Here is a 57,671-nt window from a genome sequence, read left to right on the forward strand (position 1 = left end):
GGTTGGTGATGGTGTCGCGGTTGGTGATGGTGTCGCGGTTGGTGATGGTGTCGGGGTTGGTGATGGTGTCGCGGTTGGTGATGGTGATGGCTTCGTACTGGGTTGATTAATAATGTTCTTCGCTGCTTGATCTAGCTTTTGGCGGAGTGCCAAATTAGCTATACCCGTTTCTTGTAGTTGATTTTTTTTCTGATACTCTTTGACTAACTCTTCTGTGCGATCGCTGTAAAATTGGTCACGAGCCAAAGGAGATTTAGGCTTAAGGACAGCATTTAAATTGCCTTGAAGAATTTGCACGATAGTAGCAGCAAAATCTTGGGTTTTTGGCCCGGCTATGCCATCGACAGAGAGCTTATAACCTCTTTGAAATTCACTAATTGCTTTTTTTGTTTCCTCATCAGTGAGGGGAGCATTTGTAACTTTAACGTTATAGCCTAAACCCCGCAATACCGAACGGAACTCTTGCGGTGTATAGTTACGTTGACGCGCTGCGAAGGTTGTATTTGAAATTACTACACTAGCAGTAACCAAACAAGCAGCACCGATAATCATGCTTGATTTTCCGAAACCACACCACATAATTTCACACTCCATTGAATTAAGTCAGCATTATAAACGCTAACAGAAAAATCTTATATTTTCTTATAATTTTTTCTTAATAATTTATGATTTCTGATTATTAAAAGTCACATTGACAAAATTTAACACTTATATCAAAAATAAGTTTTTTCATCTATCTTAGGGGGTAAGTTAGCTGATATATGATCCTACTGTGTAATTCACTGAATGTAGTTAAGTTAAAATATCGTATTAAAAACTGTATAATTTGCAACGAAAAATGGCGAATCAGAAAAAATCAAAGAAACCGAACTTATATTTTGAAAGATTGATGGCAATAGTTGCCATGCTCAACCTCTGCTTAGTGCTGTTTGATTTAAGTTATGTACCCTGGCGGAATTTCTATTTAGGTAAATTTCCCCAAATTACTCAGATATATGATCCCATTAAAGGTATTGAACCTCATAGAGAAACAAAAAATTATCTAGAAGCAGTAAACGCCCTAGAAGCGCAAGTCAGCCAGACAGGCTTAACATCACCAGAGGCCAAAACTAAATTAGAGGAACTTAGCCGATTAAGCAGTGAGATGATTGAGACTAATCCATTTGCAAGTGCTAACAAAAGTGGAACTTTAGAAAAAATTAAAAACCGAATGCGCGATCGCATCACCAAAGGGTCAGCAAAACAGTCCTTTGCCACCTTTTGGAGTCAACCATACTTATCCCAAAATGGTTGGCAAAAAGAGATGATTTTTTTTAATCAAAAAATTCGACCTTTAATTGCTACTAACTATTATCGCCAAGTTGATGAAAGTGGTGATTTTGTTGATATATTTTGGTGGATTGATTTACCCTTTGTCTTGTTATTTAGCCTAGAGTTTTTGACACGTATATTCTATATCAAACGTCGCCATCCTAGCTTTAGTTGGTTCAATGCTATTTTGTGGCGATGGTATGATCTCTTTCTGCTTATTCCCTTCTGGCGTTGGTTGCGAATTATCCCTGTAACTATGCGTTTAGATCAAGCAAAATTAGTCAATCTTCAACCATTCAATAGACAATTACACCAAACAGTAGTCGCAAATTTTGCCGAAGACATCACAGAAGTTGTAGTTATTCGAGTCATCAACCAGATGCAGATTTCTATTCAAGAGGGTGAAATTATCCGTTGGCTATTACAGAAAGATAATTTGCGCCCCTATATAGATATAAATGATGTAAATGAAATCGAAGCGATCGCTGGTCTTCTGGTACAAACAATTGTCTATCAGGTATTGCCAAAAATTCAACCCGAAATAACTGCGATTTTACACCACAACATCGAAACTGTACTCCATCAAGTCCCTCTGTCTCGTAATCTGCAAATCCTACCTGGAGTCACAAAGATACAAACTCAACTCAGCGAACAACTAGCAACTCAACTCACCACTAATCTCTACAAAGCACTAGTCGGTGCAGTCGAAGATCCTGTAGCCAAAAAACTCACTAATCAACTTGTAGAACGTTTCAGTCAAGCCCTAGGTACTGAAATACAGAAACAGCAAGTCATTTCTCAAATTCAGAGCTTACTTGTTGACTTTCTAGAAGAAGTCAAACTTAACTATGTGCAGCGTTTATCTCAAGAAGATATCGACCAAATCTTAGAACAAACCAGACAACTCAAAACCCAACCACCCATCCAACCAGTAGCAAAACAAGCTACTCTCCGGGAGATTAGGTATTAGGGACTGGGACTAGGAATTTTAGATTTTGCGGAAAGTTCCTACGGCGGGTTTCCCGCCGTAGGAACTTTTCAAGACGGATTTTGGATTTTGGATTGAATAATCTAAAATCCACTCATTGCAAATCCACTCATTGAAAAGCTGGGGACTGGGAAAAAGCAGTGGAGCAGGGGAGAGTAACTAATGTCAATGCCCAATGCTCAATGCTCAATGACTATTGACTATCAAAGAAATGCGCTACACTCAGATGAGAGGCGAACCAACTATGGTTCGTCACAAGACTTCTTGGAAGATATTTCTATCGCAGGAAGTGGGTTAATGCCCACTTTTTTTATTGGTTTCGGACATGGCTCATCCTCTAGTTCCACAAATTACAGATTTGGCAGTACCAGTAGCAGAGCAACTGGGATTGGAAGTCGTTGGCATAGTTTTTCATACTAACCAACGTCCACCAGTCTTACGGATAGACATCCGCAATCCCCTACAAGATACTGGCTTGGATGATTGTGAGAGAATGAGCCGTGCGCTAGAAGCCGCCTTTGATGCAACAGAGATTATTCCAGATGCCTATGTTTTGGAAGTTTCTAGTCCTGGTATTTCACGGCAGTTAGTAACAGATAGGGAATTTATTTCCTTCAAAGGATTTCCTGTCATTGTCTCCACTTCTCCATCCTACGAAGGACAACAAGAATGGAATGGTCAACTGATTCGCCGCGATGAGACAAAAATTTACTTAAATCAAAAAGGTCGTGTCATTGAAATTCCTCGCTCCCTCATTACTAGGGTGCAGTTAGATGAGCCACGATAACTGAGTAGTGAGGGACTAGGGACTAGGGACTAGTACCGCAAGGTGGAAATCAAAGGTCAAAAGGTTTGTATATCAAGGCTTTTGCTTGTTTGAAATGTCGCTTTATTTAAACCACGCTGTACTAGGGACTAGGGATTAGAAGTTAAAGGCTTAAAGCTAGGGCTAGAGTGGAACTTTGCTCTAATCCCAGTCACTTACTTAATGCGTAATTTTTATTCTTCCCGAATTCCCAATTCCTAATCCCTACTCTCCAGTCCCCAATTTTTAAAGGAGATTGCTTATGTCAATGGTTACTTTACCAGGATTAAAAGATTTAATAGAAAGTATTAGTCGTGAGCGTAATTTGCCTCGCCTGGCAGTGCAATCAGCGATTAGAGAGGCATTACTTAAAGGTTACGAACGTTACCGCCGCGCTCAAAATTTAGAACGCAAACAGTTTGATGAAGATTACTTTGATAATTTTGAAGTTGAATTAGATATTGATGGAGAAGGGTTTCGCGTACTTTCCACAAAAACTATTGTAGAAGCAGTTAATAATTCCGATCATCAGATATCCTTAGACGAAGTGCAGCAAGTAGCACCTGAAGCCCAGTTAGGGGATTCTGTAGTGTTGGATGTCACCCCCGATCAGGGAGAATTTGGGCGGATGGCAGCAATGCAAACGAAGCAAGTGCTAGCGCAAAAACTCCGGGATCAACAGCGTCAAATGGTGCAAGAAGAATTCCAAGACTTGGAAAGCACTGTACTGCAAGCCAGAGTTTTAAGGTTTGAACGGCAATCCGTAATTTTAGCAGTCAGCAGTACCTTTGGGCAACCAGAGGTAGAAGCCGAACTACCCAAGCGGGAGCAATTACCCAACGATAACTATCGTGCTAATGCTACATTTAAGGTGTATCTCAAAAAAGTTTCACAAGGTCAGCAACGTGGGCCACAACTGCTTGTATCTCGTGCCGATGCTGGGTTGGTAGTTTATTTATTTGCCAACGAAGTACCAGAAATTGAAGATGAAGTAGTGCGGATTGTGGCTGTAGCCAGAGAGGCTAATCCTCCCTCACGATATGTAGGGCCAAGGACTAAAATAGCCGTAGACACACTTGATCGCGATGTAGACCCAGTAGGTGCGTGTATTGGTGCTAGGGGATCACGCATTCAAGTAGTAGTTAATGAATTACGCGGTGAAAAAATAGATGTAATTCGTTGGTCTCCAGACCCAGCCACATACATCGCCAACGCTCTCAGTCCAGCGCGGGTAGACGAAGTGCGTCTTATGGACACGGAGAGTCGGCAAACTCACGTATTAGTAGCCGAAGATCAACTTAGTTTAGCCATTGGCAAAGAAGGACAGAATGTACGTTTAGCTGCTCGGTTGACTGGCTGGAAAATCGATATCAAAGACAAAGCCAAGTACGACCACGCAGGAGAAGATGCAAAATTTGCTGCTGTTCGCGCCCAGTATACACCAGAGGAAGATGACATGGAATTTGAGGAGCTAGAGGATGAAGAAAATCAAATAGACGAAATGGAAGATTTTGAGAATGAACCGTTTGACACCAATGACGAAGAGTAACTTATCAGCTTAAATAAAGTTCTGGTAGGATTAATTTCAGTACCAATCTTCATGATTACTTAACTTTAATTATTACCGACCACAATCCTGTTAAATGCTCAGAATCCCGATGAAACCCAATTATCGGCGTTGTGTCAGTTGCCGCAAAGTAGGTTTAAAAGAAGAGTTTTGGAGGATTGTCCGTGTCTTTCCTTCCGGGAAGGTACAATTAAATGAGGGCATGGGGCGTTCAGCTTATATTTGCCTGCAACAGAGCTGTTTGCAAACGGCTCAGAAAAAAAATAAACTAGGGCGATCGCTACGTGCATCAGTACCAGAAACACTGTACCAAACATTGTGGCAACATCTACCCCCAAACAATCCCCAAAAGCCAATTTAGGTCTAAACTAGTTTCTTGACCTCAATTCCTAGGGAAATTTTGCTAAAAGCCCAAATATTTCGAGGGATGACACACCCTCTACAATTGTCGGGCTTAGTGCCAAAATAGTAAATGGGTGTAGTTAGCAAACTGCTCTCCCAAAACAAAGAAGAGCAAAGCAGTACTCCCAACAAATTTCATTCAATTGTGTTGTGGAAGACTCAGAATCAACAAAACAAAAAACCACCGAATGGCAACCTGGTAGCGTTCAGGCGCAGTTCGGCATCACCAGCAATCATAAACACCTTTTCTCTAGAAAAAATTTATGGTTGTCCGTTAACAACCGTTTACGGTGGAGATGCCAATATTAAACCGACACATCTCTCTTTCCTGATTGGAGGCACCGGCAAACACACCAAGGGCAACCTAAAAACAGTAATCGAAGGATGGAGATGTCGCACTCCCAGGCAACCATCCGCAAAAAAACTGTAAATTAAAGGGGAAGAGTGGATGAACAACGGCAAAGTTAGAATCTACGAATTATCAAAGGAATTGAATTTGGATAACAAAGAGCTATTAGCAATTTGCGACCAGCTCAACATCGCGGTCAAAAGTCATAGCAGTACAATCTCAGAAACAGAGGCAGAAAATATTAGGGCGGCCGCTGAAAAACTAGCAGCTACAAATGGAACGCCCAAAAAAGAATTCAATACATCTAGTCATAAACCCAATTCATCACCCACCGGCTCGCGCAACCGCCCAGCCCAACCTCACAAACAACAAATTTTGGAAATTCGCAAACCCAAAATATTGAAAAATCCTACTTCTAATGCCCCCGAAGCTTCAGTAGCTAGCAATCATCAAATTGCTTCATCTGACGTTAATTCTCCTGCACCACCAAAGCCCTTCGCTACACAAGTCTCACCCATGAAGCCGACGGCTCCCACTCGACCTGTTCCCCGGAATCAATCTGAAACTTCTCAAGTACAAGCTGCCCCAGAAACAGAGCCAACGCCAAAAACAGAGGCATCTGAAAAAATCGCAGATGAGAAACCAGAAAAAGTAGTTTCATCCAGACCAAGACCAGAGAAACCTCAAAAACCACAACTGGTAGCTCCACCTGCTAGACCTCTAGCAGAACAGTTAGACTTAGCAGAACAGGTAAGTACTTCAGAAAAACCGATCCTCAAACGTGAACGCCCACAGCGTGCAGATGAAGATCGCGATCAACCTAGGCCGAAAGTCTCTAAACCTACACAAACAGAGACCTCCCAAGCTCCAGTACAAAAACAGCTACGCACCACTCCATCCCCAGCCAAACCCGAACATCGAGCTAATCGACCAGGTGGGTCAGCAGGAGAAGGGCAACGTCCTAGTAGACCAGCACGTCCATCCGAAGCTGTAGCAGCAATGCCAGTAGCAACTCCGCCAAAACCGATGGCAGGAGGAGTATCGAACAGAGCAGAAGCTCCTAATGATCGAGCTACACCTGATCTCCTTGATTTAAAACGCCCGACACCGCCCCGTCTAGCTAAGGGTGGGAAAAAGTGGCAAGAAGAAGAGATCATTGACGAAATTAAAGAAAAAGCCGGTAAGGTAGGGGTCAAAGGTAAGCGAGTCAAGCCCATCCTCGAGGATGATTTTGAAGAAGATGATTTACTCGATGAAGACGGACTAGAAATACCAGCCGCCGTTCAAGTGAGCCTTTCTATTGCTCGTCCTCCCAAACCTAAAGCAGCCCGACCGGCACAGCCTTCTAGCGTTGCTGTGGTTAGTTCCCCAACTACCAGAAGTAAAAAGTTCGGTTCTCGTGACCATAATCGCCGCCAACAAGAAGTTGAGGTCAAACGCGATCGTCCAAGCACATTGGTAGTTACAGGCCCCATGACGGTGCAGGAACTAGCTGACGGTTTAATAGTAGCCGACACAGAGATTGTTAAAATCCTGTTTATGAAAGGCATGGCGGTGAGTATCACCCAAAATCTGGATATCCCGACAATTACTTTAGTTGGAAAAGAACTAGAAGTAGAAATCGAAACAGCCGAACCAGAAGCTGAAGCCCGCAAAGTCACAAACATGATTGATGTTGGCGACCAGGAATACCTCATCCGTCGTCCACCAGTAGTGACAATTATGGGTCACGTAGACCACGGTAAAACTACCTTACTCGACTCGATCCGGAAAACGAAGGTAGCCTCTGGTGAAGCTGGTGGGATTACCCAGCATATTGGTGCATACCACGTAGACATTGAACATGAAGGTCAGCCACATCAGATAGTATTCCTGGACACACCCGGTCACGAAGCCTTTACTGCAATGCGGGCAAGGGGAGCAAGGGTGACAGATATAGCAATTTTAGTAGTGGCTGCGGATGACGGCGTGCGTCCCCAAACAGTGGAAGCGATTAGCCATGCTCAAGCCGCAGGCGTACCGATTGTTGTTGCCATCAACAAAATTGACAAAGAAGGGGCGCAGCCCGATCGCGTCAAGCAAGAACTCACCCAGTATGGTCTAACACCAGAAGAATGGGGCGGTGAGACAATTATGGTTCCCGTGAGTGCCATCAGGGGAGAAAACCTCGATACGCTCCTAGAAATGATTCTCTTGGTCGCAGAAGTTGGAGAACTATCTGCCAACCCAGATCGTTCAGCCAGAGGAACTGTAATTGAAGCGCATTTAGATAAAGCTAAAGGCGCAGTAGCTACCCTACTGATTCAAAACGGTACTCTCCGTGTGGGAGATATGCTCGTCGCTGGTTCAGCCTTCGGTAAAGTCCGGGCAATGGTTAACGATCGCAGCAAACGGGTAGATATTGCTTCTCCTTCCTTCGCTGTTGAGGTACTGGGTTTAAGTGACGTACCCGCCGCAGGTGACGAATTCGAGGTCTTCCATAACGAAAAAGAAGCCAGATCGATCGCCTCAGACCGTGCCGACAAACAACGCCTATCGCGTCTGTTACAGGGACGTGTCACCCTCACTACCCTATCGGCTCAAGCTCAAGAAGGCGAGTTGAAAGAACTCAACTTAATCTTGAAAGCCGACGTACAGGGTTCTGTGGAAGCAATTGTAGGCGCACTCAAACAAATTCCCCAAAACGAAGTTCAAATTCGGATGCTGTTGTCTACAGCAGGGGAAATCACTCAAACAGATATTGACTTGGCCGCAGCCAGTGGCGCAGTCATTATTGGCTTTAACACCACCTATGCTAGTGGTGCAAGACAAGCCGCCGACGAAGCCGGTGTAGATGTGCGGGAATACAATATCATCTACAAACTCTTGGAAGATATCCAAGGTGCTTTAGAAGGTCTGTTAGAACCAGAGTTGGTCGAAGAACCCCTCGGTCAAACCGAAGTCCGGGCTGTCTTCCCAGTCGGTCGCGGTGCTGTCGCTGGTTGCTATGTTCAATCTGGCAAACTCGTCCGTAACTGCAAAGTACGGATACGTCGCGGCAGTAAAGTCGTCTATGAAGGCGTACTCGATTCCCTGAAGCGGATGAAAGAAGATACGCGAGAAGTCAACGCTGGCTATGAATGCGGCGTGGGCATGGATAAGTTCCATGACTGGGCTGAAGGTGACATCATTGATGCGTACCAGATGGTAACTAAACGTCGTACCTTGGCGTTAACAAGATAGTGCTGAGTAAAAAGTTCTGAGTGCTGAGTAAAAGTGATGAGTAGAGAGTTGCAGAAATTTTCTCAACTCACAACTCACAACTTGAAAATCAACACCCAGAACTCGAAACTCAAGAATCAGGACTTTAACTATGCGCTCATTTCGTTCTGAACCTATTTTGTGGATTCATGTCGCTGGCTTGGCGACACTACCTGTGTTTTTGCTGCTGTGCTTATTGTTTTTGTCAGTAGGTCAGCCGCTATTACCAGTGTGGGTGGAGCTTTTGTTAGTAGCAGGAATTGGTGTGATTCCTCTTTTGTGGATGCAGTTACGCCGTCCTTTTTACATATATGCCATTTTGGGAGTTGCTCTCAAACCAGAAAATCTGACTGAGCAGCAAAGAAAAATTCTCTGTTTAATTAATACAAAGTTAAATCGGGTGCTGGCACTGCTGGCAGCAATAATATCAATTTTGATGCTATGGCAACTCTACCAAGTAACTCCCCTAGTGGTGAGTGTAGCCAGTTTTTTACCACAATGGCGGAGTCTGGCATTATTAATGGCTGGCTTAACCTTTTTGGCAAGTAATTTATTTCTTCAAATTCCACTGAGTGTAGCACGAGTTTTAGTGACAAATGACACAGAATTTGCTGCTCTAGAACCGTTACCTTTAGAGAAGATTAACCAGGATTTCACGATTTTAGGGGTGCGGGTTAATAAAATCTTGCCCCAGTTGACTGTTAAAGTTGAAACTGAGGAATAAGGGCATATGGCTAAACTTCAATTTTCTCGTGATTCAGAAATTTGGCAAAATCTCCAATACGCGATCGCAGCTAGTTCTGGTTTCCAACGCTGGCAAGTAGAAAGCTACACTCAATTACAAGAACTGCGCCTAGAACAGCAGGTGCAGCGATATTTAAGGGAAACTTTAGAAACATTAGCTTATTAACAACAAAATTCCAAGTAGTTTAAAAAACAATGCCAGCTTTATAGAAAGGGGATCTATTTATTGAGATCCCCTTTCTGTTGTTTCGGGGCTAAATTCCTGAAGCATCTAAATTTTTGTGAATTAACAACATAGATTGTAACCAGCAATTTGTTCACTAATATACCAACACTAGGTGCGATCGCGAAAGGCGCGGCATATCCCCCTGATGACCCTCAAAGTCAGATTTTGCCCCTCAATCTAGATAATTTATGTATTTTCTTGCGAAACTTAGGTGCTGATTCGCTAGTCATCCGCTATAGTTTTGCATAAGTTTTGTAGCTAGATATCCGCTACATGACACCTATTCAACTAACCCATATTCAGCATTTCACAGACGTAACAATGAAACATCAGGGCTTAAATACGTATTCAGCGAAACCCCTATCCATAGGAATCATCGCTTTGTTCTTGGCTACCACTGGAATAACGCTAATTTCCAGCGAAGTAAGTGCCAATCCACAAGTAATCAATCCAAACATCACAGCGCAAGTTCCCACAACTGCACCAGTGATTTATGTCAACCCCGCCACTGGTACAGATACAGCCGGTGCTGGTAATACCACCACCCCTTACAAAACAATTACCTACGCTCTCAATCAGGCTCAAACAGGTACTACTATTCAAATTGCGCCTGGAAACTATAACAGTGAAACTGGAGAACAATTTCCACTCGTAGTCAAACCAGGGGTGACACTGCGAGGTGATGAATCTAGCCGAGGACAAGGAATATTAATTACGGGTGGTGGTTTTTATACCAGTCGCACCTTTGCCAGACAAGACGTAACGATTTTAGCTAATGAAAATACGACAATTGCGGGTTTAACAGTCACCAACCCCAATCAACGTGGTACTGGTGTCTGGGTAGAATCCACTAATCCCACCATCAAAAACAACACTTTTACCAAAAGTGCTAGGGATGGCGTTTTTGTGACCGGTACAGGAAACCCCAAAATTGAAAGTAATATCTTTGTTCAAAACACAGGTAATGGACTTTCTATTGCTAAATCGGCTCAAGGTGAAATTCGCAATAACTTATTTCAGGACACAGGTTTTGGCATAGCTATTGGGGGTGATTCTACACCTTTGGTAGTAGAAAACCAAATTGTACAGAACCAAGACGGTCTGTTTATCTCAGAGTCAGCCAAGCCCATCCTGCGTAAAAATGTCATTCAAAACAATAAGCGAGATGGTGTTGTAGTCACTGTTAATGCTCAACCAGATTTAGGTACTAACGAAAATCCTGGTGGTAATTTGATTCGCAGTAACACTCGTTATGATTTGAATAACGCCACCAGAACAAATCGCATTCTGGCTGTGGGTAATGATATCGACCAGAAAAAAATTCTTGGTCAGGTAGATTTTGTTGCCGCCAGCGTTGATCAACCCGGTTCAGGAACAGGATTTAGAGATGTAGCTGCAAATTATTGGGCTAAAGGCTATATAGAAGCCTTGGCGGCACAAAATATTATTGCGGGCTTTCCTGATGGTACATTTAAACCCAATGACCCTGTAACCCGCGCCCAGTTCGCCACCATTATCACCAAAGCTTTAACACCACCATCTAAACGGGCTGCCATTCAGTTTAGAGATGTGAGCAGTAATTTCTGGGCTTATGCTGCTATTCAAGCTGCATACCAGAGTCAATTTGTAGCTGGTTATCCTGATGGAACTTTCAAACCCCAGCAACAAATCCCTAGAGTGCAAGCCTTAGTAGCCCTAGCTAATGGACTAGGCTTAACTGCTGATAATCAGAATGTCATTTCTATTTACACTGATGCTGGTCAGATCCCCAATTATGCAGTTAGTCCAGTTGCGGCTGCAACCGCCAGACAATTAGTAATTAACTATCCCAACGTTAATCAACTTAATCCCAATCGTGAAGCTACTAGGGCAGAGATTGCCGCCTTTGTCTATCAAGCCCTAGTCAACGCTGGACGCGCCCAACCACTACCTTCATCCTATGTAGTTAGAGTTCCGTAAGTTGATGATTTAAAAATTGCCAGTGCCAGACTCAGTAAAAACTGACCTGGCACTGGCAAAATTGTTTTTTCTTAAAATTGGGGTCTTTAAATTGCTTGACCCCTGTTTATATTATGGGTTTATGTTCAGGGTCTTTATTTAGCTGACCCCGTTTCAACAAATATTATTTTCTCAGAAATTTTTAGATTTTTTGATTTCGTAATATTTTTTTATTTTTCTCTCTTTATCTAATTCTTTGCTCCCTCTGCGTTTACCTTCTCTGCGAGACGCTGCGCGAATGCTCCCCTATATGTTCAAATAAACTTGGCTCGTCAATTTGCATCATCTTGACTAACTTTATCGACGTTGGCGACGTTGCTCCCAACGCCAGAGAAAAATCATCAATGCTACTATTCCTACTTGGAGAGCAAAGTTAGGTAAAGCATTTTCAATATCTCTTCCAGCAAGTAGTTGAAAAAAGAAAACAAATGCACCGATAAACCCAGAAGCACCAACACCAAGATAAATAAATTGCCTCAAGCCGCGATAAGGTGCTACTGTTTCGGCTTTGAGGCGGGCATATTGTTCTGAGTTCAGGCGGTTTTTGGGATTTGGTTCAACCATAGGTAAATAATGCTATAATATCCTATCGTATATGCCGATGTGGCTCAGTGGTAGAGCAGCTGATTCGTAATCAGCAGGCCACGGGTTCAAATCCCGTCATCGGCTTGAGAAAGTGCTGAGTTATGAGTCAAAATTTATAGTGACTAATTATTTGTCGTCAGTGACACATTGACGCTATATCTATAAACGCGATCGCCTGTTCTTTCTTTTGTCTTGTTCTTGGCTATGAAAGTAAAATCAAATTATCCTCTACATCAGCGCGATCGTGGTTGTCCTAGAACTCGAAGAACAACTCCTTCAGCTTTCACCAGACGATAAACTTTATATTATTCAACTTTTAGCACAAAGCCTGACTACACACAATAACAACACTCAGCCTGTGCAAAAAAGCAAAATCCCAGAATATCCCCAGCCTCATTTCTACGGATGTATCCAAGATGATTAAAAGGGAACAGGGAACGGTCAACAGACAACAAATGCGTTTGGTTTCCCTGCGCTCATCCCAACCTTGTATATTGAGCATTAGGAGATATAGCGGCGATCGCTTTGTTACAGGTGCGATTGTTAATTGCAATAGCTATACCTAAAATGTAATTTGTTACATTCATAATGTATCCCCTTGCATTCACAATGTATTGTCTTACATTCACAATGTATTGCCTTACATTAAGGATGTATTGCCCTACAGAAAAATAATATCAACTCTCTTTAATTAAAAATTAAACTCAAAACTATAAGAGGTTGTTTGAAAAGCCCAAAAATAGCCGCAGCGATTAGAAATCGCGGCTACACAGATAAAACCCACCTAGCCTGCGGCAACGCCAAGGGCGAACGTAGGTTTCAAGACCTTGATTTTTCGTTAGTCCACGAAGGTGGACTTTGCTTGTGTAGTAGCGAATTCTATTCGCCCAAAACTTTTCTGCTTTGCGTCTTTGGATAAGGTGTGTGAAAAATTAAGTTGCACATCGCATTAATTACGTGTATTTTCCCAAGCAATTTCAAGTTTAAATTGACACGCTAAATATATAGTCCACTACGGATATATTAACAGCCATGCAAAACATAAACCGCCGTCTCACGCCTCCTAGCATTAATCAAGATATTAATTCATTCCACGGTTTGCAAACCATCACTAATTATCAAACCAGCCGAGATGATGCTTCCACGAGCAAGTTAGAGGAATCTTATCAAGCAATGTTAAATGCTCAAAAAGCCGAAGTTGAGAAACTAACTTTATACCGTGCTGCGGCTGATGCGGCTCGATTAGCGGAGTGGGAATTTCACAATACGGTGTTAGCGATGAAAGAAGTTGTAAGGGGACAGTATGGCTCAGATAGCGATCAGGCTCAAGCTGTGGGATTGAAGAAAAAATCAGAGCGTAAGCGTCCTAGCCGCAAAAAGTTAGTTGAGGCTATGAGTTAAGTAATCTGTTCTGGAATTAAGGGCGTTGGCGTTGAATTATTCTCATGATTATGTCGCGTCTCACGCCCTTACCCATGAACGAACAGCGTCAGCAAGCTTATCTCAACCTCATTCGCAGTCTGTTAGAGTCTCCCAGTGGTGAACAAGCCGAGATTTTAGCAGCAAACCAAGAATTACTTGATGCTGGCTTTGTGCAGAAGGTAGAAGAAGTAGCACAGATGTGTTCTCAACATGGAGATGAGAAGACAGCGAATTGGTTGCGAAATTTGGTAATGGAACTAAGGGAAGCGATGAATCTAGATAATGAAGTAGATTTGCAATCGCTCAGTGAGGAGGAGAAACAAGCATATTTCCAATTCTTGATGGAGGTACTACAAGCAACCGCAGACAGTAGTGGTAATCCCCAGGTGGTTTACCCCTTGCTGGCAGAGAATACAGACAAACTCGACGGGGTATTAGCAGAAATATTGCGTCGTTGGGGGACAAATACACTGGGGGAAACAAAAGCAGATGAAGCGGAATATTTAGCAGCAGTTATTGTTGAATTTAGCAATTTAGTAGCGCAATTTCCCTTGGGTAGCAAAGCCAACAAGATGGAAATTGCTATTATCGGCTATGAAGTGGCTTTAACTATCAGAACCAGAGAAGCTTTGCCTGAAGATTGGGCAGCAACGCAAAATAATCTCGCTAATGTCTACAAAGAGAGAATCAAAGGAGACAGGGCAGATAACATCGAAAAAGCGATCGCTGCATATACTGCGGCTTTAACTGTCAGAACCAGGGAAGCTTTGCCTGTTGAATGGGCAATGACGCAAAATAATCTGGGACTTGCCTACATTGACAGAATTGGAGAAAACAAAGCAGAAAATATTGAACGAGCAATCCAAGCCTGCACATATGCTCTAGAAGTTAAAACTCGTCAGACTTTTCCTCAACAATGGGCTGAAACGCGAAATAATTTGGGTAATGCTTACTCTAATAGAATACTAGGAGACAAAGCAGAGAATCTCAAACAAGCAATCAATGCCTACACAGATGCCTTGGAATTTTTTAACCGTCAGGATTTGCCCTTAAAATGGGCTGAAATACAAAATAATTTAGGCAATGCTTACTCTAACAGAATACTAGGAGACAAAGCAGAAAATCTTGAACAAGCAATCAATCACTACACAGATGCTTTGAAAGTTTTAACCCGCGAAGTTTCACCCCAAAATTGGGCAATGATACAAAATCATCTGGGAATTGCTTATCATTACAGAATTAAGGAAGACCCTACAAAAAATCTCGAACAAGCAATCAAAGCCTACAGAAATGCTTTGAAAGTTAGAACCCGCGAGGCGTTACCCCAACAATGGGCAGCAACACAAGACCATTTAGGTAGTGCTTACTATAAAAAAATACTGATAAATCCGTCAGAAAATACTGAACTTGCTATTAAGGCTATTAAGGCTTATGAAAATGCTTTGGAAGTGAGAACCCGCGAGGTTGCACCCCAAGATTGGGCAATAACGCAAAATAATCTGGGGAATGTTTACTCTGTCAAAATCACAGAAGAACCAGCCGAGAATTTTGAAAAAGCGATCGCTGCATATACTGCGGCTTTAACTGTCAGAACTAGGGAAGCTTTACCTCAAGACCATGCAGAAACATTGTTCTCACTGGGAAGAACTTACCAAGACGTAAACCAGTTTGATTTAGCATATAGTACATTTAAGTCTGCCATTGTCACCATAGAATCTTTGCGAGAAGAAATAGTATCTGGTGAAGAAAGCAAACGCAAACAAGCGGAACAGTTCAACAAAGTTTATAGCTGCATGGTAGAAGTTTGCTTGCCATTAAATAAGATTACCGAAGCGATTGAATACGTTGAACGTAGTAAAACCCGCAATTTAGTTGAACAAATACTCATCCGTGATCAAAAAACCATCTTCCCTCCAGATGTTGTGACTCAGCTAGAAACCCACAGAGATGAAATAGCTACAGGACAATATCAAATCCAAAATGGCAAAGCGGAAAACCCCCAAGATTTAGCAAAACATCTCCAAGAATTGCGACAACAGCGTAATGAATTACAAAACAAATATTTACCTGTTGGTTATGATTTTGATTTTAATTCCTTTCAGGCTACCTTGAATGAGAATACAGTCATCATTGAGTGGTATATTCTTAATGATAAAATCCTAGCTTTTATTGTCACAAAACAAAGAGATGTAACAGTTTGGCAATCTCAACCAGAAGATTTAGAAGCTTTAGAAAAGTGGGGAGGTCAATATTTACAAAATTACTACACTCAAAAAGACCAATGGCGCAATAATTTAGGAGTATCACTCCAAGAATTAGCCTCAATTCTGCACATTGATGAAATATTAACCCAGATACCAAAGCACTGTAATCAACTCATCCTAATTCCCCATCTTTTTCTACACTTATTACCCCTTCATGCACTGCCAGTAAATCAAAATTCTGAAAGTTCGTCTTGTGTTCTAGATTTGTTTCCTGGTGGTGTCAGCTATGCACCCAGTTGTCAACTACTGCAACAGGTACAACAGCGCAAACGTCCTGATTTTCAATCCCTGTTTGCGATTCAAAACCCCACAGGCGATTTAAACTATACAGATTTAGAAGTAAAAGTTATTCAAAGCTACTTTAATACTGCCAACGTCTTGAAAAAAACAGAAGCGACACTCACCGCAATTAATAATTCTGACTTAAATACTTACCACTGCGCCCACTTTAGCTGTCACGGTTATTTTAACTTGACAAATGCTAGTCAGTCTGGTTTGATTCTAGCCAATGCAGCAATCGCAGACACAGCAACAAAATCTAACTCGGAACGTTATCTAACAGTGCGATTAGGAGAAACCCACGATTTAGAAAAATGTCTTACCTTAGATAAAATCTTCAGTCTCAAATTAGAAAAATGTCGCCTCGTCACCCTTTCCGCTTGCGAAACTGGATTGATTGATTTTGGAAATACTAGCGATGAATATATTGGTTTACCTAGCGGTTTTCTGTTAGCTGGTAGTAAAGCTGTAGTCAGTAGTTTGTGGACTGTCAGCGATTTATCGACAGCATTTTTAATGATGAAATTTTATGAAAACCTGCAAATAATAAATAGTGTATCTCTAGCACTTAATCAAGCACAGGAATGGCTACGAAATTTGACCACAGAAGAATTTGAAGCACTATTAGTTAAATATGATTCACAAATTGCAGAAATTTTTGCTCAACTTGAAGAAGATGAGCAGATAGTTGCTGAGGAATATTTATTACAGGCTAAGAATCGTAAGCCATATACTTTTAAAAATCCTTTCTATTGGGCAGCTTTCACCGCCACAGGAGTTTAAGATTCAGAATCGGGAACCTGGCACAATTTTTTTACCCCTATTTTAAAAGCATAAATGGCAACTACACTTGCCAATCCTGGAGGAATAGCAACACTCATTGCCAATGGTTCTATAACAATAGGTATTATCCCTGCTGCCAATTCATCCTTAAACTCTTCTTGGCAGATTATCTTGCGGGACTTTTCTAACAACTCGTCCAGAATATTTGATTTTCTGGATGGTTCATAACCAGCCCTAATTGCCAATATTTTAGCTGCCGTATCCAAATTTCCATTACGCTGTTCAATGAGATCAAGAGCATCAAGGGCATCTTGATTATTCGTCAACTGTCCGCGAAACTGGCTAATTTCTTCTGGTGTAACGGTAATCATCAATAAATATACGAAAAACTAGATAATTATACACTTCATGGCTTTTCCCTAGATAGGATTCTAAAATAATTACTCAAACTCAGTTTCACAAAAAGCTTTTAATAAAATAATACAGTTGGAAATTGCACCCAAATGAGCGATTTCATAACCGTGGGTGTTTTGGGTAGGAAATGCCAAACACGCAGCACGTCCCACATGACCAAATTTCATTGCTATAGAAGCATCACTACCAAAGCCACTTAAGGTAGTTAGCTGTACAGGCATATTTAATTGCTTGGCACATTGGCGCAATTGTCCATTTAGCCCTTCATCATATATTCCATAGGCATCCTGAGCTAAAAGTACCGGATTTTCCCCATCTTTAACCGGATATTCCTCAGATAACGGACAAATTTCTAAAGCAATCAAAGCATCTAAACGCTGATTTTGGGTAAAAAATAATGCCCCAATCGCCCCTACTTCTTCTTTCGCGGAAGCCACTAAATAAACATCCACGGCTGGCTGTTTTAAGTGCTGTGCTAACGCCAATAAAATCGCCACAGATGCTTTGTTATCTAAGGTGTAGCTAGCAATGTGATCCTTAAGCCTGATGGGATGCTTACGATGCTTCCCAATTACCATTCTCGTTCCCGGACGAATACCAGCCGCTTCTAACTCATCCGTAGTAAGTTTAGTTTCAATCCAGGCATTTTCCCATTTAATCGGAGTCTCTTCTTGCTGGACTTTTTGCGGGGATTCGTGGGAGACGTGGCGCGAACCAAAACTGAGAATCCCACTAATAGTTTCGTTGTCTCCTAGTAAATCAACAACACCTTCCCCGTAAACCCAAGGGAAAGCACCGCCTAACTTGCGGACTTCTACCCTACCCGCATCACCAATATTTTTAACGATCGCCCCAATTTCGTCTTTGTGGGCTGTAATCGCCACTGCTCTATCAGAATTTTTACCGGGAATCTTCGCAATAATATTATCGGCGCGATCGCACCAAACTTCTACACCCAGCCCAGTAAATCGCTGCATCAGCAATTGATTAATTTCCGTCTCTGCACCGCTAGGAGAATGGTGCATGACTAATTCCGTGATAGTTTCAAATAAGCGATCGTTAGCCCACATGAATTTAGCTAAAGAGAATTTTGAATTGGTTCATCCCCAGTCCCCCTTTCATCTTATGGCGATCGCTTTAATTTTAGTGCCTCAGTAGCCGATATACCCTCACCTTGAGTGCCAAAGTACCACAACGCCGCCGCCGCTTCCGCGCGAGTCACTGGTTTTTTCGGTTGGAACAAAGTTGTATAGCCAAACACCCGCCGAATATTGGATTGTTCGCCATTCTGAAAATCAGCTAACACTGCTCTCAAAGATTTGGGATCAATTTTACCCACATCCTGAAAACCCCAAGTTTCCTTAACAGCCTCTAAATTAGCAGTTGGTAAAGCTTGGCGTGTATCTAGGGGTACTTTCCATAAGACTAATTGTTCTCGTGTTAGTGGTGCATCAGGGCGAAACAAAACGGCTGTAGAGTCACCAGACAAAGAACTAGGAATTAATCCAGCTTCCGCTAATCCCTGAATTGCTGGAAAATCAGGGTCTTGAGGTGACACATCACTAAACGTTGGTTGTACACTTTCTGATGCTAGGCGAATTTGCTTGGCGGGATTGTTGGCATACATGGCATTGTTAGCAGTCAGTAGCCAACGAGCATATTCTCGCCGAGTGATAATTTTACTGGGTTCAAATTCGTTAGTTGTAGTGGTTGAATTAGTTTTATTGTTGGGAGAATCTGCCGAAAATACCCCTAACTCGGCTAAATCCTGAATATATTGCTGTATTGGTTGCGAAACTTTATTCAAATCGCTGAATTCTTGAGCCGTAAGAGTCTCAGATGTACCTGGTGATTGTGTAGCCTGTGCTGGGGGAATGTTGTTAGTAGCTGAGGTAGCTTTACTATTGGGTACATACTCAATCTTTAATAATGTAGAGGTTTGTGGTTGATTGGGTGCAGGATTCGTCACTGATTGCGGCTGAATAGACACCTTCACCAACAAATCATTGCGACGCACTTCAAAACTACCTTCTACATCATCCGTTGGCTGTTGTAGAATCTGCCAGTTGTTAGATTGAAACTGGTTGCGGTAAAAACTAGTAATAATATTGCTGGGATCAGAACTGAGCCAACGAGTCAACACCCTATTATCTGTACCACTAACAGGGGTAATTTCCTCCAGTTTGGCATTGGGATATATGGGGATATCTTTAGGGAAATCCGCAGGTAACTGCACCGATGGTTCATTTTGTCCAGATGCTGATTTATCTGCTGGAGATTGACCTAAAACGACTGGGTTCTTTTTTAACCTGGGATCTGCGGCCAAAGACTGTTCTAGGTTTTTTGCGGTTGGCGCATTGGTGCAGGCTGTTAACGAAGTAAGTAAGACAGCCAAACTGAAAAATATAGCTGGACGTTTACAGAGAAGCACAGGAAATCACAAACGCGTGTCAATTCCTACCCTAACGCATACTGCCGTCATTGAATTGTAGTTTTAGGCTTTAGTTGATCACAAAGCTCTAGAAATTGAGTAACCGCAAGGGTTGAAGAAAAATTTTCTGCAACATACTGGCTAGATAGGAAACCGCGATTAATTACTTCATCTGGATGATCTAAGCAGTATCTCATGCAACTAGCTAACCCTTTTATATCTTCATTTTCAAATAAAAAGCCGTTTTTTCCAGCCATTTCTGGCAATCCTCCCATCTTTGAGACAATGGAACAGGTTTGGGTACTAGAAGCTTCCAATACTACATAAGGTGCTGGATCTTGCCACCGCGAAGGTGCTACCAAAGCTAAAGCATCCTGTAATTGTGCGATCACTTCTTGATTAGAAAGTTTCCCTAAAAAACTGACGTAATTTACAAGTTCTAAACTGGATGTCAGTTGCTGTAATGTATTGACTGCTCCTCCATCTCCTATAATCAAAACTTGAAAATTACGATTTTCATCTTTTAAAATCGTTGCGGCTCTTAATAAGATATCTACTCCTTTATCTGCATCTAATCTACCAACAAAAACAAATTTATAAGGCGTAGATAACTTATCTAGATTTTTCGGCTGACTTTCAGAGCTAATAACAATAGGATTATATAAAGTAACTACTTGCCAAGGAAAAGCACAAGATTCACCTAAGAAGTTACTACAAGCTGTGTGACTATTTGCCATGAGTGCAGTACCAAGTCTAGTTACTAATCTTGCCCATTTGACAAAGGTGAATAACTTCCACTTTAAAGGATAGTTGGGTTTGGGTAAAGTATATTTAAATTCAGCTTTTAGCCTTTTGCCAAAGGACATCTGCTCATATTGAGAGTGAATAGATTGATAAAAACAGTAGTGATATTTAATAATAATTTTTTTATTCAGAGTCTTACACAAAAGGGCAAATATTAAATCATTAGAATTCATATGCACAATATCTGCCCAAAAAATCAGTTTTATCCAAGTATTGATCTGCTCTTCTCTAGTAGAGATTGTTTTGACTTCAATACCTCTTGTTTCTAGTTCTGGCATGAGTGCATTAATGTATGTTAGAACACCAGCAATTTCATTTTTGAAATGTCTGTGTTGAATTAAAAGTTTCATAAAAATTAATTATATTGATAAGGGTAAAGGTTATAGGTTACAGGTTACAGGGGCTACGGTGTACACACAAGTCTTAAAATCCCAGTCAACACTTGCTTTATAGCCCTTAAATGTCATTAGTGGAGGGTAAAGCCTGCGGCATAGCTAGAGCCTCCGGCACGCTACCGGGAATGCTGTGCAGCGTCTCGGAGCGAGAAAAAACCCAAGTTTTCTCAAGGTAGACTTCGCCATGAGGATCAGCCGTTCGCGGTAGCGTCTCTGTTCGCGGAGCGTCCCGTAGGGAAAGAGAACGGTAGAACCCTCACCCACAAGGGCTGGCTGTATTTAATGCAAGAATTTTGAATTTTGAATTGATTTATAGTCCCAAAATTTGTGGTGCAGGTAGTTCGTCTAAAACTCGCCACAGCACGGTGTAACTGCCATCAGAACGCTGACGTACTGGACGGAAAGCAACAAGAATATCACTACTTCGTACTTGTTGTAATTCGTCTAGGTAGCGTCTTCTTTCGGACGGAATTAGCTGGCTATTTAAGACAATTTCTGGTAGCTGAAATTGGAGAGTTCTGACTAAATAAGTATGATTCAATTTAGCTGGAGCATCAGCCAAGATTACTTGACTCTGATTCCAGTTCTGGTCTTTACCAGTCAAAAATCTGCGTCTTTCCACTTGCAAAGTTTCTAATTGCTTGGGTGGTTGGTAGTTGAGGAAAAATTCCCGTGTGGATGAGGCTACACCTTGGAGTTTGCCATCCAACTTCTCTAATGAGATATTTCCCAGATCCACCATAAAACTGTAATCTACTCCTGAATGCTGCATTTGAAAGCGATCGCCAACTAACTTCAGTGCTAAACTAGGTTTAAGACTTCCTTTAGGATTACCCAAAACAGGGAAAGGATAACGCTCACTGACTTTAGGTTGCAACCGATTCGTCATCCTATTGATGGGGCGTTTGTACGCTGAAGCAGTTAACACGCGAAAAATTCCAGTCCGGGGTAATTGTAGAAACTGAGCGTAAATTTGCGGTTCTTGGGGATCTAAGCCGTAAGTAAACCGATCAAGGGTGACAGCAGTTTCCTGAGCATCTGTAAACTGATGACCAACAGGAAAGTTAACTTGGGCTGTACTGAGAAACCGTTTGGCATTAGCCAAAATCGCAAGGGCTGATTGGGGTGCTGCGATCGCAGGTTGTACAGGTGGTTTATAGTTAGCTATGGCTGTTTTAGCAACTCTACCGATAATTGGTAATGTAGAAGAGTCAAAGGACTTGGGAGACTGTTGTGCTAGATTTGGTTCCCAGGTCGCAAAGGGTGTTGCTGGCTGGTTAAGATAGGGATAACGCACAGGCGCAATCGACAGCACTGGGTCTGATTGACGTTCACCACTCACTAGGGGTAACTTTCTCACCAAAGCTAATTCACCCCGGCGAGATAAACTCATATCCAGCACTGGCGCAAGTTTTACTAATTCCTGGCTAGAAGCATACAAAGAGCAATAAATTTGGACTTGTGACTTGGTGAAGTTACCAGACACAGGGGAAGCATCTGGGGAATTACACAAACTTTTCGCTCTGAAGTGTTGACGCTGAAGAAACCCTTCAGTAATTTTAGTTTGGGAAATTAACTGTCCTCGTACAGATCGCATTCGATTGGCATCAGGAGTCACTAGTGCTTGCTCAATCCGTGCAATTAAATCCAACTGTTGCTGTATGATCTGACTTGCCAGAGTATAAAAATTTTCATCTGTTGACTCTACTACCAGAGTATGATTTACAGAAGATGGAGGTTGATACTGCACAGCAAAGACCTTTCCATCCCAACAGGTTAGCCCAATTGGAAGCAAAAAGCTCAAAAAGATGTATCTCATGTCAAAAACCCCGATCAGAAGGGAGTATGAAAAATCTAAAATAGATATTAAGTTGAGAAAAAAACGAACGACCATCGACAACTGTCAGTCTAGTCTAACTTCTGCAAAACGTCGCCAGGTTGTTACCAGTGCTGAAACACGATTACATGCAAGTTTCCCAGGATCAGCCGATCTATTCTGATGCTCCACTCCAACTGCTACTGTTTATTGATGGACGACCCAAGTCCAAACAACAGGTGCAGCGTATCCGTGCTTACTTAAAAGAATTACAGGCTGAGTATAACTTTGAACTGCAAATTATCGATGTTGGACAACAACCTTATTTAGCAGAACATTTTAAGTTAGTGGCAACACCAGCCTTAATCAAAATTCACCCAGAACCTAGACAAGTTCTTGCCGGTAGTAATATTATTTCTCAACTTAAAAGCTGGTGGCCTCGTTGGCAAACGGCTGTAGACACTTACCTCAAACTCCAAGAGGACTTACAAGAACGTGTAGAGGACAATGGGCGAACCTCACAACCGAAATCAACCATCCGTTCTGTTGCGGTTTCTGCGGAACTAATTCGACTTTCCGACGAAATTTTTCACCTCAAACAAGAAAAAGAAAAACTTCTAGAGCAGTTACAGTTTAAAGATAGGGTAATTGGGATGCTAGCACATGACCTCCGCAATCCCTTGACAGCTGCGGCGATCGCCATTGAAACTTTACAATCTAACTACAATCTAGAAACTGGTGAATTTCAACGCCTCAAACCAGCCTTAATTGCCCATTTATTAAAACAAGCCCGCAGTCAAACCAAGACAATTGACAGAATGATTGCGGATCTGCTACAGGTGGGTAGGGGGCATGATACTGAGTTTCCCATTACACCGCAGAAAACACATCTCGGTCAACTGTGCTTAGATATATTAGAAGAATTGCGCGATCGCTACATTACTAAATCCCAGAAGATAGAAACCGACATCCCTCAAGACTTACCCTATGTCTATGCTGATCCAGAACGTATCCGCCAAGTCTTGATCAACCTTTTGGATAATGCCATTAAATACACCCCAGAATGTGGCACAATCAGCATCGCCGGCTTGCACCGCACTACCCAAAAAGTTCAGTTCAGCATAGGTGATACTGGCCCTGGCATCCCAGTAGAAAATCGCGATCGCATTTTTGAAAACCACTACCGCCTAGAACGAGATGAAGGTACAGAAGGTTACGGTATCGGTCTTTGTCTATGCCAACGTATCGTCAGAGCGCATTACGGCCAAATTTGGGTAGACTCTAACCCTTATGGTGGTGCATGGTTTCACTTTACTTTGCCAGTTTACCCCTCTTGACGAATTACGAATTACGAATTACGAATTACGAATTACCTTCATTCTCCGATAACAAACAAATCCGATTGCGCCCTTTCTCCTTTGCTTGGTAAAGAGCTTTATCTGCTGCGGCAATTAAATCTGAGGGGGCTAATTCCCAGCTTGGTATCATAGTCGCTACACCCATACTTAGAGTCAGATATTGACTCACAGTAGATTTTTCATGGACAATATGTAAATCACCAACGCCATTTTGCATCATGGTGGCAACGTGAACTGCACCGGCTGCGTGAGTATAAGGCATGATTACAGCAAATTCTTCACCGCCATAACGGGCTACCAAATCTCGATGTTTCTCTGCTGTATGGTTTAAAACATGACCTACTTTTTGTAAACAATCGTCACCAGCCGGATGCCCATAGCAGTCATTGTAAAGTTTGAAAAAGTCAATATCACACAAAATCAGCGATAAAGGCACTCTTGCTTGTGCTAGGTTAATCCACTGCGTATTCAAATAGTTATCAAAACGACGGCGATTAGCCAAGCCAGTTAAGCCATCGACATGAGCCAGTTCCTGCAAGGCTAAGTTTGCAGCTTCCAATTGTTTATAAACTTGTGCTTGTTGTAGCAGTCTACGTAGACGTTGACGCAACACAGCCCAATGAATTGGCTTTGTGATGTAATCTGTTGCGCCTGCTTCAAAAGCACGATCTACAGATTCTTCATCATTCAAGCTGGTAATCATTAATATAGGAGTCCGCTCCCATAGTTTTGAGATGACGGTATTACCTAATCCAGAATCAGTATCTAGATTTGCCAAAGCTGACATTAAATTATTTCTAGCAATTTGTAGTAATTGCTTACAGCACGTAAAGCCATCCATAACAGGCATCACAGCATCTAGCAGGACTATATCTGGTTTGACAGTCTCATAAGCATCTAAGCACTGCTTCCCATCTGTCACCTCAATGACTCGATAGCCTTCTTTTTCCATGACTTTACGCAACATGGTTCGGATGGTTGTGTCATCATCAGCCACCAAAATTACAGGAGGTTCTTTAAGAGAATATGGGCTTATGCGTGACATGAGTTGCGTTCCACAGAAATCCTCAGAGTTTAAAAGGAGCAAACCTAGAAAAATCCTGCTCCTGTAAATTAATTACTTGTAACCGAAATTTGTTTAAAGTAGCCATATTTAGGTGAATAACTAGTTGGAGAGTAAAATAATGACTTAGTTTTGATCAGGTCACAAGCAATATGCAAAATATCTTGTGCTAATTTACTCTTTAATGGCGATTGTGTTACTGTCCGACTAGATCATGTGTGTAAACAGTGACAAGTAATGATGCGATCGCCTAAAGATCATCGCTCACTTATCAATATGGGAATTCTCAAAACACATCTATCCGATCTACCTCGAAAACTAGTGTGGATGAAAAACTGTTCGATAATCTTTAGCGAAGAAAACGACATCATACTAAGTTGCATAGACAATTTATCAATATATAGGTATCTGATTGGATTTTTAAAATACACGTAGCCCACTATATCTAGGTTTTGGTTGACAAAGCCCACCCTACATTACTGAAAATTTTTCATATATCATTTAGGATTCCTGTATACAGGTAATTAAGGTAACAAATACCTTAATACTCATGTCTAGCTATGCTAAGAAATGTTACTTTTATAGTTCCCGCTTGATAGCATTTAATTGCGATGGTATGCAAAACTTTAAATACCAAGTTTATATCTCTACCAATATAGTCATTTTAGACACTAGCCCAATAAAGTTGTTCTATCACCAAATGACCTGAGAAAATTAACTTAACCAGCATCTTGCTTGATTGCCAGCAATTTATTCGGCATTTTTCAAAAGTTTAATTTTGGATATTTATTTGGGGTAATTACATAAATCACATCATGTTAATATAAAGCTATTAACAAGACTTTATTTTCATTTGCATTTGGCAATTTGATTTAGTAAAATTACTTAAAAAAAGTTATTTTATATACTAAATTTTAGAGGATTAGGTGAATTTTTCTGCAAAATGTCAGCAATGTGTCTAAAATTAAGATCAATACAAATAAGTTGGCGAGAGAAAGAAGTAAAAGGCAAACGGCAAATTAATTATATCCCCGCATTAAGTTAATCTATTTTATGCCTGATCCATTAATGTATCAACAGGATAATTTTGTGGTTTTAGAAACAAATCAACCAGAACAGTTTCTGACAACAATAGAATTATTAGAAAAGCTCAAAAGCGAATTGCAAAAAATTGATTTTAAAGATTTGCCATTTGAGTTACAACAGTTTGATTCTCCAGCAGCCCAAGCCCAACATTTAATTGACACAAGTTGTGAATTGGATGTGGGAATTGGCAAATATTTGCAATGGTATGCAGTACGTTTAGAAAAGTAACTATTCTGTCTAAGACATAGTTGTGACGGAAAATTTATCTAAATATGCCATACCATTTTAATAACCGTAAGGTAGGCAATGCCAATAACATAAAAATTAGAATTTCAGGACAGGAAAAAAATTGCCTACTCTTCTACAAGAATTAGCATTAAATAACTGACATCTTAACATCAGTTATTTAATGCCCACGCCTAATTCCTAATGACTATTTATCAGTAATCACGGCCAATTCAATTTGATTTTCATTGACTAATGTAATTTTTACCTCTATTTCTGGACCAAAGTATTTAGTCATTTTTTCTTGCTTTTCCTGCCAATCGCTAATTTGTATGGATGGCGAATCAAATTCTAAAATTAAGGCGTAAGCACCATTAATTTCTGTTTCCCGTAAACCTGTGATTATGGGTCTTTCGTCATCCGAAAGGCCTAGACCCAGATAAGAAAGCGCACTATCTAAATGGGCATCCTGTCCATAGCAATAGCGAGTAATATCTTTACGAATTTTATTTTGGGTAACAGTTGCTTGCTGTTCTCGCAATAATAAAACTGATGGTTGAGTTGGTTTGCTGAAGGGAATCGGCTTGATTTCATTAGCTTTGAGTGCTAATCCTCCTAGAAACAGTGGAAAGCCGTAGAAAAATCCCACTAAATTCAGTGTAGCGTTATCCGCAGCGTAAGCAACAAAGCCTACGATAATCAATATGCCACCGACGCTTAAACCAAGAGTTCCCAGAGAAATTTTACGTAACATAATCTCAGAATCGTATAAATTCTTAACACATCTAGCTTTATTATCATCAAATTAGGCACTAAATTTCCTGATGCGATCGCTAGTTGCCCTAATTGAGATGTGTTACAAGCATGGCTTTTTTGAGTTAACTTTAAACTTAGAGATAATATAAGGAGAAAAAACAATGGATTTACAGACACTCAAAGAGCGGATTGCGATCGTTGAAAGTAAACGTGAGTACCTACTGAGCCTTTTAGAGCAACCAAACTTGGGAATTTTGAGAGTTGACGTAAATCAAGCCTTGGAAGAACTAGATGAATTGATTGAAGAATTTAGACGTACTATTCCACAAACAGAGAATAATTAATCTGGTATGGCGGCTAGAGGCTAGTAAAGCATGGCATAAATCAATCTACCATTTCAAACAGGTAAAAGCCTTGAGATATAAGTCTGTTGAGTTTTAAATTTTGACTTTTGCCTTGCGATACTAGCTTCTTTTATCTACCTAGAAATAGAATTATTACCTGCACTTTTTCCTAGTTGCCTGACTAAAGCAACTAGTTCACTGGTAGGGACATCTTTTTTACAGACTTCATCAAAGTTAAACATTGTATTTTTGTCAGGCAAAGCAGCTTCTTCGACAGAAGAATAAGCCAATATCTGAGTTTTGGGAGAAAGGGCTTTAATATGTCCAGAAGCACTCCAACCATCCATAATTGGCATCTGTAAATCCAGAACAATCACATCAGGATGAAAATCTTTTACCATTTCTATAGCTTCTTGACCGTTACTAGCTAAACCCACAACTTGAATATTTTCCTGACCTGCGAAAGCTAATTTTAGTGTTAAACGAGTCAGTTCATGATCGTCAACAACTAAAACTCGTAAGGTAGAAGACTCACAGGAGAACATTAACATTCCAGGGAAAAAGTAAATACGATAATCCCTCTAGTTTATGGGAATAACTACTAACAACTACTCTATCTTATGGTTGAATAATTGGTACATAAGCAGAGGAATTGATAAAACTTCTCATAAAAAATTTGAAGTTTTGATAAAGAATGGACTTGATCTAATTATCTGTTAGGGAAGAACTTTTTTTGGTATCAATTAAATTTGCTGTTATCCCAGTTGAACCTAAGGCCATATTCATCAGTGTGTTTTGGGAGTGAGATTCGGGGCAATCATCTCCAGGACGGCGTTGAATATAAGTCCCATCACCTTGTAAATCCCAAGCTTGACGATTATCTGCTAGCATTATTCCCAATATTTCTTGCAAGTCTTTAGCAATATCTTGGTCTTTTATGGGGGTAATTACTTCCACTCGACGGTCTAAGTTCCGGCTCATCCAATCAGCACTACCAATATAAATTTCTTCTTGGCCATTGTTGTAGAAATAATACATTCGCGAGTGTTCTAAAAATCGGCCAATAATACTAATCACACGAATATTTTCACTCAAGTCAGGCAGCCCTGGACGTAAGCAGCAAATGCCTCGTATGATCAAGTCAATTTGTACGCCGGCGCGAGAGGCTTCATACAAAGTAGTAATAATTTGGGGATCAACAAGGGAATTCATCTTGGCCACAATGCGACCTGTGCAGCCGTTTTTGACATTGGTAATTTCACGATGAATTAATTCCAAAAAGCGATCGCGCATATTCACAGGCGCAACCAATAATTCTCGATAAGATTTCTGCCGGGAATATCCTGTCAAGAAATTAAATAAATCTGTAATATCAGCACCTAATTCTTCTCGACAACTAAATAAACCTAAATCTGTATATAGTCGTGCCGTTTTAGGATTATAGTTGCCCGTACCGATATGTACATAGCGGCGCATCCTGTCTTTTTCTCGGCGCACCACCATGACGGTTTTGCAATGGGTTTTTAAACCAACCAAACCATAAACAACGTGTACCCCCACCCTTTCTAATCGCCTTGCCCAGTAAATATTATTTTCTTCGTCAAATCGGGCTTTTAATTCCACCAAGACTGATACCTGTTTGCCATTTTCTGCTGCTGCAATTAAGGCATTAACAATTGGCGAATCCCCAGAAGTACGGTACAAAGTCATTTTAATGGCTAGTACATTTGGGTCGTGGGCTGCATGGGTGATAAAGCGTACCACTGTAGCTGAAAAAGATTGATAGGGATGGTGGACAAATAAATCTTTTTCTCTAATTACAGAAAAGAAATCTTTACCCTCTTCTAACTCCAACACATCGCGGTCTAGACTGGGTTCTCCTAATCGTTGCAAGCGCATCGGTACTACAGACTGGCGTGGTGGATCTTTGAGTTCTGGCAAGGGTAAAGCCATAAAATACATCAAGTCCCGCAGTCCTAACAGACCTTCCGCTTGGTAGACATCATTTTCTGTGAGTTCTAAATCTTGTAATAACCTAGTACGTATTGGTTCAGGGGTTTGGGATTGGATTTCGATACGGACAGGGTTTCCACCGATGCGGCGTTTTCGTAGTTCTTGTTCTATGGCGAGTAATAAGTCATCAGCTTCGTCTTCTTCTAAAGTCAAATCAGCATCACGCGTTATGCGGAAAGGATGATATTCCTGGATATTCATTCCTGGAAATAGAGACTCTAAATTATGGGCGATCGCCTGTTCTAAGGGTACACCAGTCCAGTTAGCTGGTTTGCCATTTTCCATATTAATGCCCAACTCCGGTGGTAGTGGCAAAAATCGTGGTAAGACGCTGGGAACTTTCACCCTGGCAAAAAATTCCTGGTCTGTGTCAGGATTTTTCACCAAAACCGCCAAATTCAAGCTGAGATTAGAAATGTAGGGAAAGGGATGGCTGGGGTCAACTGCTAAGGGTGTCAGAACAGGGAAAATTTGGTCTTCAAAATAATTATCTAGATAGGTGCGCTGTTTTTGAGTCAGGTTAATGTAATCCAGGATATGAATACCCTGACCAGCCAACAATGGACGGATAACTTGTTCAAATTGTTGGTGTTCTTTGCTAACTTGAGGTATTAGGTGTAAGCGAATATCATCTAACTGCTGTTGTGGGGTGCGTCCATCGGGGGTTAACTTACTCACCTTCGCTTCTACCTGTTGCTTGAGAGCTGCAACCCGTACCATAAAAAATTCATCTAAGTTAGAACTGAAAATTGCTAAAAACTTCAATCGTTCTAACAACCGTGTGCGTGGATCGCAAGCTTCATGTAATACCCGATTGTTGAATTCTAACCAGCTTAACTCTCGGTTAATATAATATTGTGGATTGTTTAAATTAATAGAATCAGAAGCTTTTTTAGATTTAGGCATAGCGATCGCTGGCTAGGTTAATGTAGCCCATGAAGATGGATAACAATACACATGGTAATTGAAATCTGGCATCCAGTGAAGCGGAGTAAAATATTGATCTAATTCCAAAAGCGAAACTTCCCCTGCCTATATGAAGATAGGGGAATTATCTGATGTAGTTAAATGGTTTGAGGACTTAAGTCTTTACGACAAAATTTATGCCACTTTTGGTTGAGTTGTCAGTTTGGGTTGAGCTATTGAGTTGGGTATTGCACCTTTCTGACGCATTTCCCACGCCAGGGTTGTATAAACTATGAGATCCAAATCATTATATTTGGGTTTCCATCCCAATACTTGACGGATTCTGTCAGCAGAGGTGATTACACAAGCTGGATCTCCAGGACGACGGTCTGTTTCGATGACTGGGAAATCTATTCCAGATATGACTTTTACCCGTTCAATAACTTGCCGCACGCTATACCCTTGTCCATAGCCGCAATTGAGAATTTGGCTTTCTTGTCCTTGTTCTAGGTAGCGTAAAGCGTCTAAATGTGCTGTCGCTAAGTCTTCAACATGAAGATAGTCCCTAATTGCTGTGCCATCTGGGGTGGGAAAATCTGTACCAAAAATGCGTATACCTGGTTGGCGTTTGAGTGCAGCATTACAGGCTACTCCGATTAAATGAGAGACATTTTTGGACATTTGCCCTAGTCTGCCGCCAGGTTCTGCGCCGGCGATATTAAAGTAGCGTAAAATTACGTACCGCAGAGATGAGGCTGTGGCGTAGTCTCGAATTAGCCATTCACAGGAAAGTTTTGAGCGTCCGTAGGGGTTAATGGGTTCGGTGGGTGTGGACTCGGTGACAGGATTGGTTACTGGTTGCCCATAGACGGCGGCTGTGCTGGAAAAGATGATTTGATTAACACCCATATCGCTACAACAACGCAGTAAGTTTAGGGTGTTACGGGTGTTGTTGGCGTAGTATTCCAGGGGATGAGCCACTGATTCCGGGACGTTGAGACTAGCAGCAAAGTGTAGGACGGCGGTAAATTGATGCTGGAAAAACACCCGGTAAAGAGTATCTAAATCTGCTAAATCCCCAATGATTAAATCACCGTGGAGGACGGCTTGGGCTGAACCTGTAGAACAATTGTCATAGATCACGACATCATAGCCGGCTGCACCCAATTGGCGGACTACGTGAGAGCCGATATATCCTGCTCCGCCTGTGACTAAAATTTTCTTTTTCATCTGCCTTTACCTAATAACACGACCCGGATGGTTTTGAAGGCGATCGCTAAATCTAAAAATGGTGAATAATTCTTGATGTAGTAGAGGTCATAAGCTAACTTTTCGTAAGCGTCTTCTACTGATGCGCCGTAGGGATACATCACCTGCGCCCAGCCAGTGATTCCGGGTTTGACGATATAACGCAAGTCATAGTAGGGAATCTCTTGTCGCAGTTTGATATCAAATTCTGGTCGTTCTGGACGAGGGCCAATTAAGCTCATTTCTCCTGATAAAACGTTGAAAATCTGTGGTAGTTCATCGATTCTTAACAGGCGTAGCCAGCGTCCAACCCTAGTAATGCGCGGATCATCTTCATGCGCCCACTGCACGCCGCGTTTTTCCGCATCCTGATACATGGAACGAAATTTGTAAACCCGAAAGGTTTGTCCTTTTAACCCTGTCCGTACTTGACTGTAGAAAAATGAGCCAGGGCTATCTAATTTGATGGCTAAGGCTGTCAGTAACATGAGGGGAAACAAACCTAGAAATAATAGGGATGCCAAAATTATGTCTGTGACGCGCTTGATTTTTTGACTGATGCTGCTGGATGTGAGGTGATACCCCGCACTAAAGACCAGCCAGTTATCTTGCAGTAGAGACGAGGGGAGTTTGTACCAGAGGTTTTCACAAATATCTGGGATACCGTAGATGGGGACACCAGCTAGGCGCAACTGCATCAACTGCTGCACCTGGATGTCAGATAATTCTGTTGGGGTGGCTACTACTACCCCTGACCACGCCTGCTGTGTCCATTGGGGTAAGTCATAGAGATTAGTCACACAAATCCGATGATTGTTAGCTAACTCATGGGTGTTTTGGTCTGGGGTTGCTAAGATGACTAGCCGACCCAATGAGTTGTGCTGGAGAAAAGTTTTGCCAAATTCGATGGTTTCTTTGTTCGCGCCTACAATTAGCCATCGACTATTTTGAGCTTGCGATCGCGCCCATTTTACTGCCCATATTCTTAAGCATATCGTCCAGATAGTCAATATACTCAGACTAGGGAGCAAAATTTGCCATTTCCACAAGGCTAGCTTTTCCCCATTCTCAATGATATGGAGGATGACAAAAAGGATGCAGCCTACGACTACATTAGTAATTAAAATCCGAGCCGGAGCGCGTAAACCGGAAATTTGGCTGTCTGGATGGTAGGTGTCTGCTAGATATAGCCCAGTAATGACTAGCAAGCAAAATAATAAATTAACAAAGGGGTCAACAGTATTGAGATTTTTATCCCAATTTATCCAAAACGTTAGAGATAAACTCAACACTAAACCGACAATATCCCCTAGCAGTAGCAATATACAGAGGATGTTGTGGGTTTGAGGTAACTTACTTCCTTGATTGCTAACACTAAGAGTAATCTGCATCTGTATGATTTCCAAAGATTAAAAATGGCAAAATAGGCATTATCAGATGGAATACCTGCCAGCCATACTGACCTTAGATAAATTGATAATCACAGCCAATAGCTGTTGTCAGACTAAAATTTTCTCAAAAGTCCAAGATGATAACGCAATTCATACAGTAGATTTCAACTTGATAAAGTATTTATATGCTTATCAACGTTGATATACACCCAAATATTCACTAGAAATTGATTATTTTAGTTCTATTACCTTATTTTTTATTACTAATTCTCACTATTTAGCTATGTGGATCTTACTTAAATATTTAGAGATAGCCAAAAAACTTTATTATTAGCAGTTATTAGTTAGCTATTATGCTCTTATAAAAAAATTGAGATATTTATCCCTAGCCTCAAAGGTATTGCTTTAGAAAGCAACCCTAATAAGTGCCGTAAAATTATTTTTCTACTTAAAAAAATCTTCTGAAAAATTAGTAAAAATACGTAGGATATCCAGACAAAAAAGCTTGATAATGCCTTATTAAAAGGAAATAAATTAGGGATTCGTATCTGCTAGCAAACTGAAATAATACCAAATTTGAGATTACACATGATAAATCGTTGTTATGTGTAGCCTTACAATCACATGGTATGCAATGAGAACTGATAGCTGAATAAATAAAATTATTAGGTGAATTATGCCTTCTGATCAAGAAGAACAAGATTTTATTAACTTTCAACAATATTGGTTAACTTTAAAAAGACGTTGGCTGTTGATAGCCTTGATTATCGGGTCTGTGTTTGGTCTGACGGGGTTGGTAACTTTCAGCCAAAAACCAGTTTATGAAGCCAATGGTAAACTACTGTTTAATAAGCAGAGTGGTGTTTCTTCCCTCACGGGTGTTAGTGAACAGGTGGGACAACTTAGTGGGGTGACAAACCTTTCCAACCCGTTGGAAACTGAAGCTGAGGTGATTCGTTCTAATACGATTTCTCTGAAGACTATTGCTGATTTACAGCTTAAGGATGCGGAAGGAAACCTTTTGGAATTGGATGCTTTTCTTCGTCTTTTGACGGTGAAAAGTGTACGCGGGACTGATATTTTACAGCTTTCCTACCGCAGTACAGATGCTCAAGAGGCGGCTAAGGTTATTAATTCATTGATGAGTGCTTATCTGGAAAATAATATTCTGGTTAACCGTTCGGAAGCAAGAGCGGCACGGGAATTTTTGGATAAGCAGCTACCTCAAGTGGAAGCCAAGGTTGCAGAATCAGAACTGGCTTTGCGTATGTTTAAAGAAAAATACCAAGTTGTTTCTCTGGGGGAAGAAGCCAAAGAAGGGGTCAAAGGGTTGAATGATTTATCCAACCAGATGACTCGACTTCAGGCGCAACTGGCGGATGCTAGAAGCCGTTCTGGTGCGTTGCAAAAGCAATTGGCTTTAACAACAAAGCAGGCTGTAGCACTTAGTACCTTGAGTCAGTCAAATGCTGTACAGCAGGTGTTAACAGAATATCGGAAGGTGCAAGACCAGTTAGCTGTGGAGCGATCGCGCTATACTGACGAGCATCCTATAATTGTGAATTTGTTAGAGAAAGAACAAGCTCTCAGACAGCATTTGGAGCGACGAGTTTCCCAAACTGTTGGTATTGATGAATCGGTAGAAGAGCAGGATTTACAAGTTGGACAACTTCAGCAGACTCTAACTACTGATTTGGTACAGATAGAGGTACAACGGTTAGGGCTGGAAAACCAAGTTGGTGTCTTGATGAAAGCCTTTGTGCTTTACCAAGCACGAATGAGAAGTTTACCCAGACTGGAACAAACACAGTTACGTCTAGAGCGACAGTTACAGGTAGCACGCACCAGCTATGAACAAATGCTGAAACGTTTGCAAGATGTTCAGGTGGTGGAAAACCAGAATGTTGGTAATGCTAGGGTGATTTCTGAGGCTTTGTTGCCTAAGAAGCCTATTTCTCCGCGTATCGCTTTGAATTTAGCTTTGGGAGGATTTTTAGGTATTTTCGCAGCTTTGGGAATTGCCTTATTACTAGAATCTGTGGACAAGTCTGTGAAGACCGCAGAAGAAGCCAAACGCTTACTCAATTATCCCTTGTTGGGTACAATTCCTGTTTTTGACCAAAAAGCGAGATTGGCTAATGGTGAAAAATCGACAGAGTTACCTGTACTCAATAACCCCTATTCTTCAGTGAATGCGGCTTTTGAGATGCTGCAAATTAATTTAGGTTTCACCCTTTCTGATAAAGAATTGAAGGTGATTGTCGTCAGCAGTTCTGTGATGGGTGAGGGGAAGTCTTTTATTGCGGCTAACTTAGCGGTAGCTACCGCCCAGATGGGTAAGCGCGTGCTATTAATTGATGCAGATATGCGTCGTCCCCATCAACATGAAGTTTGGCAAATACCCAATATGATGGGTTTGAGTAATGTTTTGGTGGGACAGTCCGAGTTTGCTAAAACGACTAAAGAAGTAGTGGTTAATCTAGATTTATTGACGGCTGGGACAATTCCGCCTAACCCAGTTGTCTTGCTAGATTCCCAGCGTATGGCTAGTTTAATTGCCCAAGCTAAGGAAGATTATGATTACATCATTATAGATACACCACCGATGAGTATGTTAGCTGATGCCATGATAGTTAGTAATTTGGCTGATGGTATGTTGTTGGTGGCTAGACCAGGTGTAGTTAATTCTGCGGCTGCTAAGGCTACTAAGGATTTGCTAGAACATTCACGAGCAGGCGTTTTGGGAATGGTAGTGAATGGTGTTGAGAGTGACCATTATCGTCATAATTACTACGATTACTACTACTCCAATTCTGGAGAAAAGCATTCTCGCAATAAAGATAAGATGAAGTCTGGCTTGAGTAAGATTACTGGTTTACGACTGCTTTGATTGGTTCACAGTTAAGATAAATCAGTGTTATCTCTGAGGTGCTTCAATATTTAGATTGTGTAAAGTCATGGGCATTAAATGAAGTTAATACAGTTGATTCATGATGCCTAATGACTAATAACTAATAACCTATCTAGCTTTAAGTAGCTTGTAGACAGTCTTACTTTTTGCAAATGGCTTAGGAGATAACACCTTGTGGCAATCACCAAACAAGTTAGCTGAACTTTCCCTAAAAAATATTCAAAAAAGATTAGATATAAATCCGGAATTACAAAAACTAATTAGCAACACAATTTGGCTTTTTTGTGAACGGGGGTTACACCTTTTATTAGCCTTATTTATAGGAGTATTATTAGCTAGATACCTAGGAACAGAACAATTTGGAATCTATAATTTTGCAGCAGCTTTTCTAGGTATGTTCTCCCCTTTTACACAATTAGGACTGAACGGTATACTCACTCGTGATATTGTCAAAAAACCAGAAATTAAAGATGAGATTCTTGGAACTGCTTTTCTCTTAAGATTATTTGGAGCTTTATTAACTCTTGTTATTGCTTTAATTTTTATAAGATTCTTGCGTCCCAATGACTTAAATGTACAATTACTTATTCTTTTTTTATTAATTGGTAACTTTTTTGATCCTTTCCAAATTATAGATTTTTGGTTTGAATCCAAGGTTTTATCTAAATATGTGGTTATTGCCAATAGTTCCGCATTATTAATTTTTTACGGTTTAAACTTAACGCTAGTCTTAATTAAAGCTCCTCTAATTACATTTGCTATTACCTTGGCAATCAAACCGCTAATTAATAGTATTTTTCTGGTTGTTGCTTATCAATATTGCAAAAACAAATTATTAAATTGGAAATTTAATTTTGTTCAGGCTAAAATTCTCCTATCTCAGTCATGGCTTTTAATTATCTCTAGTTTCGGAGCAGTAATTTATCTAAAGATAGATCAAATAATGCTGGCGCAAATGACTACAGTTGCCTCAGTAGGAATATATTCAGTTGCTGTTAGATTATCAGAAGTTTGGTATTTTATTCCAACTGCTATTGTTGCTTCCCTTTTTCCTTCCTTAGTAAAAATTCGAGAGCAAGAAAGAGAAATTTATTATACTAAGCTTCAGAAAATTTATGACTTGTTAGTATATACTGCACTTGTACTTGCCATCCCTATTACATTTCTGGGGACACCAGTGATTAAATTACTATACGGTAATGCTTATGAAGAAGCTGGATTAATTCTTTCTATCCATATTTGGGCATCAGTATTTATATTTATGCGCGCTCTCCTCAGTAAATGGCTAATTGTAGAAAATATGTTTATATTTTCCTTCGTTACTCATGCCTCTGGTGCAGTTATAAACATCCTACTCAACTTCATATTAATTCCCCAACTAGGCGGCGTAGGTGCTGCAATTGCTACGGTACTAGCTTACGCTACGGCTTCTTATTTTGCACTGTTTTTTCACCCCAAAACTTGGGAAATGGCTTGTATGATGACGAAGGCATTGCTTGCACCAATAAGAAATATAAGAAACGGAAATGTACATTAATTATTTTAATCAACGCATAATTATGTTAATTTCTTTAGGCTGTCTTCAATCTTGTGGAATGGTTTCTTACTTTCAAAAAAAGTCTTTAAACCAAATTAGGATATATAACTAATCATGAACTTTTTAATACATGGTGTTAATTTTAATAATAAAGGATCTGAATTAATGCTATATGCTGTAAAGCAGCAGGCAGATCAGTGGAATTATAATTGTTATTTAGAATTAAAATTTGGTAGTTTTGAACAGAGAAAACAAGCTGGGATTGGTCATTTTTTTTGGCTAAAGTCTAATAAAATACCTTTCGCTGGTACTGGTTTAAACATTATCGGAGGTTTGACACCAAAAAGTATTCGGAAAAACTATAATATTCTTCTAGAATCAGAGATTGACGTTGTAATAGATGCGTCTGGATTAGCCTTTTCAGAACAATGGGGATCTGCTGTAACTGAATCAGTTTCTGAAAAGTTTTTTCGATGGAAAAAACAAGGTAAAAAAATTATATTATTGCCTCAGGCATTCGGCCCATTTACGAGCAATAAAATTAAAAAAGCATTTACTAAAATCATTGAAAATGTTGACTTGATATTTCCTAGAGATCAAATATCATATGATTATGTCAGTCAATTATCAATTCCTACAGAACGGGTCAAAATAGCTCCTGATTTCACAAATTTAGTTTCAGGAATTGAGCCATTATATATAGATAAATTAATTAATAAACCTTGTATAGTTCCCAACTGTCGAATGATTGATAAAACCTCCACTGAGCTAGGTAATAATTACATATCATTTTTAAAGTTATCTATACAATACTTACTAGAAAAAGGATTAGAACCGTTCATACTAATTCATGAAGTATATGATGCTCAACTTGCTGAAGAGTTACAATTTAACTATGAATTGCCTATAGTTAAAGAAGAAAACCCTCTATTTCTGAAAGGGATTATAGGCAAATGCAATTTTATGATAGGTTCGCGTTTTCATGGACTAGTTAGTTCGCTCTCTCAAGGAATACCCTGTATAGGAACAGGATGGAGTCATAAATATCAAATGTTATTTCAAGATTATAATTGTTCCGAATTGCTTATTAATATCAATGAAAATGTTTCTAAAAACCTGCAAAAAATAGATTTATTACTTGATGAGTCCACAAGAAATAAGATAGTTAAAAAGATAGAGTTTGCTTCTCAGAGACAAAAAATTTTAAGCAACCAAATGTGGAATGAAGTTGCAAAAGAACTTGGTGTTTAAATAAAAAAATCATAAAAAATATCTTCTTAAGCCATAGTAAATAACTTGAATAAATTTGATAATTTATAGAATGAAAATTTTACATCTTAGTACAAATGATATTGATGGTGGTGCGGCTCGTGGAGCATACTGGCTTCATCAAGCATTAATTAAAGCTGGTGCTGATTCAACTATGCTTGTTGCACAAAAAAAGAGTAATGACTTTACTGTTATAGGAGCAGAATCCAAAATTCAAAAAGGTATAAATTTATGTAAACCTACTATAGATAGTATACCAACGCTTTTTTACAAAGACAGAATAAATACAACATTTTCTCCCTCTTGGTTATCCACAAACACCAATAATCAAATTAAAAAAATAAATCCAGATATCATTAACCTACATTGGATTTGTGGTGGATTTTTAAACCCCCAAAGTTTTAATACCTTCGGAAAACCTATTGTATGGACATTACGAGATCAGTGGGGCTTTACGGGAGGATGTCATTATTCTGGCACTTGTGAAAAATACACACTTAATTGTGGAGCTTGTCCACAACTAGGATCTAATCAAGAAAATGATATTTCCAGGCACCTTTGGCAAAGTAAACAGAAAAATTGGGTACATTTAGATATAACAATTGTTGCTATAAGCCAGTGGTTGGCAGAATGTGCTAAAAAAAGTAGTCTTTTCAAAAATAAAAGAATTGAAGTAATTCCTAACGCACTAGATGAGTTAAAATTTAAAACTATTAACAAAAAAACTGCTAGAGAAATACTCAATTTACCTTTAGATAAAAAAATTATTCTCTTTGGTGCTATTAATGCAGTAATAGATGAGAGAAAAGGATATCAATATTTAATACAAGCTTTAAGAAGTCTATCTAATAAAGGCTTTAATGAAATATCAGAAATAGTTGTTTTTGGTTCAAGTCAACCAAAAGAAGCACTAGATTTAGGCATGAAAGCTAATTATTTAGGCAGGCTACACGATGATACAACTCTGGCTTTAACCTATGCTGCTGCCGATGTAACTGTCACACCTTCGATTGAGGAGGCATTTGGTAAAACAGCGATGGAATCCTTGGCTTGTGGTACACCAGTAGTTTCTTTTGATTCAACAGGTCTTAAAGATATAGTTGAACATCAACACAATGGATATCGAGCAAAATGCTTTAGTTCTGATGACTTGGCAAATGGAATTGCCTGGGTAATAGAAGATCAAGAACGACATCAAAAACTTTGTGATAATGCTCGTGATACAGTTATAAATAAATTCACACTAGAATTACAAGCAAAAAAATATTTATCTGTATATCAAGAAATTGTAGAAGTTAATCTTTTAAAAAATCAACAGTTGAATTATCATAAATGTCTACATTAATTGAATTACAATTTTAGAATTATAACTAGGGATATTTATATTAATATCTTTATAAGCAAACAAGAGTTATAAATAAAAAAGTGAAAATTTTTAAAAGTTTATTAGAAATTGAGCCGTATTTAAATTTTCTCAATAACATAAAATTACCAAGCAAATTATTTGAAATTATCAAGGTAGAACAGCATAAAACTGATGATATGCTGGGTTGGCATGGTTTAGCTTCTTTAACTTGCCTAAGTGAAACTAATGAAATATATGATATTGATATTCGTTACGCTTGGTCTCACTCCATATTCAACCAAAATCTGGTAGATCACGGATGGAATGAAACTATTCTTTTACAAAAGAAGGTTAGAGGTATTCCTTGTAAGCATAAAATTATTATTTATATATGTGATTATTTTATGCCAATTCATGAGAAACAGAGACTTGAAAGAGTCGAAACCCGTTTCTTTATTGGTTGCTACTGGCAGAGTATATGGCATCTATATTTACAATTGCCTTTTAAGCATCCCTTTGAACATCAATTACATAAGGCTGAACACAAAGATTCTGAAGAACTATTCTTGTTTAACTATACACCAGTAATTATTAACCAACATAATAGTCAGATTAGGACTGTATTACTATTAACTGATAGACCTAATCGCCAAGGTGAAGGAGGATTACGTAAGCATGGATTATACAAACACTCTACTAGAAATAAACCTTTAATTTCTATAATTACAGTTGTGTTTAATGGAGAAAAATATATAGAACAAACTATTCAATCAGTTATTAATCAGTCGTATAAAAATATAGAATATATTATTATTGATGGTGGTTCTACAGATAAAACAGTTGATTTTATAAAAAAGTATGAATATTACATTGATTATTGGATAAGCGAACCTGATTTAAATATATATGATGCTATGAATAAAGGCTTGATGTGTGCTTTAGGAGAATTTGTAAATTTCATGAACGTTGGAGATATTTTCTTTAACGATAAAATTATTGAATCTCTCAATCTTCAGTTTCCAAAAACTTCTATATGCGGGCAAAATTTATTTTTTAGCAATTTTGTAGATGGACTAATATATGTCAAAATGCAAAAAAAAAATTTACCTCATCAATCATTATTTATGAAACGAAATGATTTTGAAAAAAACATATTTAATCCTAAATATAAATACTGTGGTGATACTGAGTTATGGAGTCGTTATGATGCTATCAATACAACCAATCAAATAGTATCAATAAGCAGATTTGGTGGTGTTTCAACATCAAGTAAATATTTAATACCGAGAATGTTCGAACATTTTAAATTTCAACAAAATAAGCTAAAAACTCTATTACGCTTCATTCCAAAAATCATTGTAGCTTTTTTATTAAATGACATTCTCCAAGAAATTATCTATTTTCGCTTAAAAAGGCGAATTAAATAACATCTATTTTTAGACATAAAAATACCATGACATTTTTAAATAAAAATTTTTTACTCAATGCAGTTTTCCTACTTTCTTTTTTTCCATTTATTAAATTTATTCCATTTATAACTGCTGAAGTCCAACCATTTGCAACATTTTTTGCTGGTATGTATTTAATAGCTTTTAGAAGAAAAAAAATACCTGAATTATACGTGCTTTGGTATTTAATAATTATTTTTATATACTTGTGTATTGCCTTAATTAAAAACTTCATAAATCCGTATAGTGAAGTTACAATTTCTCATATTTTGGAATCAACTTTTATATTTTTAACTCCATTAATTATATTTCTTGCACTTTTTAATAACCTGACTCTACTCTCAGTTAATTGTTTAAGGTTTTCTATATATTCTTGGTTTTTTATCAGCATTTTACAACAGTATTTTCCATTTGTTTTATCAGCAACTGGTGTCTCTTCTATTTTATCTTCTATAATCTCAAGATTTTCAGATGAATCATTGGGAGGTTCAAGAGGTGTAGCTGGATTCGCTCCAGAACCTTCATATGCTTCTTTCATTATTATCTTAATGTTTGCATTTAGTATTTTTATTTATAAAATACACAAAATACATAAAAATGAATTTAAATTAATGCTTCTTGCCTGCATTATTATGGCTTTTTTAAATCGTTCAGCTAGTATTTTTAGTTTATTTATAATATTTTATATATTTTATAATTTAATATATTTATATCAAAATATATTAAATTTATTTAAATCTAAAAATTCATCCCAAAAACTAAAAAAATTTGTCTGGGTATCTTTATTAATATTAACTTCATTCATAATATTCTGGTTATTACCAAATATTATTATTAACTTACTGCCAAATTCAAGGATAGCCGATTTACTTTCAGCATTCTCATCTTTGCACCAGCAAAAAAAAATTGGCCTGTCTGATGTTTTAGAGTTAACGAATAACCTTGGTAGCCAGCGATCAATCAGCGTATATGTTGGATATTTTAACGCAGTTGATACATATGGGTTTGGTTCTGGAATTGGGTCTTGGGGAACTAATTTCTTAGATGCTCTAGAAAAATCTGGATTTAATCCCTCGGAAATTAAGTTTTTTATATATAATGGCTTCCGTAACTCAAAACCATATGCTTATGCCGCTTTGCTAGCTTTTGATATGGGTTTTATTGGGTTAATTTCTCTCTCAACGATATTTATCATTGCTATTATCAGAAGATTTAGAATTAACCGTGAGGTTACGAAATATGCCTGGGCTTGCTTAGGCTTATCTCTATTTATATTGTATTTCAATTGTGTGGCATCACTACCAACAGGTTGGTTGATGTTTTTAATTTTCCTACAAGATCCTAAATCTGTAACCACTTCTAACAGTGATAATTAGCTTAGAAAAAGTCAACATATCAACAGCTTCAAATCTACGAATTAATTGATATTTTCCAGTTGAATCAATGAAAATTACATCTTAAATTAGCTATGTTAAATCAATTTTTTTTGAATTCACTACCTACTATTTCATTAGCCATTCCCTCGTACAATGAAGCTGGTAACATAGAGTACATCATCACAGAATTCTTAACAACTAAATATCCAAAACTAATTGAAGTAATTGTGGCTGATGGTGGCAGCACTGATAGGACTCAAGACATTGTTAAAGAACTTTCCTTAAAGGATTCTAGAGTCAAGCTGCTACACAATCCGTTAAAAGTTCAATCTGCTGGTTTAAATCTTATCTTGCAAGAATGCACTGGTGATATATTTCTCAGAGCTGATGCTCACTCTGATTATGCACCAGACTATATAGAGCGATGTGTAGAAGCATTATTAGGGTCTAAAGCTCTGAATGTGGGGGGCGCACAAAGATTTGTGGCTAAAACTCCCTTTCAGGCAGGGGTTGCATTAGCTTCTAAAAGCTTTTTAGGCAGTGGCGGAGCTAAATATAGAAATCCCAATTACAACGGATATGCTGACACAGTGTATTTAGGATGTTTTTGGACGAAAGAATTGCGCGATGCTTCTGGTTTTGATATTTCACAAATTACTAACCAAGACGCTGAATTAAATCAAAAATTACTGAATAAGAATCCACAAGCTATTTATATTAGCTCAAATATTCGTGTATGGTACTATCCCAGAAAAACCTGGAAATCTATTTTTATTCAATACTTCAAGTACGGCAGAGGACGTTACTTAACTACTATTAAACACACAAAGCAACTGCAACTGAGAGGAAAACTACCATTTTTATTTATATCAGCCACACTGTTGTTATCGCTGACTGATTTTATCGTTCCTCATTTATCTCTACATACAGAAGCGTTGATTTTGAGTGGCTTACTTTTTATATTCGGGGAAAGTTTACGCACAACTCTAAAATTTAGTAAAAGCTTTACTACAGAGTTATGGCGGGGTAGTGAAGAACTTCCTTCTTATTTCAGTCTGTGGTTTTTCTGTGGAGTTACCTTGCTAACCATGCCAATTGCTCACTTTTCTGGCTACGGATATCAGCTATTTAGGTGTAGATTTCTAAAAATTACAGGTTGGTAAATCAAAGAGATTATTTCAAACGAGAGTTAAATCTAGCAGCACTGCGCCCAGTCGCAATCCATAAAAACGATCGCCCTCCATCTCTTAATACTCTTACCAATGATTCTGATGGCTGATTTTGAGACGCTATAGTCACGGGTGTAACTACAGTTCCCTGACTACCCAAAACTATGGTTGCGATCGCCTGCGCCCTGCGTATATGATAATCAGACGTAATCAAATATATATGCTGTAACCTCTGGGCAGCAAAATCTTCTGCCAAAGTCGTGAAATTAGTTACCGTATCCGTTGCTCTTCCATCCAAATGCAACTTCGCTTCGGGAATACCATACTGTAGAAAAATTTGGCGATTAACATCTAAATTCCAAGCAAAATCAGAAACCCAAATATCTAAATTCTGGTGAGATTGCCAAAATTGTGCGGCAAACCGCATCCTCTCAGCCGCACCACCCAACACAAATATAGCCTGTGGTAGGGGGGATTGACGAAAAGCGATCGCCATCCTCACCGGAATTATACTGGTCAATATCAAGGCGATCGCTAAAATTAACCACATTAATCTATGCTTGCGTTTCATTCAAAATGCTCTCACAGACTTAGATAATCTGGGATAAGAAGACAAATGAAACCGCAGCATAGCATTGTTATTCAATTTAACTATAGTTGTTATGGAAAAATGAATCTAACTTCACAGTAAATTTGATGGAAAATTTCATTTTAATTTTTATATTGTTAATGCTGAGTCTTGCTAACGATTAAAATTGTTACAATAAAGAAAGCCATCTCAGCGTGTAAAATTAAAATCTATTAATTGATAGCCAGTCAGCTTCTTAAGCCAACTGTTCTCAGCAGCATATCAGTGACTGTAGTTAACTTTTAATCTTATCTAAAGATACTCACTTAGATCCATACCAATTATATTCTTATAGAATATCTTGCAAGTAGCCTTTTGTAGGAGTAAAGAGATTATGTCTGTATCGATCAAAGAAAAGAAATATTGTAAGTGGTTTTGGGATGAATCCCTTGGTGGTGACTTTGACACTTGGGGTACTAGTACCTACTTTATCGAATTAACGTTAGTAGGGAATGATTTATGTCCTACCAGACAGATAGAGGTTTACGAAAATGGTAACGTTTTGTTTTATGACGACAACCATTTTGCCGATAATTATGGAATGTTAAGCGATAAACCTTTAGAAAAGAAGGATTTACAGGAATTTGGCATTACTAAAGCAGAGTTTGAATTAGTGTGGAGTACAAACACACCCATGAACAGATGAACCCGTCTAAATTAAGCTGGTGAAGTTAGCTTTATTGTAGTTGGATTGATTCTGAGAAATCAGAGACAGCCCAATTTATTCACCAGCTAGTACCGTTACGCAGAAGTCATAGACGCGAAGGTGGTAAAGTTCAACTGCGTTTAGCCGTCCAATGGCGATCGCTTGATTGATAAACCTGCAATCCAACTAAATCTGCTGCTACAATCAATTCATTCACTTCATCTATTGTCAGTGCTGCTAGCAGAGAATCACGAAATAATTTCTTTTGGTGGTCGTCGTATTCCTTCCCAATACTTTCAACTAAAGCATTCGTTGTCATTACATCCTGTGGACGGACTAAATCCCGTAAGAAAATCGCACCTTGAGGTTTCAAAACACGCTTCAATTCCCTAAAGAACGGTAATGGATTGGGTAAATGATGGACAAGGCTATTAGAAACAACTAAATCAAAGCTACCATCCTCATAAGGTAAATTTTTTGCATCCACCAATTCCAAGGAAATTTTTTCTTGCAGCCCAGACTGCTGAACATGGTATGCAGCAAGTTGCAGCATATTTTTAGCCATATCAATAGCGATAACTCGCCACTGAGGACGCATTTGACACATCAAAACTGGAATCCGACCAGTACCAGTACCAGCATCCAGCACCAACCCTTCTGATTGTATTCCCAGAGTAACTACTTCTTCTACAAAGGTAGTATTCACCTCTGTAAAATCCATAGCATCATATTCGATAGCTTCCTCCCAGCTATCCATTACTTCCGGTTCTAATTGTCTGTGCATAGCTAATTTTTCTATTTACTTGACTATATGACTACTGACATAAGTGACTAGATTTTTGGGAACAATATACGTATCACCACAGTTAGCAGGAATTGGTCAATGTCACAAGGGGAACATAATAACAGCACCAAAAATACCGTTCCTGTGGAAGTTGCGAAATACCTCAAACCAGTCAAACGCAACACAATTACCTATGAATTTGAGCAAGGTTCGCCAGAAGAATTACTGCTTACGCAAGAGAGTGACAACAAATTATCCGCAGCATCCCACCTAATGAGGCAAGGGATTCAGCAGCAGAAAGCAGGAGATTTGATCACAGCCATCAAATATTTAAAACAATCTCTAGAGATGTTTCAACGGACTGGTGATGCACAACAAGAGCAAGTACTTTCTTTGTTGGCATTAATAACCTACACTTCTGGAGACTATCAAAACACTATAACTTACTCTCAACAATGTTTATCTTTAAAAGATACCTCAGATCCATCAGTACGGATACAAGTGCTTTCTCATTTGGGGAATGCTTACCGTCATCTTAACAATTACAATAAAGCGATTGAATTTTTAGAAGAGTGTCTGAAATTAACTCAGCAGATACAAGATAAACGCAGTCAAGTTGCGGCTTTAAATAATTTGGGATTGGTGTATAAAGCTTCTGGCAATTTTATCAAGGCAATTGAGTATCAGGAGCAAAGTTTAGAAATTGTACAGGCAATGCAAGATAATTGGGGCATAGAGCAAGTTCTCAAAAACTTAGGTAATGCTTGGTATGGTTTGGACAACTACCCAAAAGCGATCGCCTATTATGAAAAATGTGTCAAAGTAGCCATTTCCCTGAATAATCCCCGCAGTGCTACTCAAGTGCTAAAAAATTTGGGTAATGCGTGTTATGCAATAGGCGACTACGCCAAAGCAATTAAGTATTATGAAAAGCGTTTGCAGTTAGCCAGACACCTCAAAGATCAGCGTAGTGAAGAACAGTCCCTTGGTAGTTTAGGCGTTGCTTGCGAAGCTTTAGGCAACCATAGCAGAGCAATTACATACTATGAAGCCCGCTTGTTATTAGCTAGAACTCTTAAAGACCGTCGCATTGAAGAACAAGCACTTGCTAGCTTAAAAATTGCTTGCTATGCCTTGGGTGATTATGCTAAGGCTATGCAATACCAGCAAGGGATGGGGGAGAGGTGACAGGTGACAGGTGACAGGTGACAGGTGATATTTTTTTTTTCAATTGTCAGTTAACTTTCCTTTGCTGCATCACGCCTTGAATTCGCTGATACAATAGAAAGTCTAGTCAATTTTAGTATTCAGTAACAGTATTTGTCTGAGAAATATTTCTAAACAACTATAGCTATATTTAAATTTAGACAAGTTTGCTGGTGCTGACTCCATTACCCAGATTTTCATGAGCAGCGAAATCCAACTCAGCCTCTTTAATGAAGAACCCAATTTTAACCAAAAAGAGCTGATTCCCAAAGATCCAAAAATTCCCATTCCACCTGGAACTTATCCCAATATGACGGAGTTGGCACAGCATTGCAATCAGTGCCATCGCTGTGAATTAGGTAATACCCGTACCCATGCCGTAGTTGGACGGGGAAACCTCAAAGCACCAATTATGATTATCGGAGAAGCACCAGGTCAAAGCGAAGACGAAACAGGTTTACCCTTTGTCGGTAGGTCAGGGCAGTTGTTAGAAAAAATCTTGGCATCAGTTAATCTAACTACTGAACATGATGTATATATCGGTAATATAAATAAATGCCGTCCACCGAGTAACCGAGTGCCGACTCCCGACGAAATGGCGGCTTGTTTACCCTATTTATTAGAACAAATCCGCCTTGTTGACCCCAAGATTATTTTGTTAACAGGTGCAACAGCAGTTAAAGGTATCACCGGCGATAAACGAGGAATTACTAAAATTCGTGGTCAGTGGCTAGAGTGGGAAGGGCGTTTCTGTATGCCTATTTTTCACCCATCTTACTTATTGCGTAACCCTTCCAAAGAAAAAGGTAAGCCTAAATGGTTGATGTGGCAGGATATCCAGACGGTACGCTCCAAGTATGATGAAATTACGGGCAACAGTGGTAGCAATATTTAAATAATTGTGGCAATTGTGGCGATCGCGTACCTGCTATATAATCATTCTTCGCTACCAAACACAACACCTTCATACAGGAGTTCAATAGGACACTGAAATTCAACGCTGGATAGAGTGATGATATCTCCCTCTGTGTAAGGATAGTAAAGCCACATTCTACCCTCTCCCCGCAAATAACGCTCAACGGAAATTTTTTCCGAGTCAATTAATACATACTCTTGCAAAGTCGGCATTTTCAAATAAGCAGAAAATTTTTCACCTCTATCTCTAGCACTTGTACCTGGAGAGAGAACTTCAACAATTAGCTGAGGATATCTAATAAACTTACGGGCGTTGAGGTCTTGCTCGTTGCAACTGACAATAACATCAGGATAATAGTAAGGACTTTCTGGTGTTACTTGTACTTTCACATCTGACACATTTACCCGACAACCTCTAGAGCGTAGATGAGGGCGTAAAGCTGCGTAAAGGTTAAGTGTAATATCATTATGGGGAATTGTGCCGCCTGTCATAGCAAAGACTTCACCATTGACGTATTCATAACGAATATCCTGTTGAGTTTCCCATATCAGATATTCCTCAACAGTCATTTTTTGGGGTTGCTGGGGGACGGCTATCATTTTCTTTGAAAGACAGGACTTTTCGGGCTTGATTTGATTTTAGCTAGATGATTTTAACGAAGGGACTTCCAGATAAAAAAATATCCAAATTGTAGGGTGCGTCAGTGCGATAGAACCTAACTATACTCAGAAATTATTCATACTGACGCACCCTACCCAACCATCAATTGCGGATAATTTATTTTTTGGTGTTCCCTAATAACTAATAACTGATTTAACGCTGGGAACTACGCAAACTTCCTGCTTGACAATCTCTCAGCCAAGCTTTGATACCTTGGGCAATTGTACCGTTGCTGCTATCTCGTGGTGGTGATGGCGGCTGTCCTTTGGGATAAGAAGCGGTTTGAGTAAACATCATTACTAATCGCCAACTATCTTGAGTTGGTGTCAATAGTACCCAGTGAAATTCTTGTAATTCGACTACTGTTTTATTTATGTACTGCCTTTTTAAAGTAGTAAAAAATACTTGCTTAATATTTTGATTAGTGCTTTTGTTTTGATCTATGGGTTGCAGTGGCAAAGGCTGAAATTCCGGTTTGCCTGCTACTAATATATAACTATAAACATCACTACTTCTACGCAGACGGCGGCCACGTTGACTAGCACGATTGGCATAGCCAGGTAAATCTCGCAATAGATGAGTAGTTAATGTTGACAAATCTTTTGCAACACAAAAAGACTTCTCCCCCCTCTGGCTTTGTAAAGACGGTTTGGGGGAAATTGCCTGAGCCAATGCTGCGTTATCCCAGCCATTCATTACTACCAACCATAAACTGCAAGTTAACAGCCACGAGCGATAATTATGCTTCTGGATTAATGCTTTCATGCTGTCGTTAACTCTTGGGTAATTCGTTGCCAAGCTAACTCAGGTTCAGCTGCCGCAGTGATGGGACGACCAATTACTAGGTAATCTGCACCAGCTTGGATAGCTTGGGAAGGGGTAAGCGATCGCTTTTGATCTCCCGCTTCTGCCCATGTGGGGCGCACCCCTGGACACACGAAAAGAAAGTCATCGCCGCACGTTTGCCGTAACTGCGCTACTTCTTGGGGTGAGCAAACTGCCCCATCTAACCCTGATTCTTTAGCCATCAATGCCATTTCTAAGCCATATTCTGGCAACTCTAGGGGGATTTTTAAATCAAAAGCCAACTGCCTAGTAGAAATACTCGTCAGCAGTGTCACAGCAATCAATTTAGGTGGTTTGACTCCCGCTTGTTCAGCCCCCTCTTTTACTGCCTCCGTAGCGGCTTTCAGGGCATTTCTCCCCGCCGTAGCATGAATAGTCAGCAAATCCACCCCATAACCAGCCGCAGCCCGGCAAGCCCCCGCCATAGTGTTGGGGATGTCGTGAAACTTTAAATCTAGAAATATCTGCTTATCCCTAGATTTCAGCACTTCCAGAATTTTTGGCCCCACACTGGTGAATAATTCTAAGCCAACCTTCCAGAAACTAACTGCTTCTAGCCTATCGATGAGAGCGATCGCACTTTTTTCATCCGCCACATCTAAAGGGACAATAATTCGCTGTTCTTTCCCATTCCCCATTCCCAATTCCCCATTCCCCTTTAGGGTACTAAGCGGACAAACTTATTTTTACCAACTTGCAAAACTTTACCCTGTAAATCACTCACTTGCTCAAAAGTGGTATCAACATCAGTAATGCGATCGCCATCTAAGCGTACACCACCCTCTTGAATTTTCCGTTTCCCTTCCCCGCTACTTTTACACAAGCCACTAGCATTCAGTAAATAAGCTAATTTCACAGGAAATTGGGCAACATCGGTTAACGAAAATTCGGGAACTGCACCCTCTTTCCCGCCGCTTTTGGCTGCTTCCTTGGCTTCATTAGCCGCCTGTTCACCGTGGTATTGTCTAACGACTTCCCAGGCTAATGACATTTGGCGATCGCGAGGATTTTCCGGTAGCTTATCTAAAGGTAAGTCTGTCAACAACTCAAAATACTGTGCCAGTAAATTATCTGGTACACCTTGCAACTTTTGATATTTTTGTCCTGGGTGTTCCGACAATCCGACGTAATTACCCAAAGATTTGGACATTTTTTGCTGTCCATCAGTACCAATCAAAATTGGTAGAAGTAACCCAAACTGTGGCTTTTGACCAAAATGACGCTGTAAATCTCTACCTACAGCAATGTTAAACTTTTGATCAGTTCCCCCTAATTCCACATCTGCCTCCACTGCCACCGAATCATAACCTTGCATCAAGGGGTAGAGGAACTCATGGAGAAAAATCGGATTCTCTTTCTTATAGCGTTCTGCAAATCCTTCCTTGGCTAGCATCTGCCCCACCGTCATGGTAGCTAGTAACTCCGTAGTTTTCCCTAAATCAAGCCGGGAGAGCCATTCAGAGTTATAACGCACCTCTAATCTACCTGGTGTGTCAAAATCCAAAATAGGACGCATTTGGTCAAGGTAAGTTTGAGCATTTTGCATCACCTCTGCCTCTGTCAGTTGGCGACGCACCTCAGATTTACCAGTTGGATCACCGATGCGAGCCGTAAAATCACCAATAATTAGGACTGCCGTATGACCAGCATCTTGAAATGCTCGCAGTTTTCGTACTGGTATGCTATGACCAAGATGAATATCTGCACCAGTAGGATCAATTCCCAACTTGACCCTTAGAGGACGGTTCGTAGTCGCCAAGCGTTTCTCTAAACTTTCAACTTCGTGATCAGTATCAGTTGGTTGTGGGAATACTTCCACTATCCCACGCTTTAGCCAAGAAAAATTTTCCGCCATAGTAGGAGATTCGCTATTAACTACGCTTTTTACTTTATAAGTTAGCTTGGTTATGTTCACGGCCAAATTGTCCGCCATTTCATCTGCCAAACTAATATAATTGCAAAAAATTAACCGCCCTGCTGCAAAGAATCAATTACAGTAATATTTACAAGTGAGGAAGTGAAATCGCCGTGTCGTCTAGGACTTTTGAAGAAAAGCAATCCCAACGTCGGACTTCATCGGGTTTTGAGTTTTTAAAAGGAGTCGGCCAGGTAGCTGGCGGAACTCTGTTATCAATCACGATGCTAGCAAGTTCCATTGTAGCCGGAGGGCTAGTTGGCCTGGCTATCAGCTTCCGCAATTTGCCAGATGTGAGACAATTACGTAACTTTTTACCCACAGAAACGACGTACATTTATGACATTAAAGGAAAACTGTTAGCTAGTGTCCACGGAGAAGCTAACAGGGAAGTTGTACCTTTAGATAAAATTTCCCCAAATCTCAAACGGGCGGTACTGGCTAGTGAAGATGGTCATTTCTATTATCACCACGGCATTAACCCTACTGGTGTAGGGCGTGCTGTTGTCACTAACTGGTTGGCTGGCGGTGTCAAAGAAGGTGGATCTACTATTACCATGCAGTTGGTAAAAAACCTATTTTTGAGCCGAAAACGTGCTTTTACCCGGAAATTAGCTGAGGGAGTCCTAGCAATTCGCTTAGAGCAAATTCTTACTAAAGATCAAATTTTAGAACTGTACCTCAATCAAGTATATTGGGGTCATAATAATTACGGCGTGCAAACAGCAGCACGTAGTTATTTTAATAAGTCATCTGAGAACCTAACTTTGGGTGAATCAGCAATGATGGCGGGTTTAATCCAAGCACCAGAGGAGTTTAGCCCCTTTGCGAGTCTAAAGTTGGCCAAACAGAAACAAAGAGAAGTCTTGGGGAGAATGCTGGACTTAAACTGGATCACCAAGCAAGAATATGATGATGCCCTCAAAGAAGAAATTAAACTAGGCAGAATCAGGTCATTCCAAGGTAGTGCCTTGCCATATATCACCAATACTGTGGCACAGGAATTGGCTAAAAAGTTTGGGCGTGAAGCCTTGCTCAAAGGTGGAATGCGAGTACAAACAACAGTTGATGCTAGCTTCCAAACTATGGCAGAAGATACTGTCAAAAAGTGGCATAAAACACTTCTGGGACAAGGATTAAGCAGAAATCAAATTGCTCTGGTAGCAATTGATCCGCGCACACATTTTGTGAAAGCATTGGTCGGTGGCGTAGACCCAAAAAGTAGTGAATTTAACCGCGCCACACAAGCGCAGCGTCAGCCAGGATCTTCTTTTAAGCCTTTTGTATATTATGCTGCCTTTGCTACTGGTAAATATGCACCAGACAGTACAGTTATAGATTCTCCAGTCAGTTATCGAGATGGTAGCGGTTGGTACTACCCCCGAAACTACGATGGCGGCTTTGCTGGAGCAATGTCAATTCGCACAGCCTTAGCTCAATCACGTAATATTCCCGTGATTAAAATTGGCAAGACCATAGGCATGAATAGAGTTGTAGAGACTTGCCGCATTTTAGGTATTAACAGTCCGATGGAACCTGTCACCTCTTTACCTTTGGGTGCAATTGGTGTCACACCTCTAGAAATGGCTACTGCCTACGCTACCTTTGCTAATTATGGTTGGCAGTCACAAACAACGGTTATTGCCCGGATTACAGATAGTAGTAACAATGTATTATTGGACAATACGCCCAAACCCCAGAGAGTCTTAGATCCTTGGGCTTCAGCAGCTACGATAGATGTCATGCGCTCGGTTATGACCGATGGTACCGGTAAAGGTGCAGCGATAGATCGCCCATCTGCTGGCAAAACAGGTACAACTTCATCCGAAAAAGATATTTGGTTTGTAGGGACTGTACCACAGTTAACAACTGCTGTCTGGGTGGGTAGAGACGACAACAGACAACTAGCTAGTGGTGCAACTGGTGGTGGTATGGTTGCTCCCATTTGGAAGGAGTTTATGACTAAAGCACTCAAAGGCGTGCCAGTGGAAAACTTTAAGCCACCTTCTCAGTTTCCTCGTCCCAAGGCAAATTAAAGTGATTGGTAATTGGCCGTAATCAGTAATCAGTTATCAGTCACTTGATAACTGTTCACTGTTGACTGTTCACTGATTTAATCTCCCCATGCCCCATTACGACTGTTTTTCTAACTCAGATTTCATCCGTTCCAGAGTCATCTGCATTTGATCAAACATCTGTTGTGGGGTGATACCAAATTGATTTAGCTGAGTTTTGAGTTGCTCTACGGTCATTTGTGCCATAAAGTCCTCAGATAGCTCGAATCGCTTCATGAAGACGCGATAGCGATCCATCATTGCTTCCATTTGCTCAATAAACAGCTTTTTGCCCTCACGGTCAAACTTACCGTAGCTGTTACCTAATTGAATCAGTGCTTGATAGTCTTCAAACAACTGCTTTGCTTCTTGCTGAACTATATCAGAGTCGAAGAATCCCATGTGCCTCTATTCAACTGAGTCATGACACTCAGTAGCTTATAGTTTTTGCTTTTATCTATGTTTATTTTAGTCTAGGGGACTCAATTCAAGAACTAGCTACGGTTTAAGTACGGTTTTTTACCGAAATTTCAACACTTGACTTAAGTTAGCTTCTGCCTTGACAAAGAATTTATTTAACCAAACTGCAATTCCTAAAGCCTTAGCTACTGATTTAGGATCAATTTGGTTGTGAAGCGGAATTTTTAGATGGCTAGCATATTTTACAGCTAGTGTGTGTTGAGGGTTAAGCTTTAATGCCTGACGAATATAGACTTTGGCCATACCGATATAATTCTGTCGCAGATGTACTATTCCCAACAAAGCATAGTAATCACTGTTGCTAGGTTCTAGTTTGATGGCATCACGCAGTTCCCGGACTGCTAATGACCAGTGACCTTGTTTTGAATAATCTATTGCTCGCTGATAATGACGTTGAGCATAATTGATGACAGTTGGTGCAAGATTTTGTGTTTTGTCTACTTGAACTACAACTGGCTGGTATTTAGCTTCAGCAATAACAGGATGAGGCGGTTCAAGGATAAATGAGTTGTTTGTATGGAGGTACAAGTAGGCTAAATTAAATTCATTTAGTTTTTGGATCATCCAATAGGATTGAGTTAGCGATTGGTATTGGAGTGTAGTGTAGGAGACGATCGCTTCTTCATAGAATGACGTGGCTTCCTTGATAGACATCCCCTTGAGTTGCTCAATTAAAGGATTTTGCACAGATACAGCACTTTTGCCCCAAGTAATCGCTTCTAACCGCAGTGTTGTTATGATATCAGCACGCTTTCGTAGATGTTTCAACTCATCGTAAGCTGGGTTAATTAAACGGGTAAATATTGCTGTGGCTAATTCTTGGTCTACACCGTTGTTATTAGCATAGTGATCTGGATGTAACAGTTTTGCTAAAGCATGATAACGCTGGAAAATGCGACGTTCATCTGCTGTCACAGCAATTCCCAAAACGGCATAGGGATCTGATAGTTGCTGTAACCATTCTGTAGGGAGGGTATTCTGTGGCATCGTTTTGGATTGGCAGATGAGAATTTCAAGATAGCATTAGGAATTGGATACTGGGAACTGGCAAATGATAGTTAATACAATAGATTTATATTTGCGTGTCAATCTGAATTTTGTAATGCTGTATTTATGCAGGTGCTTTGTTACTATGGCTGTCTAATGGTCAAAATTGTGGTACTCGTGGATTAAGAGAAGATATGTTAATTAAGCGTAAAAGTAGAAGCGTTGCCGCTATTCTAGCCTTTGCTGGAACAGTCAGCATCTCTGGATTACACAAGTTTTATTTAGGACAGCCCTTGTGGGGTTTTTTGTATCTTTTGCTATCTTGGACACCGATTCCCAAGGTTGCTAGTGCTATTGAGGGAGTTTGGTACTTAGCTCAAGATGAGGAAGCTTTTGATCGCAACTTTAATTTTGGTAAGTCAGCAGTAAAAACTTCACAATCTGTAGGTAATCAAGTAGGCGCGATCGCTGATGCTTTACGTGAGTTAGATACTTTGCGCCAAGACGGATTGATTTCTGAGTATGAGTTTGAGCAAAAACGTCGCCATCTACTTGACCAGATTTCTTGATAGGATTGGAGACTAATCAATTCAAAATTCAAAATTTAAAAACTTCAGGTGATTGGGCTAGAGACTAGGGAATAGTATTTTACTCAGCACTCAAAACTCAAAACTCAAAACTCAAAACTCAAAACTCAGCACTCAGCACTCAGCACTCAGCACTCAGCACTCAGCACTCAGCACTATGCAATGGCTACCTTGGAATTCTAAGTTACAAAAGCTTAGAGCTAAACTACTGAATGACCCCTACTATCGGCTACAGTCTGGGGAAGAAATTCAGATAGCAGCGCAATTGGGTATTCGCATTGATGCTAATCAAGCAACTGTTGATGATTGGTTGCGCTTACCGGGTTTATCGATTCATCAAGCGCGATCGCTTGTAGAACTTTCCCGTTCTGGTGTGACATTTTACTGCATTGAAGATATTGCTGCGGCCTTGGGAATGCCCACACTGCGATTAGAACCATTAAAACCTTTATTAAATTTTAGTTATTACGATCACGAATCTCTAGTTAATCCTACTTATATAATTAATCCCAATACTGCATCAGTAGAACAGTTAGTCCAAATCCCATTCATGGATATATCCCTAGCTCAAGCAGTGGTACAAAATCGCCTATCATCTGGTTTTTACCGTAATTTAGCTGATTTTCAGCGTAGATTAGAACTATCTGGTGAAGCGATCGCGCAATTGATGTATTTTTTGAGGTTTTAGGACGGACTGGGGACTGGGGACTGGGAAAGAACTTCTCCCTTATCTCCCTAGTACAGCGCGGCGTAAATAAACCACCCATTCCAAATCAACAAAACTCTTACGCTGTCTTCATTTTGACTTACCCTCCGGGTACTCCTGCGGAGAACTCGGAGAGTAGCCGCTTTCACGTCTATGACTTTTGACTTTTGGCTTTTGACTTCCGCTTTGCGGTACTAGCTTCTAAATTATTCCAACTCGATCAGGTGGCCAAAAGCGAAACACTGCGCGACCAATGATATTTTCTTGAGGTAAAAAGCCCCAGTAGCGGGAATCGTTACTGTTATTGCGGTTGTCTCCCATGACGAAAAATTGGTCTTGTGGGACTTTGACTGGTTGGAATGGTTGGCTAGGGGGTTCAGCTATATAGTCTTCTGTTAATGGTTGTCCATTGAGATAAACTTTACCATTAGCGACGCTAACTATTTCGCCAGGTCTTCCAATAACCCGCTTAATGAAGGCTTGGTCTTTAGGGTATCCCCGTTTTTGCAATTCTGCGGGTGGCTGAAAAACGACGATATCCCCAGATGTTGGTGGATGAAACCGATAAGAGACTTTTTCGATCACTAGGCGATCGCCTTCATATAAAGTAGGAAGCATTGACTCGGAAGGGATGTAACGAGGTTCAGCGATAAAAGTCCGAATCAACAGTGCTAAAACTAAAGCGATCGCAATTAGAGTAAAATTTTCTTGCCAATTACGCCATGATTTTGACGATGCAGGAGTTTCTTTCGGATTATTTTCCTGAGAATTCATAGAATTTTTCAGCCAGTTAAACAAGTATAAATTCCTTATTTTGATGCCAATTTTATGCCTGTAAGCAAGGCTTTTGCTTACTGCACTTACAAATACTAATTCATCATACGGCTATCTCACATACTATCACCAAGCAAAAATACTTACGAACAATGAGGATGAGTTAGCGATCGCATGGTGGATATTTAGAGGGGCAATAGCTAGGTTAGGCTTT

52 protein-coding genes and 1 tRNA gene (1 of these 53 running past the window's edge) are annotated in these 57,671 nt (G+C 39.9%); 31 read left to right on the forward strand and 22 right to left on the reverse strand.

Annotated features, from left to right (window positions below; all coding sequences use genetic code 11):
- A partial coding sequence (locus ACM0OR_RS07445) for a peptidoglycan-binding protein (protein WP_414575688.1) occupies nt 1-579 on the reverse strand: 579 nt, incomplete at its 3' end.
- A gap of 259 nt (nt 580-838) precedes the next feature.
- On the opposite strand from ACM0OR_RS07445, the gene ACM0OR_RS07450 reads away from it, so the two are divergent.
- The 10 genes from ACM0OR_RS07450 (at nt 839) to ACM0OR_RS07495 (ending at nt 11,591) form a co-directional block, all read left to right on the forward strand.
- Nucleotides 839-2,281, forward strand: coding sequence for a hypothetical protein (locus ACM0OR_RS07450; protein WP_414575689.1), 1,443 nt, complete (start codon nt 839-841; stop codon nt 2,279-2,281).
- Between the two features lie 343 nt (nt 2,282-2,624).
- A complete protein-coding gene (gene rimP, locus ACM0OR_RS07455; RefSeq protein ID WP_414575690.1) occupies nt 2,625-3,086 on the forward strand; it encodes a ribosome maturation factor RimP in 462 nt (153 codons plus the stop codon).
- Nucleotides 3,087-3,366: 280 nt separating this feature from the next.
- A complete protein-coding gene (gene nusA, locus ACM0OR_RS07460) occupies nt 3,367-4,653 on the forward strand; it encodes a transcription termination factor NusA (protein ID WP_323266712.1) in 1,287 nt (428 codons plus the stop codon).
- Nucleotides 4,654-4,762: 109 nt separating this feature from the next.
- Nucleotides 4,763-5,032, forward strand: coding sequence for a YlxR family protein (locus tag ACM0OR_RS07465; protein ID WP_414575691.1), 270 nt, complete (start codon nt 4,763-4,765; stop codon nt 5,030-5,032).
- A gap of 111 nt (nt 5,033-5,143) precedes the next feature.
- Nucleotides 5,144-5,503, forward strand: a complete 360-nt coding sequence (locus ACM0OR_RS07470) for a hypothetical protein (RefSeq protein WP_414575692.1) — start codon at nt 5,144-5,146, stop codon at nt 5,501-5,503.
- 18 nt (nt 5,504-5,521) lie between these two features.
- Nucleotides 5,522-8,644 (forward strand): translation initiation factor IF-2, encoded by a 3,123-nt coding sequence (infB, locus tag ACM0OR_RS07475; protein WP_414575693.1) that lies wholly within the window; start codon nt 5,522-5,524, stop codon nt 8,642-8,644.
- Between the two features lie 130 nt (nt 8,645-8,774).
- Nucleotides 8,775-9,386, forward strand: coding sequence for a low-complexity tail membrane protein (locus tag ACM0OR_RS07480; RefSeq protein WP_323266709.1), 612 nt, complete (start codon nt 8,775-8,777; stop codon nt 9,384-9,386).
- Between the two features lie 6 nt (nt 9,387-9,392).
- The gene (locus tag ACM0OR_RS07485) at nt 9,393-9,572 is read left to right on the forward strand and encodes a hypothetical protein (protein ID WP_190705163.1); all 180 of its coding nucleotides are present in this window, start codon (nt 9,393-9,395) and stop codon (nt 9,570-9,572) included.
- A gap of 147 nt (nt 9,573-9,719) precedes the next feature.
- Entirely contained in the window at nt 9,720-9,881 is a 162-nt protein-coding gene (locus tag ACM0OR_RS07490) for a hypothetical protein (RefSeq protein WP_414575694.1), read from the forward strand.
- A gap of 72 nt (nt 9,882-9,953) precedes the next feature.
- A complete protein-coding gene (locus ACM0OR_RS07495; protein WP_414575695.1) occupies nt 9,954-11,591 on the forward strand; it encodes a DUF1565 domain-containing protein in 1,638 nt (545 codons plus the stop codon).
- 336 nt (nt 11,592-11,927) lie between these two features.
- Here the strand turns inward: ACM0OR_RS07495 and ACM0OR_RS07500 are convergent, their stop codons facing one another.
- Nucleotides 11,928-12,194, reverse strand: coding sequence for a DUF3493 domain-containing protein (locus ACM0OR_RS07500; RefSeq protein WP_414575696.1), 267 nt, complete (start codon nt 12,192-12,194; stop codon nt 11,928-11,930).
- 33 nt (nt 12,195-12,227) lie between these two features.
- Here ACM0OR_RS07500 and ACM0OR_RS07505 point away from each other — a divergent pair.
- From ACM0OR_RS07505 to ACM0OR_RS07520, 4 genes are all read left to right on the forward strand, one after another.
- Nucleotides 12,228-12,299, forward strand: a tRNA-Thr gene (locus tag ACM0OR_RS07505).
- Nucleotides 12,300-12,459: 160 nt separating this feature from the next.
- Complete coding sequence (locus ACM0OR_RS07510; protein WP_414575697.1) at nt 12,460-12,639, forward strand: hypothetical protein; 180 nt, start codon at nt 12,460-12,462, stop codon at nt 12,637-12,639.
- A 608-nt stretch (nt 12,640-13,247) separates the two neighbouring features.
- Complete coding sequence (locus tag ACM0OR_RS07515) at nt 13,248-13,616, forward strand: hypothetical protein (protein WP_414575698.1); 369 nt, start codon at nt 13,248-13,250, stop codon at nt 13,614-13,616.
- Nucleotides 13,617-13,666: 50 nt separating this feature from the next.
- Complete coding sequence (locus ACM0OR_RS07520) at nt 13,667-16,963, forward strand: CHAT domain-containing protein (RefSeq protein WP_414575699.1); 3,297 nt, start codon at nt 13,667-13,669, stop codon at nt 16,961-16,963.
- On the opposite strand, the gene ACM0OR_RS07525 is transcribed toward ACM0OR_RS07520, so the two are convergent.
- The 5 genes from ACM0OR_RS07525 to ACM0OR_RS07545 all read right to left on the reverse strand — a co-directional run bounded on the left by ACM0OR_RS07525 (nt 16,960) and on the right by ACM0OR_RS07545 (nt 22,826).
- Nucleotides 16,960-17,334 (reverse strand): hypothetical protein, encoded by a 375-nt coding sequence (locus ACM0OR_RS07525; RefSeq protein WP_414575700.1) that lies wholly within the window; start codon nt 17,332-17,334, stop codon nt 16,960-16,962. The two genes, ACM0OR_RS07520 and ACM0OR_RS07525, sit on opposite strands and share 4 nt — an antisense overlap.
- Nucleotides 17,335-17,403: 69 nt before the next feature.
- Nucleotides 17,404-18,447 carry a M42 family metallopeptidase gene (locus tag ACM0OR_RS07530; RefSeq protein WP_414575701.1) on the reverse strand — a complete coding sequence of 348 codons (1,044 nt, stop codon included), beginning with the start codon at nt 18,445-18,447 and terminating at the stop codon, nt 17,404-17,406.
- A 53-nt stretch (nt 18,448-18,500) separates the two neighbouring features.
- Complete coding sequence (locus ACM0OR_RS07535; protein ID WP_414575702.1) at nt 18,501-19,808, reverse strand: S-layer homology domain-containing protein; 1,308 nt, start codon at nt 19,806-19,808, stop codon at nt 18,501-18,503.
- Nucleotides 19,809-19,855: 47 nt separating this feature from the next.
- On the reverse strand, nt 19,856-20,962 hold the full coding sequence (locus ACM0OR_RS07540; protein WP_414575703.1) for a glycosyltransferase family 4 protein: 1,107 nt from the start codon (nt 20,960-20,962) through the stop codon (nt 19,856-19,858).
- A gap of 355 nt (nt 20,963-21,317) precedes the next feature.
- Nucleotides 21,318-22,826, reverse strand: coding sequence for a hypothetical protein (locus ACM0OR_RS07545; protein WP_414575704.1), 1,509 nt, complete (start codon nt 22,824-22,826; stop codon nt 21,318-21,320).
- A gap of 128 nt (nt 22,827-22,954) precedes the next feature.
- On the opposite strand from ACM0OR_RS07545, the gene ACM0OR_RS07550 reads away from it, so the two are divergent.
- The gene (locus tag ACM0OR_RS07550) at nt 22,955-24,160 is read left to right on the forward strand and encodes a histidine kinase (protein WP_414575705.1); all 1,206 of its coding nucleotides are present in this window, start codon (nt 22,955-22,957) and stop codon (nt 24,158-24,160) included.
- Nucleotides 24,161-24,185: 25 nt separating this feature from the next.
- On the opposite strand, the gene ACM0OR_RS07555 is transcribed toward ACM0OR_RS07550, so the two are convergent.
- Entirely contained in the window at nt 24,186-25,226 is a 1,041-nt protein-coding gene (locus ACM0OR_RS07555) for a diguanylate cyclase domain-containing protein (RefSeq protein WP_414575706.1), read from the reverse strand.
- A 1,071-nt stretch (nt 25,227-26,297) separates the two neighbouring features.
- Here ACM0OR_RS07555 and ACM0OR_RS07560 point away from each other — a divergent pair.
- Complete coding sequence (locus ACM0OR_RS07560) at nt 26,298-26,558, forward strand: chlororespiratory reduction protein 7 (protein WP_190705129.1); 261 nt, start codon at nt 26,298-26,300, stop codon at nt 26,556-26,558.
- A 205-nt stretch (nt 26,559-26,763) separates the two neighbouring features.
- Here ACM0OR_RS07560 and ACM0OR_RS07565 read toward each other — a convergent pair whose 3' ends face one another.
- On the reverse strand, nt 26,764-27,309 hold the full coding sequence (locus tag ACM0OR_RS07565; RefSeq protein WP_414575707.1) for a DUF2854 domain-containing protein: 546 nt from the start codon (nt 27,307-27,309) through the stop codon (nt 26,764-26,766).
- A 163-nt stretch (nt 27,310-27,472) separates the two neighbouring features.
- On the opposite strand from ACM0OR_RS07565, the gene ACM0OR_RS07570 reads away from it, so the two are divergent.
- Entirely contained in the window at nt 27,473-27,655 is a 183-nt protein-coding gene (locus ACM0OR_RS07570) for a hypothetical protein (RefSeq protein WP_414575708.1), read from the forward strand.
- A gap of 134 nt (nt 27,656-27,789) precedes the next feature.
- Here ACM0OR_RS07570 and ACM0OR_RS07575 read toward each other — a convergent pair whose 3' ends face one another.
- The 4 genes from ACM0OR_RS07575 to ACM0OR_RS07590 all read right to left on the reverse strand — a co-directional run bounded on the left by ACM0OR_RS07575 (nt 27,790) and on the right by ACM0OR_RS07590 (nt 33,213).
- A complete protein-coding gene (locus ACM0OR_RS07575) occupies nt 27,790-28,206 on the reverse strand; it encodes a response regulator transcription factor (protein WP_414575709.1) in 417 nt (138 codons plus the stop codon).
- Between the two features lie 154 nt (nt 28,207-28,360).
- Nucleotides 28,361-30,574, reverse strand: a complete 2,214-nt coding sequence (ppk1, locus tag ACM0OR_RS07580) for a polyphosphate kinase 1 (RefSeq protein ID WP_414575710.1) — start codon at nt 30,572-30,574, stop codon at nt 28,361-28,363.
- Between the two features lie 195 nt (nt 30,575-30,769).
- Entirely contained in the window at nt 30,770-31,804 is a 1,035-nt protein-coding gene (gene galE / locus ACM0OR_RS07585; RefSeq protein WP_414575711.1) for a UDP-glucose 4-epimerase GalE, read from the reverse strand.
- Complete coding sequence (locus ACM0OR_RS07590) at nt 31,801-33,213, reverse strand: sugar transferase (RefSeq protein ID WP_414575712.1); 1,413 nt, start codon at nt 33,211-33,213, stop codon at nt 31,801-31,803. Before ACM0OR_RS07590 ends, galE begins: the two co-directional genes overlap by 4 nt.
- A 676-nt stretch (nt 33,214-33,889) precedes the next feature.
- On the opposite strand from ACM0OR_RS07590, the gene ACM0OR_RS07595 reads away from it, so the two are divergent.
- The 7 genes from ACM0OR_RS07595 (at nt 33,890) to ACM0OR_RS07625 (ending at nt 44,262) form a co-directional block, all read left to right on the forward strand.
- Nucleotides 33,890-36,103 carry a GumC family protein gene (locus ACM0OR_RS07595; RefSeq protein WP_414575714.1) on the forward strand — a complete coding sequence of 738 codons (2,214 nt, stop codon included), beginning with the start codon at nt 33,890-33,892 and terminating at the stop codon, nt 36,101-36,103.
- A gap of 193 nt (nt 36,104-36,296) precedes the next feature.
- On the forward strand, nt 36,297-37,661 hold the full coding sequence (locus tag ACM0OR_RS07600; RefSeq protein WP_414575715.1) for a flippase: 1,365 nt from the start codon (nt 36,297-36,299) through the stop codon (nt 37,659-37,661).
- 114 nt (nt 37,662-37,775) lie between these two features.
- Nucleotides 37,776-38,912, forward strand: coding sequence for a polysaccharide pyruvyl transferase family protein (locus tag ACM0OR_RS07605; RefSeq protein WP_414575716.1), 1,137 nt, complete (start codon nt 37,776-37,778; stop codon nt 38,910-38,912).
- Between the two features lie 70 nt (nt 38,913-38,982).
- Nucleotides 38,983-40,275, forward strand: a complete 1,293-nt coding sequence (locus ACM0OR_RS07610) for a glycosyltransferase family 4 protein (protein WP_414575717.1) — start codon at nt 38,983-38,985, stop codon at nt 40,273-40,275.
- Between the two features lie 80 nt (nt 40,276-40,355).
- Complete coding sequence (locus ACM0OR_RS07615; protein ID WP_414575718.1) at nt 40,356-41,702, forward strand: glycosyltransferase family 2 protein; 1,347 nt, start codon at nt 40,356-40,358, stop codon at nt 41,700-41,702.
- A 26-nt stretch (nt 41,703-41,728) separates the two neighbouring features.
- Nucleotides 41,729-43,099, forward strand: coding sequence for a hypothetical protein (locus ACM0OR_RS07620; RefSeq protein WP_414575719.1), 1,371 nt, complete (start codon nt 41,729-41,731; stop codon nt 43,097-43,099).
- Nucleotides 43,100-43,191: 92 nt separating this feature from the next.
- Nucleotides 43,192-44,262 carry a glycosyltransferase family 2 protein gene (locus ACM0OR_RS07625; RefSeq protein WP_414575720.1) on the forward strand — a complete coding sequence of 357 codons (1,071 nt, stop codon included), beginning with the start codon at nt 43,192-43,194 and terminating at the stop codon, nt 44,260-44,262.
- A gap of 10 nt (nt 44,263-44,272) precedes the next feature.
- Here the strand turns inward: ACM0OR_RS07625 and ACM0OR_RS07630 are convergent, their stop codons facing one another.
- Complete coding sequence (locus ACM0OR_RS07630; protein ID WP_414575721.1) at nt 44,273-44,839, reverse strand: YdcF family protein; 567 nt, start codon at nt 44,837-44,839, stop codon at nt 44,273-44,275.
- Between the two features lie 391 nt (nt 44,840-45,230).
- On the opposite strand from ACM0OR_RS07630, the gene ACM0OR_RS07635 reads away from it, so the two are divergent.
- Complete coding sequence (locus ACM0OR_RS07635) at nt 45,231-45,542, forward strand: hypothetical protein (protein WP_323266687.1); 312 nt, start codon at nt 45,231-45,233, stop codon at nt 45,540-45,542.
- Nucleotides 45,543-45,672: 130 nt separating this feature from the next.
- Here ACM0OR_RS07635 and ACM0OR_RS07640 read toward each other — a convergent pair whose 3' ends face one another.
- On the reverse strand, nt 45,673-46,326 hold the full coding sequence (locus ACM0OR_RS07640; protein ID WP_414575722.1) for a class I SAM-dependent methyltransferase: 654 nt from the start codon (nt 46,324-46,326) through the stop codon (nt 45,673-45,675).
- A gap of 99 nt (nt 46,327-46,425) precedes the next feature.
- On the opposite strand from ACM0OR_RS07640, the gene ACM0OR_RS07645 reads away from it, so the two are divergent.
- Nucleotides 46,426-47,514, forward strand: coding sequence for a tetratricopeptide repeat protein (locus ACM0OR_RS07645; protein ID WP_414575723.1), 1,089 nt, complete (start codon nt 46,426-46,428; stop codon nt 47,512-47,514).
- A gap of 217 nt (nt 47,515-47,731) precedes the next feature.
- Nucleotides 47,732-48,427 (forward strand): uracil-DNA glycosylase, encoded by a 696-nt coding sequence (locus ACM0OR_RS07650; RefSeq protein WP_414575724.1) that lies wholly within the window; start codon nt 47,732-47,734, stop codon nt 48,425-48,427.
- A 41-nt stretch (nt 48,428-48,468) separates the two neighbouring features.
- On the opposite strand, the gene ACM0OR_RS07655 is transcribed toward ACM0OR_RS07650, so the two are convergent.
- The 4 genes from ACM0OR_RS07655 to tyrS form a co-directional block, all read right to left on the reverse strand.
- Complete coding sequence (locus ACM0OR_RS07655) at nt 48,469-49,047, reverse strand: Uma2 family endonuclease (protein WP_414575725.1); 579 nt, start codon at nt 49,045-49,047, stop codon at nt 48,469-48,471.
- A 214-nt stretch (nt 49,048-49,261) separates the two neighbouring features.
- Nucleotides 49,262-49,873 (reverse strand): hypothetical protein, encoded by a 612-nt coding sequence (locus tag ACM0OR_RS07660; RefSeq protein ID WP_414575726.1) that lies wholly within the window; start codon nt 49,871-49,873, stop codon nt 49,262-49,264.
- On the reverse strand, nt 49,870-50,592 hold the full coding sequence (pyrF, locus tag ACM0OR_RS07665) for an orotidine-5'-phosphate decarboxylase (RefSeq protein WP_414575727.1): 723 nt from the start codon (nt 50,590-50,592) through the stop codon (nt 49,870-49,872). Before pyrF ends, ACM0OR_RS07660 begins: the two co-directional genes overlap by 4 nt.
- Nucleotides 50,593-50,612: 20 nt before the next feature.
- Nucleotides 50,613-51,809 carry a tyrosine--tRNA ligase gene (gene tyrS / locus ACM0OR_RS07670; RefSeq protein ID WP_414575759.1) on the reverse strand — a complete coding sequence of 399 codons (1,197 nt, stop codon included), beginning with the start codon at nt 51,807-51,809 and terminating at the stop codon, nt 50,613-50,615.
- A 173-nt stretch (nt 51,810-51,982) separates the two neighbouring features.
- Between tyrS and ACM0OR_RS07675 the strand changes: the two genes are divergently transcribed.
- Entirely contained in the window at nt 51,983-53,905 is a 1,923-nt protein-coding gene (locus ACM0OR_RS07675) for a transglycosylase domain-containing protein (protein ID WP_323266680.1), read from the forward strand.
- Nucleotides 53,906-54,001: 96 nt separating this feature from the next.
- Here the strand turns inward: ACM0OR_RS07675 and ACM0OR_RS07680 are convergent, their stop codons facing one another.
- Both ACM0OR_RS07680 and ACM0OR_RS07685 read right to left on the reverse strand, forming a co-directional pair.
- A complete protein-coding gene (locus tag ACM0OR_RS07680) occupies nt 54,002-54,325 on the reverse strand; it encodes a DUF1825 family protein (RefSeq protein ID WP_190705068.1) in 324 nt (107 codons plus the stop codon).
- Nucleotides 54,326-54,442: 117 nt separating this feature from the next.
- Nucleotides 54,443-55,390 (reverse strand): J domain-containing protein, encoded by a 948-nt coding sequence (locus ACM0OR_RS07685; protein ID WP_323266679.1) that lies wholly within the window; start codon nt 55,388-55,390, stop codon nt 54,443-54,445.
- A gap of 194 nt (nt 55,391-55,584) precedes the next feature.
- Between ACM0OR_RS07685 and ACM0OR_RS07690 the strand changes: the two genes are divergently transcribed.
- Both ACM0OR_RS07690 and ACM0OR_RS07695 read left to right on the forward strand, forming a co-directional pair.
- Entirely contained in the window at nt 55,585-55,959 is a 375-nt protein-coding gene (locus ACM0OR_RS07690) for an NINE protein (protein ID WP_190705067.1), read from the forward strand.
- A gap of 175 nt (nt 55,960-56,134) precedes the next feature.
- Nucleotides 56,135-56,665, forward strand: coding sequence for a ComEA family DNA-binding protein (locus ACM0OR_RS07695; RefSeq protein ID WP_323266678.1), 531 nt, complete (start codon nt 56,135-56,137; stop codon nt 56,663-56,665).
- Between the two features lie 219 nt (nt 56,666-56,884).
- Here the strand turns inward: ACM0OR_RS07695 and lepB are convergent, their stop codons facing one another.
- Entirely contained in the window at nt 56,885-57,457 is a 573-nt protein-coding gene (lepB, locus tag ACM0OR_RS07700; protein ID WP_414575728.1) for a signal peptidase I, read from the reverse strand.
- A gap of 73 nt (nt 57,458-57,530) precedes the next feature.
- Here lepB and ACM0OR_RS07705 point away from each other — a divergent pair, with 73 nt between their 5' ends.
- Nucleotides 57,531-57,671: the 5' portion of a hypothetical protein gene (locus tag ACM0OR_RS07705; protein WP_414575729.1), read on the forward strand. The gene runs 6 nt beyond the window's last position; the window shows 141 of its 147 coding nt (coding positions 1-141); the start codon lies at nt 57,531-57,533; its stop codon lies off the right edge, out of view.

This window comes from Anabaena sp. CCY 9402-a (genome assembly GCF_963920945.1).
GTDB lineage: Bacteria > Cyanobacteriota > Cyanobacteriia > Cyanobacteriales > Nostocaceae > Trichormus > Trichormus minutissimus.

Excerpts from the sequence above, each read along its gene's own strand:
- ACM0OR_RS07450 (WP_414575689.1), top strand. The coding sequence starts at position 839 with ATGGCGAATCAGAAAAAATCAAAGAAACCGAACTTATATTTTGAAAGA.
- rimP (WP_414575690.1), top strand. The coding sequence starts at position 2,625 with ATGGCTCATCCTCTAGTTCCACAAATTACAGATTTGGCAGTACCAGTA.
- nusA (WP_323266712.1), top strand. The coding sequence starts at position 3,367 with ATGTCAATGGTTACTTTACCAGGATTAAAAGATTTAATAGAAAGTATT.
- ACM0OR_RS07465 (WP_414575691.1), top strand. The coding sequence starts at position 4,763 with ATGAAACCCAATTATCGGCGTTGTGTCAGTTGCCGCAAAGTAGGTTTA.
- ACM0OR_RS07470 (WP_414575692.1), top strand. The coding sequence starts at position 5,144 with ATGGGTGTAGTTAGCAAACTGCTCTCCCAAAACAAAGAAGAGCAAAGC.
- infB (WP_414575693.1), top strand. The coding sequence starts at position 5,522 with ATGAACAACGGCAAAGTTAGAATCTACGAATTATCAAAGGAATTGAAT.
- ACM0OR_RS07480 (WP_323266709.1), top strand. The coding sequence starts at position 8,775 with ATGCGCTCATTTCGTTCTGAACCTATTTTGTGGATTCATGTCGCTGGC.
- ACM0OR_RS07485 (WP_190705163.1), top strand. The coding sequence starts at position 9,393 with ATGGCTAAACTTCAATTTTCTCGTGATTCAGAAATTTGGCAAAATCTC.
- ACM0OR_RS07495 (WP_414575695.1), top strand. The coding sequence starts at position 9,954 with ATGAAACATCAGGGCTTAAATACGTATTCAGCGAAACCCCTATCCATA.
- ACM0OR_RS07500 (WP_414575696.1), bottom strand. The coding sequence starts at position 12,194 with ATGGTTGAACCAAATCCCAAAAACCGCCTGAACTCAGAACAATATGCC.
- ACM0OR_RS07515 (WP_414575698.1), top strand. The coding sequence starts at position 13,248 with ATGCAAAACATAAACCGCCGTCTCACGCCTCCTAGCATTAATCAAGAT.
- ACM0OR_RS07520 (WP_414575699.1), top strand. The coding sequence starts at position 13,667 with ATGTCGCGTCTCACGCCCTTACCCATGAACGAACAGCGTCAGCAAGCT.
- ACM0OR_RS07525 (WP_414575700.1), bottom strand. The coding sequence starts at position 17,334 with ATGATTACCGTTACACCAGAAGAAATTAGCCAGTTTCGCGGACAGTTG.
- ACM0OR_RS07530 (WP_414575701.1), bottom strand. The coding sequence starts at position 18,447 with ATGTGGGCTAACGATCGCTTATTTGAAACTATCACGGAATTAGTCATG.
- ACM0OR_RS07540 (WP_414575703.1), bottom strand. The coding sequence starts at position 20,962 with ATGAAACTTTTAATTCAACACAGACATTTCAAAAATGAAATTGCTGGT.
- ACM0OR_RS07545 (WP_414575704.1), bottom strand. The coding sequence starts at position 22,826 with ATGAGATACATCTTTTTGAGCTTTTTGCTTCCAATTGGGCTAACCTGT.
- ACM0OR_RS07555 (WP_414575706.1), bottom strand. The coding sequence starts at position 25,226 with ATGTCACGCATAAGCCCATATTCTCTTAAAGAACCTCCTGTAATTTTG.
- ACM0OR_RS07560 (WP_190705129.1), top strand. The coding sequence starts at position 26,298 with ATGCCTGATCCATTAATGTATCAACAGGATAATTTTGTGGTTTTAGAA.
- ACM0OR_RS07565 (WP_414575707.1), bottom strand. The coding sequence starts at position 27,309 with ATGTTACGTAAAATTTCTCTGGGAACTCTTGGTTTAAGCGTCGGTGGC.
- ACM0OR_RS07570 (WP_414575708.1), top strand. The coding sequence starts at position 27,473 with ATGGATTTACAGACACTCAAAGAGCGGATTGCGATCGTTGAAAGTAAA.
- ACM0OR_RS07575 (WP_414575709.1), bottom strand. The coding sequence starts at position 28,206 with ATGTTAATGTTCTCCTGTGAGTCTTCTACCTTACGAGTTTTAGTTGTT.
- ppk1 (WP_414575710.1), bottom strand. The coding sequence starts at position 30,574 with ATGCCTAAATCTAAAAAAGCTTCTGATTCTATTAATTTAAACAATCCA.
- galE (WP_414575711.1), bottom strand. The coding sequence starts at position 31,804 with ATGAAAAAGAAAATTTTAGTCACAGGCGGAGCAGGATATATCGGCTCT.
- ACM0OR_RS07590 (WP_414575712.1), bottom strand. The coding sequence starts at position 33,213 with ATGCAGATTACTCTTAGTGTTAGCAATCAAGGAAGTAAGTTACCTCAA.
- ACM0OR_RS07595 (WP_414575714.1), top strand. The coding sequence starts at position 33,890 with ATGCCTTCTGATCAAGAAGAACAAGATTTTATTAACTTTCAACAATAT.
- ACM0OR_RS07605 (WP_414575716.1), top strand. The coding sequence starts at position 37,776 with ATGAACTTTTTAATACATGGTGTTAATTTTAATAATAAAGGATCTGAA.
- ACM0OR_RS07610 (WP_414575717.1), top strand. The coding sequence starts at position 38,983 with ATGAAAATTTTACATCTTAGTACAAATGATATTGATGGTGGTGCGGCT.
- ACM0OR_RS07620 (WP_414575719.1), top strand. The coding sequence starts at position 41,729 with ATGACATTTTTAAATAAAAATTTTTTACTCAATGCAGTTTTCCTACTT.
- ACM0OR_RS07625 (WP_414575720.1), top strand. The coding sequence starts at position 43,192 with ATGTTAAATCAATTTTTTTTGAATTCACTACCTACTATTTCATTAGCC.
- ACM0OR_RS07630 (WP_414575721.1), bottom strand. The coding sequence starts at position 44,839 with ATGAAACGCAAGCATAGATTAATGTGGTTAATTTTAGCGATCGCCTTG.
- ACM0OR_RS07635 (WP_323266687.1), top strand. The coding sequence starts at position 45,231 with ATGTCTGTATCGATCAAAGAAAAGAAATATTGTAAGTGGTTTTGGGAT.
- ACM0OR_RS07640 (WP_414575722.1), bottom strand. The coding sequence starts at position 46,326 with ATGCACAGACAATTAGAACCGGAAGTAATGGATAGCTGGGAGGAAGCT.
- ACM0OR_RS07645 (WP_414575723.1), top strand. The coding sequence starts at position 46,426 with ATGTCACAAGGGGAACATAATAACAGCACCAAAAATACCGTTCCTGTG.
- ACM0OR_RS07650 (WP_414575724.1), top strand. The coding sequence starts at position 47,732 with ATGAGCAGCGAAATCCAACTCAGCCTCTTTAATGAAGAACCCAATTTT.
- ACM0OR_RS07655 (WP_414575725.1), bottom strand. The coding sequence starts at position 49,047 with ATGATAGCCGTCCCCCAGCAACCCCAAAAAATGACTGTTGAGGAATAT.
- ACM0OR_RS07660 (WP_414575726.1), bottom strand. The coding sequence starts at position 49,873 with ATGAAAGCATTAATCCAGAAGCATAATTATCGCTCGTGGCTGTTAACT.
- pyrF (WP_414575727.1), bottom strand. The coding sequence starts at position 50,592 with ATGGGGAATGGGAAAGAACAGCGAATTATTGTCCCTTTAGATGTGGCG.
- tyrS (WP_414575759.1), bottom strand. The coding sequence starts at position 51,809 with ATGGCGGAAAATTTTTCTTGGCTAAAGCGTGGGATAGTGGAAGTATTC.
- ACM0OR_RS07680 (WP_190705068.1), bottom strand. The coding sequence starts at position 54,325 with ATGGGATTCTTCGACTCTGATATAGTTCAGCAAGAAGCAAAGCAGTTG.
- ACM0OR_RS07685 (WP_323266679.1), bottom strand. The coding sequence starts at position 55,390 with ATGCCACAGAATACCCTCCCTACAGAATGGTTACAGCAACTATCAGAT.
- ACM0OR_RS07690 (WP_190705067.1), top strand. The coding sequence starts at position 55,585 with ATGTTAATTAAGCGTAAAAGTAGAAGCGTTGCCGCTATTCTAGCCTTT.
- ACM0OR_RS07695 (WP_323266678.1), top strand. The coding sequence starts at position 56,135 with ATGCAATGGCTACCTTGGAATTCTAAGTTACAAAAGCTTAGAGCTAAA.
- lepB (WP_414575728.1), bottom strand. The coding sequence starts at position 57,457 with ATGAATTCTCAGGAAAATAATCCGAAAGAAACTCCTGCATCGTCAAAA.